Source organism: Massilia luteola (genome assembly GCF_034420155.1).
GTDB lineage: Bacteria > Pseudomonadota > Gammaproteobacteria > Burkholderiales > Burkholderiaceae_D > Telluria > Telluria luteola.
In genome coordinates, this window is record NZ_JAXOFN010000027.1 from 1 (window position 1) to 57076 (window position 57076).

At 66.2% G+C, this 57076-nt stretch carries 50 protein-coding genes and 2 pseudogenes (1 of these 52 cut by a window edge); 24 read left to right on the top strand and 28 right to left on the bottom strand.

Annotated features, from left to right (window positions below; translation table 11 throughout):
- Positions 1-610, bottom strand: a pseudogene (locus tag U9J41_RS22700) (integrase core domain-containing protein); the annotation flags it as partial.
- A 25-nt stretch (positions 611-635) separates the two neighbouring features.
- On the opposite strand from U9J41_RS22700, the gene U9J41_RS22705 reads away from it, so the two are divergent.
- The 7 genes from U9J41_RS22705 to U9J41_RS22735 all read left to right on the top strand — a co-directional run bounded on the left by U9J41_RS22705 (position 636) and on the right by U9J41_RS22735 (position 6286).
- On the top strand, positions 636-1184 hold the full coding sequence (locus tag U9J41_RS22705) for a DUF2726 domain-containing protein (protein WP_322404425.1): 549 nt from the start codon (positions 636-638) through the stop codon (positions 1182-1184).
- Between the two features lie 109 nt (positions 1185-1293).
- On the top strand, positions 1294-1659 hold the full coding sequence (locus U9J41_RS22710; RefSeq protein ID WP_322404426.1) for a hypothetical protein: 366 nt from the start codon (positions 1294-1296) through the stop codon (positions 1657-1659).
- A 7-nt stretch (positions 1660-1666) separates the two neighbouring features.
- The gene (locus U9J41_RS22715; RefSeq protein ID WP_322404427.1) at positions 1667-2572 is read left to right on the top strand and encodes an XAC2610-related protein; all 906 of its coding nucleotides are present in this window, start codon (positions 1667-1669) and stop codon (positions 2570-2572) included.
- A gap of 58 nt (positions 2573-2630) precedes the next feature.
- A complete protein-coding gene (locus U9J41_RS22720; RefSeq protein WP_322404428.1) occupies positions 2631-2903 on the top strand; it encodes a PAAR domain-containing protein in 273 nt (90 codons plus the stop codon).
- 418 nt (positions 2904-3321) lie between these two features.
- Complete coding sequence (locus U9J41_RS22725; RefSeq protein WP_322404429.1) at positions 3322-3741, top strand: GtrA family protein; 420 nt, start codon at positions 3322-3324, stop codon at positions 3739-3741.
- Positions 3690-4745 carry a glycosyltransferase family 2 protein gene (locus tag U9J41_RS22730; RefSeq protein WP_322404430.1) on the top strand — a complete coding sequence of 352 codons (1056 nt, stop codon included), beginning with the start codon at positions 3690-3692 and terminating at the stop codon, positions 4743-4745. The genes U9J41_RS22725 and U9J41_RS22730 overlap by 52 nt, the downstream gene beginning before the upstream one ends.
- Positions 4742-6286, top strand: a complete 1545-nt coding sequence (locus U9J41_RS22735; RefSeq protein ID WP_322404431.1) for an ArnT family glycosyltransferase — start codon at positions 4742-4744, stop codon at positions 6284-6286. Before U9J41_RS22730 ends, U9J41_RS22735 begins: the two co-directional genes overlap by 4 nt.
- Before the next feature lie 32 nt (positions 6287-6318).
- On the opposite strand, the gene U9J41_RS22740 is transcribed toward U9J41_RS22735, so the two are convergent.
- Positions 6319-7059 carry a substrate-binding periplasmic protein gene (locus U9J41_RS22740; RefSeq protein WP_322404432.1) on the bottom strand — a complete coding sequence of 247 codons (741 nt, stop codon included), beginning with the start codon at positions 7057-7059 and terminating at the stop codon, positions 6319-6321.
- A 238-nt stretch (positions 7060-7297) separates the two neighbouring features.
- Here U9J41_RS22740 and U9J41_RS22745 point away from each other — a divergent pair, with 238 nt between their 5' ends.
- Together U9J41_RS22745 and U9J41_RS22750 are read left to right on the top strand one after the other, a co-directional pair.
- Entirely contained in the window at positions 7298-10675 is a 3378-nt protein-coding gene (locus U9J41_RS22745) for an MHYT domain-containing protein (RefSeq protein WP_322404433.1), read from the top strand.
- Positions 10672-11700, top strand: a complete 1029-nt coding sequence (locus tag U9J41_RS22750; RefSeq protein ID WP_322404434.1) for a response regulator — start codon at positions 10672-10674, stop codon at positions 11698-11700. Before U9J41_RS22745 ends, U9J41_RS22750 begins: the two co-directional genes overlap by 4 nt.
- 151 nt (positions 11701-11851) lie before the next feature.
- On the opposite strand, the gene U9J41_RS22755 is transcribed toward U9J41_RS22750, so the two are convergent.
- From U9J41_RS22755 to U9J41_RS22780, 6 genes are all read right to left on the bottom strand, one after another.
- Positions 11852-13003, bottom strand: a complete 1152-nt coding sequence (locus U9J41_RS22755; protein WP_322404491.1) for a glycosyltransferase family 4 protein — start codon at positions 13001-13003, stop codon at positions 11852-11854.
- A gap of 28 nt (positions 13004-13031) precedes the next feature.
- Positions 13032-14264 (bottom strand): glycosyltransferase family 4 protein, encoded by a 1233-nt coding sequence (locus U9J41_RS22760; RefSeq protein WP_322404435.1) that lies wholly within the window; start codon positions 14262-14264, stop codon positions 13032-13034.
- A 29-nt stretch (positions 14265-14293) separates the two neighbouring features.
- Positions 14294-15247 (bottom strand): GDP-mannose 4,6-dehydratase, encoded by a 954-nt coding sequence (locus U9J41_RS22765; protein WP_322404436.1) that lies wholly within the window; start codon positions 15245-15247, stop codon positions 14294-14296.
- A 1-nt stretch (position 15248) separates the two neighbouring features.
- Positions 15249-16292 (bottom strand): GDP-mannose 4,6-dehydratase, encoded by a 1044-nt coding sequence (gmd, locus tag U9J41_RS22770; protein ID WP_322404437.1) that lies wholly within the window; start codon positions 16290-16292, stop codon positions 15249-15251.
- A 360-nt stretch (positions 16293-16652) separates the two neighbouring features.
- Positions 16653-18965 carry an NADP-dependent malic enzyme gene (locus U9J41_RS22775; RefSeq protein ID WP_322404438.1) on the bottom strand — a complete coding sequence of 771 codons (2313 nt, stop codon included), beginning with the start codon at positions 18963-18965 and terminating at the stop codon, positions 16653-16655.
- 134 nt (positions 18966-19099) lie between these two features.
- The gene (locus U9J41_RS22780) at positions 19100-19636 is read right to left on the bottom strand and encodes a carboxymuconolactone decarboxylase family protein (RefSeq protein WP_322404439.1); all 537 of its coding nucleotides are present in this window, start codon (positions 19634-19636) and stop codon (positions 19100-19102) included.
- A 127-nt stretch (positions 19637-19763) separates the two neighbouring features.
- Here U9J41_RS22780 and U9J41_RS22785 point away from each other — a divergent pair, with 127 nt between their 5' ends.
- Both U9J41_RS22785 and thiL read left to right on the top strand, forming a co-directional pair.
- Positions 19764-20708 carry an AraC family transcriptional regulator gene (locus tag U9J41_RS22785; protein ID WP_322404440.1) on the top strand — a complete coding sequence of 315 codons (945 nt, stop codon included), beginning with the start codon at positions 19764-19766 and terminating at the stop codon, positions 20706-20708.
- A gap of 26 nt (positions 20709-20734) precedes the next feature.
- Positions 20735-21709, top strand: a complete 975-nt coding sequence (gene thiL, locus U9J41_RS22790; protein ID WP_322404441.1) for a thiamine-phosphate kinase — start codon at positions 20735-20737, stop codon at positions 21707-21709.
- A gap of 151 nt (positions 21710-21860) precedes the next feature.
- On the opposite strand, the gene U9J41_RS22795 is transcribed toward thiL, so the two are convergent.
- Genes U9J41_RS22795 through U9J41_RS22805 form a run of 3 tightly spaced genes read right to left on the bottom strand, consistent with a single transcriptional unit; the run spans position 21861 to position 27011 of the window.
- Positions 21861-24440 (bottom strand): EAL domain-containing protein, encoded by a 2580-nt coding sequence (locus tag U9J41_RS22795; protein WP_322404442.1) that lies wholly within the window; start codon positions 24438-24440, stop codon positions 21861-21863.
- A gap of 10 nt (positions 24441-24450) precedes the next feature.
- Positions 24451-26466, bottom strand: coding sequence for a sensor histidine kinase, YfiR-like protein-associated (locus U9J41_RS22800; protein ID WP_322404443.1), 2016 nt, complete (start codon positions 26464-26466; stop codon positions 24451-24453).
- A gap of 5 nt (positions 26467-26471) precedes the next feature.
- Positions 26472-27011, bottom strand: coding sequence for a YfiR family protein (locus U9J41_RS22805; protein ID WP_322404492.1), 540 nt, complete (start codon positions 27009-27011; stop codon positions 26472-26474).
- 385 nt (positions 27012-27396) lie between these two features.
- Between U9J41_RS22805 and U9J41_RS22810 the strand changes: the two genes are divergently transcribed.
- From U9J41_RS22810 to U9J41_RS22835, 6 genes and pseudogenes are all read left to right on the top strand, one after another.
- The gene (locus tag U9J41_RS22810; protein ID WP_322404444.1) at positions 27397-27879 is read left to right on the top strand and encodes a CinA family protein; all 483 of its coding nucleotides are present in this window, start codon (positions 27397-27399) and stop codon (positions 27877-27879) included.
- A 2-nt stretch (positions 27880-27881) separates the two neighbouring features.
- Positions 27882-28781, top strand: a complete 900-nt coding sequence (locus U9J41_RS22815; protein ID WP_322404445.1) for a metallophosphoesterase family protein — start codon at positions 27882-27884, stop codon at positions 28779-28781.
- Positions 28782-28796: 15 nt separating this feature from the next.
- Positions 28797-30641 (top strand): annotated as a pseudogene (locus U9J41_RS22820) (M16 family metallopeptidase); the annotation flags it as partial.
- Between the two features lie 73 nt (positions 30642-30714).
- Positions 30715-31380: a M16 family metallopeptidase gene (locus U9J41_RS22825; protein ID WP_341850619.1), complete on the top strand. Its 666-nt coding sequence runs from the start codon at positions 30715-30717 to the stop codon at positions 31378-31380.
- 156 nt (positions 31381-31536) lie between these two features.
- Complete coding sequence (locus tag U9J41_RS22830) at positions 31537-31866, top strand: ArsR/SmtB family transcription factor (protein WP_322404447.1); 330 nt, start codon at positions 31537-31539, stop codon at positions 31864-31866.
- The gene (locus U9J41_RS22835; RefSeq protein WP_322404448.1) at positions 31863-32861 is read left to right on the top strand and encodes a cation diffusion facilitator family transporter; all 999 of its coding nucleotides are present in this window, start codon (positions 31863-31865) and stop codon (positions 32859-32861) included. The genes U9J41_RS22830 and U9J41_RS22835 overlap by 4 nt, the downstream gene beginning before the upstream one ends.
- A gap of 104 nt (positions 32862-32965) precedes the next feature.
- On the opposite strand, the gene cysK is transcribed toward U9J41_RS22835, so the two are convergent.
- The 3 genes from cysK to tcdA are packed head-to-tail and all read right to left on the bottom strand — an operon-like array spanning position 32966 to position 35396.
- Positions 32966-33898: a cysteine synthase A gene (gene cysK, locus U9J41_RS22840; protein ID WP_322404449.1), complete on the bottom strand. Its 933-nt coding sequence runs from the start codon at positions 33896-33898 to the stop codon at positions 32966-32968.
- Positions 33899-33922: 24 nt separating this feature from the next.
- On the bottom strand, positions 33923-34462 hold the full coding sequence (locus U9J41_RS22845; RefSeq protein ID WP_322404450.1) for an FKBP-type peptidyl-prolyl cis-trans isomerase: 540 nt from the start codon (positions 34460-34462) through the stop codon (positions 33923-33925).
- Between the two features lie 34 nt (positions 34463-34496).
- Complete coding sequence (gene tcdA, locus U9J41_RS22850) at positions 34497-35396, bottom strand: tRNA cyclic N6-threonylcarbamoyladenosine(37) synthase TcdA (protein WP_322404451.1); 900 nt, start codon at positions 35394-35396, stop codon at positions 34497-34499.
- Positions 35397-35496: 100 nt separating this feature from the next.
- Between tcdA and pdxH the strand changes: the two genes are divergently transcribed.
- Together pdxH and U9J41_RS22860 are read left to right on the top strand one after the other, a co-directional pair.
- Complete coding sequence (gene pdxH, locus U9J41_RS22855; RefSeq protein WP_322404452.1) at positions 35497-36687, top strand: pyridoxamine 5'-phosphate oxidase; 1191 nt, start codon at positions 35497-35499, stop codon at positions 36685-36687.
- Between the two features lie 37 nt (positions 36688-36724).
- Complete coding sequence (locus U9J41_RS22860) at positions 36725-37942, top strand: cyclopropane-fatty-acyl-phospholipid synthase family protein (protein ID WP_322404453.1); 1218 nt, start codon at positions 36725-36727, stop codon at positions 37940-37942.
- Between the two features lie 54 nt (positions 37943-37996).
- Here U9J41_RS22860 and msrA read toward each other — a convergent pair whose 3' ends face one another.
- The gene (msrA, locus tag U9J41_RS22865; RefSeq protein WP_322404454.1) at positions 37997-38536 is read right to left on the bottom strand and encodes a peptide-methionine (S)-S-oxide reductase MsrA; all 540 of its coding nucleotides are present in this window, start codon (positions 38534-38536) and stop codon (positions 37997-37999) included.
- 121 nt (positions 38537-38657) lie between these two features.
- Between msrA and U9J41_RS22870 the strand changes: the two genes are divergently transcribed.
- Entirely contained in the window at positions 38658-39158 is a 501-nt protein-coding gene (locus tag U9J41_RS22870; RefSeq protein WP_056447065.1) for a flavin reductase family protein, read from the top strand.
- A gap of 170 nt (positions 39159-39328) precedes the next feature.
- On the top strand, positions 39329-40522 hold the full coding sequence (locus U9J41_RS22875) for an acyl-CoA dehydrogenase (RefSeq protein ID WP_322404455.1): 1194 nt from the start codon (positions 39329-39331) through the stop codon (positions 40520-40522).
- Positions 40523-40605: 83 nt separating this feature from the next.
- On the opposite strand, the gene U9J41_RS22880 is transcribed toward U9J41_RS22875, so the two are convergent.
- The 12 genes from U9J41_RS22880 to U9J41_RS22935 all read right to left on the bottom strand — a co-directional run bounded on the left by U9J41_RS22880 (position 40606) and on the right by U9J41_RS22935 (position 53592).
- Positions 40606-41283: an OmpW/AlkL family protein gene (locus tag U9J41_RS22880; RefSeq protein ID WP_322404456.1), complete on the bottom strand. Its 678-nt coding sequence runs from the start codon at positions 41281-41283 to the stop codon at positions 40606-40608.
- Positions 41284-41339: 56 nt separating this feature from the next.
- A complete protein-coding gene (locus U9J41_RS22885; RefSeq protein ID WP_322404457.1) occupies positions 41340-42710 on the bottom strand; it encodes an SGNH/GDSL hydrolase family protein in 1371 nt (456 codons plus the stop codon).
- Positions 42711-42902: 192 nt separating this feature from the next.
- On the bottom strand, positions 42903-44414 hold the full coding sequence (locus U9J41_RS22890; protein ID WP_322404458.1) for an alpha/beta hydrolase family protein: 1512 nt from the start codon (positions 44412-44414) through the stop codon (positions 42903-42905).
- Between the two features lie 171 nt (positions 44415-44585).
- On the bottom strand, positions 44586-45611 hold the full coding sequence (locus tag U9J41_RS22895; RefSeq protein WP_322404459.1) for an L-threonylcarbamoyladenylate synthase: 1026 nt from the start codon (positions 45609-45611) through the stop codon (positions 44586-44588).
- An 8-nt stretch (positions 45612-45619) separates the two neighbouring features.
- Positions 45620-46816 carry a 5-(carboxyamino)imidazole ribonucleotide synthase gene (locus U9J41_RS22900; RefSeq protein WP_322404460.1) on the bottom strand — a complete coding sequence of 399 codons (1197 nt, stop codon included), beginning with the start codon at positions 46814-46816 and terminating at the stop codon, positions 45620-45622.
- The gene (gene purE, locus U9J41_RS22905; protein ID WP_056447085.1) at positions 46816-47319 is read right to left on the bottom strand and encodes a 5-(carboxyamino)imidazole ribonucleotide mutase; all 504 of its coding nucleotides are present in this window, start codon (positions 47317-47319) and stop codon (positions 46816-46818) included. The genes U9J41_RS22900 and purE overlap by 1 nt, the downstream gene beginning before the upstream one ends.
- A 2-nt stretch (positions 47320-47321) precedes the next feature.
- Entirely contained in the window at positions 47322-48218 is an 897-nt protein-coding gene (locus tag U9J41_RS22910; protein ID WP_322404461.1) for a phosphoribosylaminoimidazolesuccinocarboxamide synthase, read from the bottom strand.
- A 285-nt stretch (positions 48219-48503) separates the two neighbouring features.
- Entirely contained in the window at positions 48504-49568 is a 1065-nt protein-coding gene (gene fba / locus U9J41_RS22915) for a class II fructose-bisphosphate aldolase (RefSeq protein ID WP_322404462.1), read from the bottom strand.
- 167 nt (positions 49569-49735) lie between these two features.
- Positions 49736-51184, bottom strand: coding sequence for a pyruvate kinase (gene pyk, locus U9J41_RS22920; protein WP_056447095.1), 1449 nt, complete (start codon positions 51182-51184; stop codon positions 49736-49738).
- 57 nt (positions 51185-51241) lie between these two features.
- Positions 51242-52447, bottom strand: coding sequence for a phosphoglycerate kinase (locus U9J41_RS22925; RefSeq protein ID WP_322404463.1), 1206 nt, complete (start codon positions 52445-52447; stop codon positions 51242-51244).
- A 40-nt stretch (positions 52448-52487) separates the two neighbouring features.
- Positions 52488-52832 carry an AzlD domain-containing protein gene (locus tag U9J41_RS22930; protein WP_322404464.1) on the bottom strand — a complete coding sequence of 115 codons (345 nt, stop codon included), beginning with the start codon at positions 52830-52832 and terminating at the stop codon, positions 52488-52490.
- A complete protein-coding gene (locus tag U9J41_RS22935) occupies positions 52825-53592 on the bottom strand; it encodes an AzlC family ABC transporter permease (RefSeq protein WP_322404465.1) in 768 nt (255 codons plus the stop codon). The genes U9J41_RS22930 and U9J41_RS22935 overlap by 8 nt, the downstream gene beginning before the upstream one ends.
- A gap of 322 nt (positions 53593-53914) precedes the next feature.
- On the opposite strand from U9J41_RS22935, the gene U9J41_RS22940 reads away from it, so the two are divergent.
- Genes U9J41_RS22940 through U9J41_RS22950 form a run of 3 tightly spaced genes read left to right on the top strand, consistent with a single transcriptional unit; the run spans position 53915 to position 55785 of the window.
- A complete protein-coding gene (locus U9J41_RS22940; protein ID WP_036236204.1) occupies positions 53915-54109 on the top strand; it encodes a zinc-finger domain-containing protein in 195 nt (64 codons plus the stop codon).
- A 25-nt stretch (positions 54110-54134) separates the two neighbouring features.
- The gene (locus tag U9J41_RS22945; RefSeq protein ID WP_322404466.1) at positions 54135-55175 is read left to right on the top strand and encodes a YheT family hydrolase; all 1041 of its coding nucleotides are present in this window, start codon (positions 54135-54137) and stop codon (positions 55173-55175) included.
- Between the two features lie 4 nt (positions 55176-55179).
- Complete coding sequence (locus tag U9J41_RS22950; RefSeq protein WP_322404467.1) at positions 55180-55785, top strand: DUF2946 family protein; 606 nt, start codon at positions 55180-55182, stop codon at positions 55783-55785.
- Positions 55786-56106: 321 nt separating this feature from the next.
- Here the strand turns inward: U9J41_RS22950 and U9J41_RS22955 are convergent, their stop codons facing one another.
- Positions 56107-57076, bottom strand: the 3' portion of a protein-coding gene (locus U9J41_RS22955) for a M48 family metalloprotease (RefSeq protein WP_322404468.1). Its footprint extends 626 nt past the window's final position; the window shows 970 of its 1596 coding nt (coding positions 627-1596); its start codon lies beyond the right edge, outside the window; it ends in the stop codon at positions 56107-56109.

Below are 57076 nucleotides of genomic sequence, written 5' to 3' on the forward strand. Positions count from 1 at the left end.
TGTCCAGTCCCGTTTGATCATAAACGCGTTTGACGAATAATTCAGGTCGCTTCTGCTGCCACTCCTTAAGCGCGAGGATGGGCGTTTTGCTGCCGATGGCGCGTTGCGGGATATGGTGGTTGTACAGCTTTAGATAGTTCTGCAAAGTGGCTTGCAGGTCGGCCCGGCTATCGAAACGGGTTTGCTGCAGTAGCTCATTGATACGACCATTGAAGCGCTCGACCATGCCGTTGGTTTGCGGGTGGCGCGGCGGTGCCAGGCGATGCTCGGCAGGAAGCGCCGCGCAAGCCACGTCGAAGGCGTGCTTGCCGCTGGGTTTCTTGTCTTTGGTAGTGAAGCGGTCGGTAAATTGCGAGCCGTTGTCGGTGAGGATCTTGCTGATCTTGATGGGCGAAGCCAGCTTGAGTCGACGCAGGAAATCGACGCTGCTGGTCTCGGTCATGTCGCCGTAGATGTGCATGAAGACCCAGCGCGTCGCGCGGTCGATGGCGACGAACAGATAGCGGCGTGAGGTCTCGTCCGGCATCTGCGGCAGATACTTGATGTCGATGTGAATGAAGTTTGGTTCGTAGTCCTTGAAGGTCTTCTTTGGCGCGATCGTTTCGCCCTCGGCCCTCGGGATCACATCCTCACACATGAAAATCATCTTCGTCTTTGCCGTCCTTGCCATCCTGCTAGCGGGCCTTGCCGCAGTGCAGTTGAAGACGTCGAAGGGAAAGGGCCGGGCGGGTGCGTACCTACGCCGCAAGTTCATGACCGATAATGAGGAAGAGTTCTTCGGCCGGCTCGTCGTGGCACTTCCTGACCACTACATTTTTCCGCAGGTCGCGATGTCGGCCCTGCTCGACACGGCCAGTAGCGACAAGAGAACAGCCCATGGCGACCGATTGAAGATCGCCCAGCAACGCGTCGATTACGTTATCTGCACCCGACGTTGCGAGGTCGTCGCGGTCGTCGAACTGGACGACAAAACGCATTCGCGCGCAAAGGATGAACTGCGGGATGCGCGACTCGAACAGGCGGGCATACGGACTGTCCGCTTCCAGGCTCGTAACAAGCCAAAGGTCGGCGCCATCCGGACCATGATTCTCGGTTCCACGGTGAGCGAGGCCGGCAAGACTGCAACCGACCCCATCGATCAGAGTGCCGTGCCTGCAGACGCTACGCCATTCACGCAGCAATAGTCCGCCCGAACGCCGGATTTCGTCATGACGAAATTTGTGGTCCAGGCCACCGCGATGTCGGCCGCCCCCTCACTTCGAACGACAGCGAACCTGAAGCTGCAGCCCGGTCATGACGAAAACCCAGATTTCGTCGCGACGAAATTTGTACGCATCGCTTCTTTATGATGAACCACTAAGGCTCTGCTTCGTCGCACGCAGCGCTTTCGGCACGCTTTACCTCTGCCGCGCGAAATATTCGCAATACTGGTCCGAGCCGGTGCCGAACTGCATCGACGATCCCGAACTGATTGTCCAGTATCCTTACTCGATCCGATCGACGATCTGGTTCTGGATGAAATACAAAGTCTACGGAGTGGCCGACAAAGGCGCCACGCACCAGGTCGTCGCAAAAGTCACCCAGCGGGTCAACGGCGGCAACAACGGCCTGAAGGAACGTCGGGAGGCGTTCGACGTCGCCTATCCCGCTTTTAAGTGAAAACGAAATGAACAACGTGAAAAAACTGTTTGCATCTCTGGCGGTGGCCAGTGCCTGCTTGAGCATACTGCCCGCCTACGCGGCAACCCCATCGTCGAAAATGGAGAGCGTGACACTGAGCGCCGTGCGCAAGCCGGCAACGCGCTACGAGGGGACCCTGTCCAACAAGCGCATCCTGATGGTGCTGTCACAGGAGGGAACGACCGTTGAGGGCGCCTACGCCTACGTGAAGCAGGGTGCGCACGACGCGCCCCGTTGGATCGACCTGAGCGGCACGGCGAATGCCACGGGCGGCATCACGCTGGTCGAAAAGTTTAAGGATAAGGTGACCGGCCAGTTCGACGGCAAAATCGCCGGCAACGTCTTTTCGGGGACGTGGCGTTCGCCGGACGGCAAGAACCTGGAATTCACGGCAACCGCCGTCGGGGCGCCAGACGACATCAGGATCGTGGCCCGTGTCGCGAGCACGGACGGCGACACGAAGTTGACGGGGATCGACATCTATCGCGACCAGAAGCTGACGCAATCGCTCCCGGCCGACGCCAACATTTTCACATCGCTCTCGAATCTCCACTACGACAACCGCGACCTGAATTTCGATGGTTATCCCGATCTCGCGGTACCGGTCGAGAATGGCGAACAGCTCTACTGGCTGTACGACCCGGCACAACACCGCTATGTGGACGCGCCGGCGTCACTGCGCGACATAAACGTCACGCACACGCGGTATAGCACCGATGAGATCTACGAGGAGTACAGCGGCGGCTCCAATTACAAGGGCATGAACGTCTACAAATATGCGGACGGCAAATACTGCCTGATCGAGGAAAACATGGTGTCCGGCGAACCCGAGAAGGCCAAGATCAGCAAGAAAAAATATCCGGTCTCGCAATGCAAGGCCAAGGAAGACTGATGGCGAGCGAGATAGCGATGCGCTCCAGTCGACGTCATTCCGCCGTCGGTAGGATCCCATGACGAACGCCGGCTTCGTACGCGTCGGCGACAAGACCGAGTGCGGCGGCACCGTACTCGAAGGCGACGCCACCTGCGTCAGCCACGGGCGCGCTTACGCATTTCAAGGTGCGCGCGTCTCCTGCCGCAAACGCTGCGTGATCGCCGAGGGCGACATGCGCCACATCCTCTCCAACGGGCGACCGCGCGTCGTGCATGGCATGAAGACGAGCGGCGGATGCGTCTGCGAATCCACGCTGAATGGCACCGATGGCGTCGGCAGTGGTGCGTGAGCGGATCGGCCCGGCCGACATGCGCAAAGCGCAGCCCGCCGCGTACCTCGTCGTCTCCTGACCATCTCTCACGTGGAAACGACAGTGAACTAACATCGTCGACAAGGGTCTAAGTGGTTAGCGAGATTCCGCATTCGAAAACCGCACCCATACCCTAACCGGGTTTGTATCCACGCGTGTATCCATGTCACAGCTGAGCCCGCCAAGAAAACCCAGCAGCCACGCGGCTTCCGGCGAACTCATCGATTCCCGCCAGAGCACCAAGTTGTAAGCCCTGCGACAAAACCCGCGTCCACTCTAGGAGAGCAGGTATTTATTGCCCGTTCGCCAATCTTAGTGTTGTTATAGAACAAATTTCTTCAACATAAACTCTTGTCGTGCTACCATCGTTAATCGAGTAACCGATACCAAATTTAACATGAGTGTGGGCAGTGTTAGCGGACGTGCGAGCAGGCTGGATGTGCTCAGGCAGGTCATCACATTCGTTTGTGTCGGCGGCTTTGCAACAGCGCTGCATTATGCGCTGATGTTTGCATTGATCTATACGTTGGACGCACGCCCGGTAAGTGCCTCGACTATCGGTTTCCTCGTCAGCGCGGTGTTCAATTTCGCGCTGAATGCCCGCTTCACGTTCAAGTCCAAACAATCCGTACTCCGTACGGCTCCCCGCTTCGCCATCGTGGCGGCCAGCGGCCTGCTGTTGAACCGCTATATGCTGGCCCTGCTGCTGTCCCTGGACATTCGCGTCTTCATCGGCCAGATCATGGCCACTCTCTGCGTTTTATCATGGAACTACATCATCAACGCCTTGTGGACGTTCAAAGCGAAAAGAGGCTGAGGCCCGCACCTGTCGTCAGCCTTGTGCTCCCCTGCTATAACGAATACGAGGTCTTGCCGGAAACGACGAGTCGCCTGCTCAAGCTGGTCGGCGATGCCATCGACCGGGGGGACTTTGCCCCCGGTAGCGCCATTTATTACGTCGACGACGGCAGCCGCGACGGCACCTGGGACATGATCCGCGAATTCGCGCACCAGCACACGCTCGTCTCCGGAATCAAGCTCAGCCGCAACCGCGGGCACCAGAACGCCCTGCTATGCGGATTGATGACCGCGCCGGGCGATGTCCTGATCAGTCTCGATGCGGACCTGCAGGACGACCTCGACGCCATTCCGCGCATGGTGCAGGCCTATCGCGAAGGGAACGAGATCGTATTTGGCGTGCGCCGGGCGCGTACGAAGGATACCTTCTTCAAACGCTTCACCGCGGAAAGCTACTACAAGCTGCTGGGCTTCCTCGGCGTGCAGATCATCTACAACCATGCGGATTATCGCCTGATGAGCCGGCGCGCCATTGAAACCCTGCGCGAATACGAAGAAACCCATCTTTTCCTGCGCGCGCTCGTGCTGCAGCTCGGGTTCAAATCGGCCGTCGTCGAGTTCGAACGTGCGGAGCGCTTTGCCGGCGAATCGAAATACCCCCTCAAGAAGATGCTCGGGCTCGCCTGGCAGGGCATCACGTCGTTCACCGCGTATCCGCTGCGAATGATCACGGGCGTCGGCTTCATCGTGTCGCTGGGCAGCCTCGGATTGGCGGCATGGGCGCTGTTCATCCGCATATTTACCGATCAGGCCCTGCCCGGCTGGGCGTCGGTGGTCATTCCGACTTATTTCCTCGGCGGCGTGCAATTGCTCAGCCTCGGCGTCATCGGCGAATACCTGGCCAAGGTGTACGAAGCCTCGAAACGACGCCCACGCTTCCACGTCGAACGCCTGTGCGGAACGACGTTCCGCCAGGAGCCGGCCCAGGCTTCCCGTGTGGCGCAGGAATGGGGCGTGGAATGAAGCGCGCCTACTTGGGCACGATGCTGGCACTGTTGCCGATCGTTGCGCTGGTCTTCTATTACTTCGTCAGCGCCCCGACCAACGGCGATTTCTGGTGGTATGACTCGTCGCGCCACGCGATGAACGGCGTGTTCCTGCGGGACTTCCTGATGGAAGGCGGACTGCGGCATCCGATCCAGTTCGCCTCTGCGTATTACGAGAAGTACCCGGGTATCAATATCGGCTTCTATCCGCCCTTCTTCTACATATCGTCGGTGCCGCTGCTCCTGGTGTTCGGCGCCAGCCACGCGGTGTCGCAGGCCGCGGTCGTGCTGTACACCTTGGGGCTGGGCGTGGTCGTCCTGCTGCTGTGCCGCCGCATCATGAATGACGTGAGCGCCGCCTCCGCGGCCGTATGCGTGATGGCCCTGGCGCCGATCGCGCTGTGGTCACGCCAGGTCCAGCTGGACGTGCCGGCGCTGGCCATCTTTGTCTTCACGGCTTATGCGCTGCTACGGCATCTGGAAACCGGAAAACAGGGTTGGCTGTTCATCGCGGCAACGGCCATGGGCCTGGGCGTACTCACCCGGGTGCAGGGCGTGTTCATGGCGCCGGTCTGGCTGTATTTCGTCTTCGTCCGCGATTATCCGCACCGCCCGCCGATCGGGCGCCGCGTCCTCGCCACGCTGCTCTCGGGGTTGATCGCGCTGCCGGCAGTAGCGTTGGCGATCTATTTCGCGCGCGTTAATCAAGCATTGACCATGGCCATGCCTGGCATGCCGAAGTTATGGACCATCGACAACTGGACCTGGTACGCGCAGCAATTGCCCACGCAAATTGGCTACCCGGCGCTCGCAGTCCTGGTGATCGGTCTGGTTGCGGCTGTCTGGCTCGGCGTACGCGGCAACGCCAGCCTCGAAATCAGGGTCACGGCCGTGTGCGGCGTGTGCGCGTGGCTGTTTTTCACGGTCGTGTCCAACAAGGATCCGCGCTTTAATTTGCCCGGCGTGGTGTTCCTGTTCATGCTCGCCGTATGCGCGATCGCACAAATTCAGGTGATGGCGGGACGCATCATCCTGCCATTGCTGGCGCTCTGGCTCGTCGTGCAGTTACAGATGCAGCCCGGCGTACCCTATGTGCGGGGCTTCGAACGGGCGGCCGCGGTCGTGACGGCGATCGCGCCGCCTTCGTCGAATGTCCTGATATCGGCCCATCGCGACGGCAATTTCATCTACGACCTGCGCACGCAGAACGCGCGCCGCGACATCGGCGTGCGGCGCGCCGACAAACTGCTCGTGGAAATCAATATTTTGCGAGAGCTGGGCGTGCACGAACGTAATTTGAAGCAGCAACAGATCTTGTCCTTGCTGGACAAGCAGCACATCGAAACGGTCGTATTCCAGAGCGGCTATCTGACCGATCTGCCCAGTATCCAGAATCTGGAGTCACTGCTCGAACACAGCGGCAACTTTGTCAGGGTGGCCATCGTGCCCCTCGAAGGCAAGACCAATCCGTCCGAGCGCCAACTCCTCATCTACCGCAGGCAACGACCGGACGCATAAGCACCGCGTACATCACCGCTGCCGCGACGGCCTCAACGCGCCGGCAGTCCCCAGTCGTCGTACTTGTGCACGATCGCCCGCGTCGTCCCATCGTGCTCCATGGCCTCCAGCGCCCCGTTCATGCGCGCCACGAGGGCATCGGGCACGGCGCGGTTGCACGCCAAATAGACGCGGATGCGGTTGAACACGAATACCGGCACCACCTTGCCGGCATACCCCATGCGGTCCACCGTCAGGCTGTCGCGCCGGATGCTGGCGGCCCACAGGTCGATCCGGCCCATCATGAGTTTGCGGGGATTGATCGAATCGATGGGCGCGGGGTCGACGTTGAAACCGTGCGCGCGCAGGAACTGGTCGCGCGCGTCGCCGTTGTAGGTGCCGACGCGGTAGGCGCGCGCGTCGTCCAGGCTGTGCAGGTCGAAGTGGCGGTCGGCGCGTCCCATCATGACCCACTCGGCCTCGCCGATCGGTCCGACCCATTTGAAATGCGGCTCGCGCTCGGGCGTGCGGGTGGTCGAATAGACGCAGGCGTCGCCGCGTTCCAGCGCGGCCGTGTAGGCGCGCTTCCATGGCAGCAGGTCGATCGAATAGCCGATGCCGGAGCGGGCCATGATCTCGCGCACCATGTCGGTACCGATCCCGGTCACGCGGTCGCCGTCGCGCATGCTGTACGGTGCCGAGGTCTCGGTGGTCAGGTACAGCCGCGGTGCCGGCGCCGCCCGCGCCAATGTGCAGGCAAGTGCCAGCAGTGCGGCAAGAACTGTCGTTTTCATACGTGCACCCCATGCGGACGTCCCCGGCGGACGACCCGTCTTAACTAGCATAGCAGCAACATCGCAAATGCGGCAACGCGTGACAACTCAGCAACATTGTCCGTCTTCCGGTGGCGTCCATGCGACAACTTTCGTGTTCATCCGGCATTTGATGCTGACCGGAAAGACTTTCAGTTCTGAAAATGCCATACTGACGAGCAATAACCAAATTCGTCATTCTCTCGAAAAATCACACGCCATGTTGTCCGTGTTCACGCTCCCTTCCGATCCGTCGCTGCTCAGCTACGGCATGTACACGCCCAAGCTGGTCGCCTTGTCCGTGCTCGTCGCGATCTTCGCCTCCTGGATGGGCCTGCAGATCGCGGGTCAGGCCGCCACCAACCGCGCGCAGCGCTGGGTCGTCCTCTGCACCGGCAGCCTGGCGCTCGGCGCCGGCGTGTGGGCGATGCACTTCATCGGCATGCTGGCCTTCGACCTGTGCACGGACGTCGACTACGACCCGACCGCCACCATCCTGTCCAGCCTGCCGAGCATCGGCGCCTCGTTCGTGGCGCTGGCGGTCATCGCGCGCAAGCGCCTGAGCGGCTGGGGCCTGCTGGCCGGCGGCGTGCTGGTCGGCGCCGGTATCGGCGTCATGCACTACGCGGGCATGGCCGGCATGCGCATGGGCCTGGAACTGCGCTACGACCCGTTCATGTTCGGGATGTCGATCGTCGTCGCGGTGGTGCTGGCCACGCTGGCGCTGTGGGTGCGCTTCGGCCTGTCCAGCCTGTCGCACCGGCTGAGCGAACAATACCGCCTGCTGCTCGCCGCCGTCGTGATGGGCTGTGCCATCGCGGGCATGCACTACACCGGCATGGCGGCGGCGCGCTTCATCGGCCACGTGTCGACGCTGGCGCCGCACAAGGCCAGCAACGACACCTTCCTGGCGCTGGCGATCACGCTGATCGTCGTCGCCTTCACCGTTTTCGTGCTGGCCGCCAATGCCCTGCTGCGCTACCGCCAGGTGTTCCGCGAACTGTCGCGCAGCGAAGCATGGATGCGCGCCCTGCTCACCACCACTGTCGACGGCGTGATCACGGTCGACCGCCAGGGCACCATCCGCGAATTCAACGCCTCGGCCGAACACATCTTCGGCTGGAGCCGCGAGGAAATCGTCGGCCAGAACATCCGCCTCGTGATCGGCAACGAGGCCGCGTCCGAGGAGGTCGGCCTGCTGCACTCGCTGCAGACGGGAAAAATCAGCGCCAGCGCGCGCGGCGCCGACGTGACCGGCCGCCGCAAGGACGGCAGCATCGTGCCGATCCGGCGCGCCCTCGGCCATGCGCGCCTGGACCAGCAGGACCTGTTCGTCTGCTTCATCACCGACATCAGCGACCGGCGCAAGATGGAGCAGGCGTTGCGCGCCAGCGAGCAGCAGTTCCGCTCGCTGATCGGCAACATCCCCGGCATTTCCTACCGCAGCAGCCTGATCGAGGGCGAGGCGCCGATGCTGTTCATCAGCGACGCCGTCGAGCGCGTCACCGGCTATCCCGGCCGCGACTTCCTGGGCGCGACGCCGCGCCGCACCTTCGCGCCGCTGATCCACGCGGCCGACCGCGTGCGCGTGTCCGAGACGATCGCCACCGCGCTGCGCGAGGACCGTCCCTATCTCGTCGAATACCGCCTGCTGCACGCGGACGGCAGCAGCCGCTGGATGTGGGAGAACGGCACCGGCGTGCGCAACGATGAAGGCGAGCTGTGCTGGCTGGACGGCGTCATCCTCGACATCACGGAACGGCGCCAGATGGAAGATGCGCTGCGCGACGCCAAGGAAAACGCCGAACAGGCCGCCGCGGCGCGCGCCAGCTTCGTCGCCAACATGAGCCACGAGATCCGCACGCCGATGAATTCCATCCTCGGCTTCACCGACGTGCTGCTGGACGGCGAACTGAACACCGACCAGCGCCGCCACCTGGACACGATCCGCAGCTCGGGCCGCGCCCTGCTGCGCCTGCTCAACGAGATCCTCGACACGGCCAAGCTGGAAAAAGGCGCGGTGGAGCTGGAGCAGAACGACTACAACCTGCTGTCGCTGATCGACGAACTGTCGTCGACGCTGGCGGCGAACGCGCGCGCCAAGGGCCTGCACGTCGACATCCACTACGATCCGGCGCTGCCGACCTGCCTGCGCGGCGACGAGCTGCGCGTGCGCCAGGTGCTCACCAACCTGCTCGACAACGCGATCAAGTTCACGGAAAAAGGCAGCGTCACGCTGCGCGCCGAGTTCAAGGACGAACAGCTGCACTTCATGGTGAGCGACACCGGCATCGGCATCCCGCCGGCGCGCCTCGCCGCCATCTTCGAGCCGTTCACCCAGGCGGACGCCTCGATGACGCGCCGCTTCGGCGGCACGGGCCTCGGCACCACGATCAGCAAGCAGCTGGTCGAGCTGATGGGCGGGCGAATCTGGGCCGAAAGCGAGTTGGGCCTGGGCACGACGTTCCACGTGGTGCTGCCGCTGATGCTGGCGCGCTTCGCCCCGCAGCAGCCGCGCGTGCGCACGGCCGCCGCCCTGCCGCCGCTGCGCGTGCTGCTGGCCGACGACGTGCCGCAGAACCAGGAACTGCTGCAACTGCTGCTGGCGCGCCGCGGCCACACGATGACGGCCGTCAGTGACGGCGCCGCCGTCGTCGACATGGCGGCCCGTGAGCGCTTCGACGTGATCCTGATGGATTTCCAGATGCCGACCATCGACGGCCTCGCCGCCACGCGCCTGATCCGCCAGCAGGCCGAAGAAGCCGGGCGGCCACGCGTGCCGATCATCGCCATGACCGCCAGCGTGCTGGCCGAGCATCGCCGCGCCAGCGCCGAGGCCGGCATGGACGGCTTCGCCAGCAAGCCCGTCGACTGGTTCGCGCTGTCGCATGAAATCGCGCGCGTGCTGGGCCTCGGCCCGGGCCAGCAGGCGGAAGACCTGCCGGCGCAGGAACGCCAGACGCACAACCGCCACGCCGGCCTGCGCCGCTGGAGCGGCAAGGAAGACGCCTACGTCGAAGCGCTGGCCCACTTCGCCACCCAGCATGCCGGGCTGGGCGCCGCGCTCGCGGCCCAGGCCACGGCCGCCGACTACCGCGCACTGCGCATGCACGCGCACAAGGTCCGCGGCATCGCCGCCAACCTCGGCCTGGAACTGCTGGCCGACGCGCTGGCCAACCTGGAAGGCCTGGTCGACAGCGACAGCGGCAAGCTGTATCCCGGCGCCGAGACTGCGCTGGAGGCGTCGCTGGACGGCCTCGGCAGCCTGCTCGAGGGAGCGCTGGAGGCGATCCGCGCGGCGCAGCCCGTGCCCGCCGGCGCGTCGTCCGCGACGGCGAAACACCAGGCCGCGCGTCCCGTGGCCGACATGGACCGCGCGCGCCGCGCCGGCAACGTCCTGCGCGACGCGCTCAAGCGCGGCGGCCTGGACGACGCCGCGCTGGCCGGCCTGGCCGCCGCCACCAGCGGGCATCCGCTGGCCGCGCGCGTGGCCCAGGTGCACGCCGCCATTTCCGATTTCGAGTTCGACCTCGCCCTGCAACAACTTGACGCCATGCTGGCCGCCATCGACGAACCGGCCCAGGAGATTATCGAATGACCACCGTCAACCAGCCGCTGATCCTTGCGGTCGACGACGAAGCCAGCAACCTGCAACTGCTGCGCCAGATCCTGCAAGACCACTACCGCCTGCGCTTCGCCAAGGATGGCCCGCGCGCGCTCGACCTGGCGCGCGAGGAGCTGCCCGACCTGATCCTGCTCGACGTGATGATGCCGGGCATGAGCGGTTATGAAGTATGCGCCGCCCTCAAGGCCGACCCGGCGCTGGCCGCCGTCCCGGTCATTTTCGTCACCGCGCTGAACGACACGGACGACGAGCTGGAAGGCTTCGAGGCGGGCGCCGTCGATTACATCACCAAGCCCGTCAGCCCGCCGATCGTGCGCGCGCGCGTGCGCACCCACCTGTCGCTCGTGCGCATGGAAGAACTGCGCGCGTCGCGCCTGGAAATCGTCCAGCGCCTCGGCCTGGCCGCCGAATACAAGGACAACGAGACCGGCCTGCACGTCATCCGCATGAGCCATTTCGCGCGCATCCTCGGCCTGGCCGCCGGCATGACGGAAGCGGAAGCCGACGACCTGCTGCACGCCGCGCCCATGCACGACGTCGGCAAGATCGGCATCCCCGACCGCGTGCTGCTGAAACCCGGACCGCTCGATCCGGACGAATGGAAGATCATGCAGGGGCATGCGCAGATCGGCGCCGAGATCATCGGCGGGCACGAGCACGGCGTGCTGGCGCTGGCGCGCAACATCGCCCTCACCCACCACGAGAAGTGGGACGGCACCGGCTACCCGAACGGCCTGGCCGGCGCCGCGATCCCGCTCGAAGGCCGCATCTGCGCCATCGCCGACGTGTTCGACGCACTGACGTCGATCCGGCCATACAAGAAAGCGTGGACCGAAGAAGAAGCGCTCGACTTCCTCGTCAAGCAGAAGGGCCGGCATTTCGATCCGGTGCTGGTCGACCTGTTCCTCGCGCAGATGCCGGCCATCCGCGCGATCCGTACCCGCTGGGCGGAGGAAGATGCGGCGCCGGCGCCGGCGCCGATACCCGTGGCGGCTTGATTTGTTCGCATGCGATGGCGGGCACGGGGTGTCCACCCTACGGCCTTGATTATTCGCGTGCGGTGACGGATACGGGGATGCCCGCCCGACGGCCGCGTCAATCGTAGGGTGGGCACCCTGTGCCCACGCGGACGTGGGCGACGTGTTGACGTTACCCGAGCCGCGGCGCCGCCGCGAGCCGCACTTCCGCCTTGCGCGCCACCAGTTCCTGATACAGGCGCGCATAGTTGTCGGCCATCTGCGCCGACGTGAACAGCTGCCAGTACCGCGCCTCGGCCCGCTGCCCCATCTCGCGCGCCATCTGCGGATCGTTCCACAGCCTTTGCATGGCCGCGCGCAAGGCGTCGTGGTCGGACGGCGGCACGACCAGGCCCGTCTCGCCGTGCACGTTGATGTAGGTGGTGCCCGTGCCGATCTCGCTGGAGATCATCGGCTTGCCGTACATCGCGCCTTCCAGCAGCGAAATACCAAAAGCTTCCGAACGCAGGTGCGACGGGAACGCGACCGCGTAGCACAGCTTGAGCAGCGCGGCCTTGTCGACGTCGTCCACGGCGCCCACGAACTGCACGCGCGTGAGGCCCAGGCGTGCGGCGTGCGCCTTGAGTTCCGCCTCGATCGGCCCCGCGCCGACGATCACGACCGGATAGTCGGTGCCGGCCACGGCGTCGAGCAGGATGTGCAGGCCCTTGTAGTAGCGCAGCACGCCGACGAACAGGAAGAATTTCGGACCGACCCGCGCGCGCCAGTGGTCCAGGTGCGCCTGGTCCGGTTCCGGATAGCTGGTCTTGTCAAGGCCGAAGGTGATCACGCGCGTCTTGTCGCGGTAGCCGTCGAGCACGGCCGACGAGGCGAGATAGTTCGGCGACGTGGCGACGATCGTGTCGACACTTTTCAGGAAACGGTGCTTCAGCGGCTGGTACAGCTTCAGCAGCGCTTTCTGGCGCACGATGTCGGAGTGGTAAGTCACGACGGTCGGCTTGTCGATACGCGCCAAAAAGTGCGCCACATCCATGAACGGCCACGGGAAGTGGTAATGCACGACGTCGGCCTCGGCCGCCATGCGCGCCAGCTTGCCGATCGCCTGCACCGACACCGCATTCGACGCCACTTCGAAATTCAGCGGCACGCGGTGCACCGTATGGCCTTCGTAGTCGAAGGGTTCCAGGCGACGGTCGCGCGACAGCGACAGCACATGATTCGTGATGCCCAAACGCCCTGTTCCCACGCACATCTGACGGATGACCTGTTCGACCCCGCCTACCGAATCCGGGTAATAGGTCTTGTAGAAGTGGAGGACGCGCATGGGCTTGGACATGTATACGGTCGGTTCGTCAGAGGAGGGAGCGGTAGACGGCGGCCGTCAGGCGCGCCGTCGCGTCCCAGGTCAGCTGGACGGCGCGTGCCCGTCCGGCCGTGATGCAGCGCGACCGCACGGCGGATTCGCGCGCCAGCGTGAGCATGGCGTCGGCGATCGCGCCCGTGTCGAGCGGATCGACCTCCAGTGCCGCGCCGGCCGTCACTTCGGGCAGCGACGTCGTGTTCGACGCGATGACCGGCACGCCGGACGCGAACGCTTCCACCACCGGGATGCCGAAGCCCTCGTACAGCGAGGCGAACACGAACACACCCGCGCCCGCGTACACGTGGCGCAGCTCGGTGTTGTCGGTGAGGTGGTTCAGCCACACGACGCTGGCGCCGTCCTGCACGGCGGCGGCGATGCGGCGCAGCACGTCTTCCGAGCGCGCGCCGGCACTGCCGACGATGACGAGCTGGCGCTCCGCGCGCACGGCGGCCGGCAGCGACAGATAGGCGTCCAGCAGGCGTTCGACGTTCTTGCGCGGCTGCAGCGTGCCCACGAACAGGAAGTACCCGGGCCGCAAGCCGTTGACTCGCAACGTCGTCGCCACGGCATGCGCCGGCGGCGGGTTCAGCCATTCGTCGTCCACGCCGCACGGCACGACGGTGATGCGGCGCTCGTCGATGCCGAAGCAGTCGACCAGTTCGTCGATGGCGAAGTGCGACAGCGCGATCACGTGGTCGGCCTTTTGCGCGGCCTTGCGCTGCAGCCAGTTCTTCACACCGCGCATGCGCGGGTTGCACCATTCGGGATGCTTGACCGGCAGCGCATCGTGCAGGCTCGCCACCACCGGGCAATCCATGCGCACGACGCGGTAGTCCGTCACGTGGAACACGTCGACCGGCATGTGCACCCGGTGCGCACCGGGCGTCACCAGGTCGACGAAGGATGCGCGCTCGAACGTATGGGGCAGCGCCTCGCCGGCCGTGACGGGGCCGGCACTGCGCAGGCGCGGCCAGGAATACGGCGCCATCGCGCAGCCGGCGCGCGGCAGGTGGCGCAGCAACGCCTGCGTATACACGCCGATGCCGTCCAGGTGCCCGCCCGTGAAGGCCGGCTCGATCATGGTCGTGCCGATGCCGATGCGCAGGTCGGGCTGCGCCGCCGCGTCGTTCGCCGCGGTGGCGGCGCCCGGCACGGTCCGGATGCGGTCCTGGAGACCGGTCGCACCGTCCGGTCGTCGTTTGGGGAGGCCCAGTTCGATCATGGTCGTATCCAGGGCAGTCGGCACCGTGCTCACGCGCGGTACATCCAGCGCAGCGTCTCGACCAGCGGCGTAGGCTCGATGGCGCCGATCGCACCGGCCAGCTTGGCGTTGCTGCCGGACAGCGTGAGCACCTCGTTGTCACGCACGAAGGCCGTGTTGACGTGCACTTCGATGCGGTAGCCGGCGATGTCGCTCATCATGTCGATCAAGCTTTCGAGCGAATGCGAACAGCCGGAACAGACGTTGAAGACTTCCCCGGCCGGCGCCGCCGCGAGCAGGCGACGGTAACTTTTCGCGACCATGCGTACGTCGGAAAAGTCGCGCGCGATCGCCAGATTACCCAATTCGATGCGGGGCGCGCCCTTGCGGAAGTGCGACACGATCTTGGGCAGCAGGAAATTCTCGGCCTGGCCTACGCCCGTGTAGTTGAACGGACGCGCGATCACGATGGGCAGCTTGTCCATCCACAGGCGCGCCATGTATTCCATCGCGAGCTTGCTGACGGCGTAATCGTTCGCCGGTGCGGGCGTCACGAATTCGTCGATCACGGAGACGCAGGTATTGCCGTAGACGTTGGCCGACGAGGCGAGCAGCACGCTGGACGGTTTGTGCGAGCCGTTCGCCAGCGCTTCCAACAGGTTGCGGGCGCCGACCACGTTGACGCGGTACATTTGTTCGGCGTCGTTGTGGGCCACGAACGCGATGGCGGCCAGGTGGACGACCACGTCCGGCCGTACCTGCTCGATCATGGCGGCCACCGCGGCGCGGTCGGTCAGGTCGACGGTAAAGATATCCGGTCCGGTCGCGTCGCCCGGCAGTACCGTGCCGTAGACGTGATAGCCCGCCGCGGTCAGCTCGCGCGCCATATAGCAGCCGGTAAAACCGCGCAGGCCGGTGATCAGGGCGCACTTACCCTCGCCTTCGCGCGGTTCGCTCAGCGGTCCCACCATACGGACGATATCTTCCGTGACCATGCGGTTCATGTCAGAACGAGAATCCGGTTTCGTTGCGACGCAGGTCGGCGTCGACCATCATCTGGCACAGCTGTTCGAGCGACGTCTCGGCCTTCCAGCCCAGTTCGCGCTGCGCCTTGGACGGGTCGCCGATCAGCAGGTCGACCTCGGCCGGACGGTAGAACTTGGGCGACACGCGCACGAGCAGTTTGCCGGTACGGGCGCAATGACCCGTTTCCTGCTCGCCCTCACCTTTCCACTCGACGTCCAGATTGGCGCCGCGGAACGCCATGGTGACGAAGTCGCGCACGGTTTCGGTGCGGTTGGTGGCCAGCACGAAGGTGTCCGGCTCGTCGGCCTGCAGGATGCGCCACATGCCTTCCACGTATTCGCGCGCATAGCCCCAGTCGCGCTTGGCGTCCAGGTTGCCCAGCTCCAGTACGTCGAGCTTGTTCAGGACGATCTTGGCGACGGAATCCGTGATCTTGCGGGTGACAAACTCGCGGCCACGCAGCGGCGATTCGTGGTTGAACAGGATGCCGGAACTGCCGAAGATGCCGTAGGACTCGCGGTAGTTCACGGTCATCCAGTGGGCATACAGCTTGGCGACCCCATACGGGCTGCGCGGATAGAACGGGGTCGACTCGACCTGGGGCACGGCCTGCACCTTGCCGAACATCTCGGAGGTCGACGCCTGGTAGAAGCGCGCCCCGGGATGCACGATGCGGATCGCTTCGAGCAGATTGACGGCGCCGATGCCGGTGATCGACGCGGTGGTCACGGGCTGCTCGAACGAGACGCCGACGAAGCTTTGCGCGGCCAGGTTGTACACCTCGTCGGGACGGGAGGACTCGATCAGGCGGATGCTCGAGGAGAGATCGGTGAGGTCGTATTCGACGAGGGACAGGTTGGGATGCTGTTCGATACCGAGCTCGGCGATGCGCCAGAAATTAACCGAGCTGGACCGGCGGAAGGTGCCGGTCACGTGGTAACCCTTTTCCAGGAGTAGTTGCGCCAGATAGGCGCCATCCTGCCCGGTAATACCGGTGATCAGGGCCTTTTTTATTGTTTGCATGTTCTTGGTGATCCAGTGGTGGTCCGTGACGGCCGCCGCGGCAGCCGCGGCGGGACGGCATGCGGGATGTCAGCCGCAAATGGCGCGGACCGGTAAATTTCCGACAACCTCACATTGTATCAGAGTGGTGCTTGTATCATTACGCAAGAGAAATCGTGCAAAATATACAATATGTACTCGTCTATTATCGCCTGAAACCTTATCAGGACGTCGCCTGATTACGCATTGTTACGAGTCCCTCAAGCTTTATTACATATTCACGAATTGTCGGGAACTTCTACATTTGAATGACAAAAGGGCCGCGAACGGCCCTTTTGTCAGATTTTATCGCCGGTGGCGAATCTACAACACCAGGCTGTGTCAGCGCTCCGACACCGCGTCGACGACACACAATGCCGTCATGTTGACGATGCGGCGCACGGTGGCCGACGGGGTCAGGATGTGCACCGGACGCGCGCAGCCCAGCAGCACCGGGCCCACGGCGACGCCGCTGCCGGCCGCCGTCTTGAGCACGTTATAGGCGATGTTCGCGGCTTCGATGTTCGGCATGACGAGCAGGTTGGCGTCGCCCTTGAGCGTCGATTGCGGCATGATCTTGGCGCGCAGCTTCGAGTCGAGCGCCGTATCGCCGTGCATCTCGCCGTCGACTTCCAGGTCCGGGGCCTTCTGCTGCACCAGCGCCAGCGCGGCGCGCATCTTTTTCGCCGACGCGCTGTTCGAGGTGCCGAAGTTGGAATGCGACAGCAGCGCCACGCGCGGCGTGACGCCCAGGCGCTCCAGTTCCTCGGACGCCATGATCGTGATCTCGGCCAGTTCTTCCGCGCTCGGGTTCTCGTTCACGTGGGTGTCGACCATCGCGATCTGGCGTTCCTGGGTGATGATGAAGTTCAGCGCCGCATACACATTGCTGCCGGCACGCTTGCCCAGCACCTGGTCGATGTATTGCAGGTGGACTTCGGTCGTGCCGTAGGTGCCGCAGATCATGCCGTCGGCGTCGCCCTTGTGGATCATCATCGCGCCGATCAGCGTGTGCCGGCGGCGCATCGCCAGGCGGGCGAGGTCTTCCGTGACGCCCTTGCGCATCACCATCTGGTGGTAAGTCTGCCAGTAGTCGCGGTAGCGCTCGTCGAAGTCCGGGTTGATGACGTCGAAGTGCTCGCCCTGCTTCAGGCGCAGGCCGAATTTCTCGATACGCTTTTCCAGCACGGCCGGACGGCCGACGAGGATCGGACGCGCCAGCTTCTCGTCGACGACGGCCTGCACGGCGCGCAGCACGCGCTCTTCCTCGCCCTCGGCGAAGACGATGCGCTTGCGCTCGGCCGGCGCGCTCTTGGCGATCTGGAACAGGGGCTTCATGAAGCTGCCGCTGCGGTACACGAATTGCTGCAGGCTCTCGGCGTAGGCGGCCAGGTCGGCGATCGGACGGGTGGCGACGCCGCCTTCCATCGCGGCCTTGGCCACGGCCGGCGCGATGTGCGTCAGCAAACGCGGATCGAACGGCATCGGGATCAGGTATTCCGGACCGAACGACAGGTTCGAGATGCCGTAGGCCGATGCCACGATGTCCGACTGTTCGGCGTGAGCGAGGTCGGCGATGGCGTGCACGACCGCGATTTCCATCTCGCGCGTGATCGTCGTCGCGCCGCAGTCCAGCGCGCCGCGGAACATGTACGGGAAGCACAGCACGTTGTTGACCTGGTTCGGGTAGTCCGAACGGCCGGTGGCGATGATCACGTCGCCGCGGACGGCCTTCGCGTCTTCCGGCAGGATTTCCGGGTTCGGGTTGGCGAGCGCCAGGATCAGCGGGTTCGGCGCCATCGTCGCGACCATCTCCGGCTTGAGCACGCCGCCGGCGGACAGGCCCAGGAAGATGTCGGCGTCGGGGATGACCTCGGCCAGCGAACGGTGCGGCGTGTCCTGGGCGAAGCGTTCCTTGTCCGGGTCCATCAGCTCGGCGCGGCCTTTATAGACGACGCCGGCGAGGTCGGTCACATAGATATTCTCGATCGGGAAGCCGAGGTCGACGGCCAGGTCGAGGCAGGCCAGCGCCGCGGCGCCCGCGCCGGACACGACCATCTTGCACTTCTTGAGATCCTTGCCGACGACCTTCAGGCCGTTCAGGATGGCGGCGCCCACGATGATCGCGGTGCCGTGCTGGTCGTCGTGGAAGACGGGGATCTTCATGCGCTCGCGCAGCTTGCGCTCGATGTAGAAGCACTCGGGCGCCTTGATGTCCTCGAGGTTCACGCCGCCGAACGTCGGTTCCAACGCCGCGATCACTTCGATCAGCTTGTCGGGATCGTTTTCGTTGATCTCGATGTCGAACACGTCGATGCCGGCGAACTTCTTGAACAGCACGCCCTTGCCTTCCATGACGGGCTTGCTGGCCAGCGGGCCGATATTGCCCAGGCCAAGCACCGCGGTACCGTTCGAGATCACGGCGACGAGGTTGCCGCGCGCCGTATATTTATAGGCGGTTGCGGGGTCCTTGACGATTTCTTCGCACGGTGCGGCGACGCCCGGCGAGTACGCCAGGGCCAGGTCGCGCTGGTTCAGGACCGACTTGGTGGGGGTGACGGCGATCTTGCCGGGAGTGGGAAACTGGTGGTACTCGAGCGCGGCAGCCCGCAGTTGTTGACGTAATTCTTCTTTTTTATCGATTGACGAATCCATGCTCTGCTGCCTTTTTGAACTGACGGGGGGTCTCCGATTTTAGCAGAGTGTCACCGCCCCCCGTCTACGTATTTCTTGGTATCGACAGCAGCAGCCAGGGGCGGGTAGCATGGCAACCCGCCCCGTCGCCCGCGTCAGGCGGGCGCTTTCGGGAAGTCCAGCGCCGTATCGTTGATACGGTTGACCAGGTTCGTGAACGTGATGCTGGAGATCGCGAAGATCGTGTCCACCACCTGCGCATCCGTGTAGCCGGCCGCCTTGACCGCATCGACCACCGGTGCCGGCACGGTGCCGCGGCTGCCCGTCACGTCACGTACGAACGTGGAGAGCGCATCCAGTTTCGCGTCGCCGCCCGGCGTGCCGCGGCGGGCGGCAAGGATCGCATCCGCCGACAGACCGGCCGCCTTGCCGGCCAGCGTGTGCGCGGCCAGGCAGTAATCGCAGGCGCTCACTTCGCTCACGGCCAGCTTGATCACTTCGATTTCCCGTTTCGACAGGCTCGTGTCGGCCAGCTTCGCATCGAAGTTCAGCAAGGCTTCCAGCGCCACGGGGCTGTTGCTGCCGATGGCATCGTAGGCGTTCGGGACCTTGCCCAGCTTGGCCTTGACGGCGGCGAACAGCTCGGCGGCGCGGCCGGTGGCGTTGGAACCCAGGGCGTTAAGACGGCTCATGATACTTCCTTTCTCGTTCGTGGATGAAATGCCGTTTGGCATGGAAAGAAGTCTACGCGTCGAAATCGGCACGATGAATGCCCGGATGCTGCGATAATTTGCCCATTCGTCTCATCCGGACACGCATATGGACACCCTGAGCCGCCTGCTTTCCCTGTACACGATCCGCACCTCTCTCGACATCCGCTGCGAGCTGGCCGCACCCTGGGTGCTGGACGAACCGGCCGCGACGCCGGGCGTGGCGCCATTCCACGTGGTCGTCGAAGGCGGCGCGCGCGTCGACGTGCCCGGCCACGACAGCCTCGACCTCGCCCCCGGCGACGTCGTCGTCTTCCCCGGCGGCAGCGCGCATCGCCTGCACGCCGGCGCGGCCGCCGACGCCGCCCCGGTCCGGCCGCTCGCCGGGGACGGCCCGCTGCAACGCCACGGCAACGGCGGCCCCGGCCCCGGCACCGCCATCCTGTGCGGCAGCTTCGTGTTCGAAGGCGCCGCGCGCGCGGCCCTCGTGCGCGCCCTGCCCGACGTGATGGTCGTACGCGCCAGCCGCGCCGACGACTTTCCCGGCCTGCACGCGCTGGTCCGGCTGCTGCAGCACGAGACGGCGTCCGTGCGGCCGGGTGCGGACGTCGTCGTCGCCCAGCTGTCCGGCGCCCTGTTCGCGCTGCTGCTGCGCGCCTGGCTGGCGGGCACGCGCCACGACGCGCCCGGCCTGTTCGCCGTCCTGGCCGACCGGCGCCTGGGCAATGCGCTGCAGCGGATGCTGGAATCGCCCGAGCGGGCGTGGAAGGTGGAAGACCTGGCCGCGGCGTGCCACATGTCGCGCGCGACGTTTGCCCGCCTGTTCTCGCGCCTGTGCGGCATGCCGCCGGCCGACATGCTGACCCGGCTGCGCATGGCGCACGCCGCGCGTGTCCTGCTGCAGGGCGAAGGCGCCATGGGCGACGTCGCGCAGGCCGTCGGCTATCAATCGGAAGCCGCGTTCAACCGCGTGTTCAAGCGCCATTACGGGGTCGGGCCCGGCACCTGGCGCCGCACTGCACGCGCGGCGGCGATGGCGCCGGTTGCCGCCTGACGGGTGTCCCGGATTAGAATCGCGGGATGCTCTCCGAATTCGATCTCATCAAACGCTACTTCCAGCGCGACCGCGCCTGCGGCCCGAACACCGTCCTCGGCGTCGGCGACGACTGCGCCCTGCTCGCGCCCACGCCCGGCAAGCTGCTGGCCATCTCATCCGACATGCTCGTCGAGGACCGCCATTTCTTTGCCGGCGCCGACCCGTTCCTGCTGGCCCACAAATGCCTGGCCGTGAACCTGTCCGACCTGGCCGCGATGGGCGCCAGGCCGCTCGGTTTCACGCTCGCGCTGGCGCTGCCGGCGGCCGAGCCGGACTGGCTCGACGGCTTTTCACGCGGCCTGTTCGCGCTGGCCGACGCCCACGGCTGCGAGCTGCTGGGCGGCGACACGACGAAAGGCCCGCTGAACGTCTGCATCACGATCTTCGGCGAACTGGAGCCCGGCCGGGCACTGCGCCGCGACGCCGCGCGCGCGGGCGACGACGTCTGGATCTCGGGCACGCTCGGCGACGCACGCCTGTGGCTCGCGGCACGCCACAGCGAGGTCGCGCTGGATGCCGTCGACCACGCGGCCACGGCGCAGCGCATGCACGCGCCGACGCCGCGCGTGGCGCTCGGGCGCCTGCTGGCCGAAGGCGGCCTGGCGCACGCCGCGCTCGACATCTCGGACGGCCTCGTGGGCGACTTGAAGCACATCCTCGCCGCCTCGCGCGTGGGCGCGGTGCTGGACCTCGACGCGCTGCCGGCCGGCCCCGCGCTGATGCGCCAGCCGCGCGCGCTGCGCCGGCGCTTCGCCGCGGCTGGGGGCGATGACTACGAACTGTGTTTCACGGCGCCAGCGGAGCGACGCGACGCGATTCTCGCGGCCGGGGTCGCCAGCGGGACGGCTGTCACGCGGGTCGGGACGATCGTGGCCGAACCGGGCCTGCGGCTCGTCGATGCCGACGGCGCGGCGCTCGATCTGCAGCTGGCCGGTTGGGACCATTTCAGCCCGGGCTGACTGCCGCGCGGGCTCTGGGAGCCCGCCCTACGACCGGCTGGCCCGGACCATTTCGGCCACGGCCAACTTCTGTGCGGGCTCTCGGAGCCCGCCCTACGACGTCGACGCTGCCGTAGGGCGGGCACCCCGTGCCCACCAAAAGCATGCGTATTCACGCCGCTTCTTCGTCCCCGCGCGGCGTCTTGCGATCATCGTACGGCCCGTGCGTGAGCCAGTACTGGCGAAACGCGAGCCGCACGTTGTCGCGCAATTCCGTGTCGTTCCACGGCTTCGTATAGAAGCGGTAGATCGCGCCCCGGTTGATCGAATCGAGCACCGTCTCCACGCCCGTGTAGCCGGACAGGATGATGCGCATCGTGTCCGGATACATCTCCTTGACCTTGCTGAGGAATTCGGTGCCGTTCATCGCCGGCATGCGCTGGTCGCACAGGATCACCTGCACGCGGTACAGCGCCAGCAGCTCGAAGCCCTCGGCCGGCGACGCGGCCGTCAGCACGCGGTAGTTGTCGCGCCTGAACAGGCGGTGCAGCGTGGTCAGCACGTTGACGTCGTCGTCCACGACGAGCAGGGTCTGGACGTTGCGGTCGTCCTCCGCCGGCCGCGTGGGCTGGGAACGGTTTTCCAGGACCAGCCGCGCCAGCTCGGCGGGGGCGAGCGCGCGCGAAAAATGGAAGCCCTGGATCTCGTCGCAGCGGTGGCGGCGCAGCAGCGCCATCTGGGCGCGCGACTCCACGCCTTCCGCGATCACCTGCATGTGCAGGCTGTGCGCCATGCTGATGATGGCCAGCGCGATCGCGGCGTCGTCCGGGTTCGTCGTGATGTCGCGCACGAACGCGATGTCGATCTTCAGCTTGTCGATCGGGAAGCGCTTGAGGTACGCGAGGCTCGAATAGCCGGTGCCGAAATCGTCGATGGCGACGCGGATGCCGAGCAGCTTCAGGCGCTCCAGCACCTGCACCGTGTGTTCGAAGTTCGACATCAGCGCGCTCTCGGTCAGTTCCAGTTCGAGCAGGCCCGGGTCCACGCGATGGTGTTCCAGCGCAGCGCGGATGTCGCCTTCCAGGTCGCCCTCGACGAACTGGCGGCTCGACACGTTTACGGCCACGCGCACGTCGCGCACGCCCTCCGCATTCCACGCGGCGATCTGGCGGCAGGCCTCGCCGAGGATCCACGCGCCCACGCGCACGACCATGCCCGTGTCTTCCAGGATGGGGACGAATTCGGCCGGGTACACGAGGCCCACGCCGGGACGGCGCCAGCGCAGCAGCGCCTCCACGCCGCTCACGCGGCCCGTGTTCAGGTCCAGCTTGGGCTGGTAGTGCAGCTCGAACTGGTTGTCGTCGACGGCGCCGCGCAGCGCGACCTCGAGGTCCAGCCGCGCCAGCACCTGCACGTTCATCCCGGCCGTGAAGAAGCGGTAGCCGTCGCGGCCGGCCTCCTTGGCGCGCACCATCGCCACGTCGGCGTACTTGACCAGCGTGCCGGGGTCGGTGGCATCGTCCGGGTACATCGCGATGCCGATGCTGGCCGTCAGCACGGCCTGCTGGCCGTTCAGGTCGAACGGTGCGCGCAGCGCCTCGCGCACCTCGTTGGCCACGCTCACGGCTTCGTCCTCGGTCTGCTCGCGCGTCATCGTGAGGATCAGCGCGAATTCATCGCCGCCCAGGCGCCCGATCGTGTCGCGCAGGCGCACGCAGCGCACGAGCCGCGTGCTGAACTGGCGCAGCAGTTCGTCGCCCAGCGCGGGGCCGAGCGAGTCGTTGACGATCTTGAAGCGGTCGAGCGTGATGAACAGGACGGCGATGCGCCAGTTCTTGTCCTGCGCGAGTTCGATGGCGTCGCGCAGCGTGTGGAAGAACAGGCTGCGGTTCGGCAGGCCGGTCAGGCTGTCGTAGTTCGACATGTGCTTGAGGCGCTGCGCGGCCTGCAGGCGCTCGCTGATGTCGCGCGCGACGGCGATCAGGATGCGGGTGTGGTCCGACGACTGCAGCTGCCAGCTGATCTCGACCGGCACCGCGCCCTGCCCGTCCGAGCGCAGCAGTTCCGTCTCGACGATGTCGTGCTCGCGCGACGTGGATGCCGGGTCGGCATAGCGTTCGAGCTGCGCGCGTTCGGCCAGGCCCAGCGCGACCGGGTCGATGCGCAGCAGCGCCTCGCGCGAGAAACCCAGCATGCGGCAGGCGCCGTCGCTGACGTCGACCATCGCCATGGTGCGCGCGTCGACGAGGAAGATGGCGTCGGTCGTCGCATCCATCGCGCCGCGGAAGCGCTGCAGTTCGGCCGTCCGTTCGCGCACCTTGCGCTCCATGCGCGCGCCGTAGTCGCGCGACTCCTGGTGGAACAGGCGCACTTCGAGCAGGTTGCGGATGCGCGTCAGCACCTCGACCGTGTCGAACGGCTTGCCGATGAAGTCGCGCGCGCCTGCTTCCAGCGCGGCCAGCTTCTTGTCCGGCTCCGCCGTCACCACGAGCACGGGCAGCCAGGATTCGCGCTCCATCGGTTTCAGCGCCTCCATCACCTGGAAGCCGTCCATGTGCGGCATCTGCAGGTCGAGGATGATCAGGTCGTAGCGGTGCTGCAGGTGCAGCGCGGCGACCTGGCGCGGATCGGTGGTGCTGGCGACGTTCTCGTAACCGCTCGTCTTGAGCAGGAATTCGAGCAACTGCACGTTCACCGGTTCGTCGTCGACGACGAGGATGTGCGCGTGGCGGATGTCGTTGGGCGAAATCATGGGGTGGTCCTCACTCGGGCTGTCTGTGCTCGGCGGGGCGCTGCGCCAGCACGCCGTCGATGGCCTCGTTGAACTGGCCGATGTCGATCGGCTTGGTCAGGTAGCGCGCGAAGCCGACGGCCAGCGCGCGCTCGATGTCGGCGCGCATGGCGTTGGCGGACACCGCGATGACGGGAATCCGCGCGGTCTCGGGTTCGCGGCGCAGTTGCGCCAGGACCTCGAACCCGGAGAGGCCCGGCAGGTTCAGGTCCATCAGGATGATGTCGGGCCGCTGGCTGCGCGCGAGCGACAGGCCGAAGTGGCCGTCCGGCGCGCTCACGAGGCGCAGGTCGGACCGGAAGCGCACGATCTCCTGCACCAGTTTCAGGTTGGCCGGATTGTCTTCGATGTACAGGACGGTGGACGCCCGCGCCGGTGCAGCGCCGTCCGCCGCGCCGGCCGCGGCGCGCGCGGCCGGCGCGGCGTCGGGCGCGGTCCCGGCCGCGTCGGCGCAGGCCAGCTCGATCCAGAACACGCTGCCCACGCCCGGGCTGCTGGTGACGCCGATCTCGCCGCCCATCAGTTCGACGAGACGGCGCGTCACGACCAGGCCGATGCCCGTGCCTTCCTGCGTGCCGGTTTCCTGGCCGAGGCGATTGAAAGGCTGGAACAGGCCGGCCACCTGCTCGGGCGACAGGCCCATGCCCGTGTCCTGCACGGACAGGCGCAGGCGCTGCGGCGCCGGCTGCGCGCAATCGACGACGACCGCCCCGCCCTCGCGGTTGTACTTGACCGCATTCGACAACAGGTTCAGGAGCACCTGCTTCAGGCGGGTGCGGTCGGCCTGCACGCGCACCGCGGGCGCTGCGGGGAACAGGACCCGCACCCCGCGCGCGGCCGCCAGCGGCGCGATCATGCCCTGGCATTCTTCCAGCACCTCGGCCAGCAGCACCGGTTCCATCGACAGGCTCAATGCCCCCGCCTCCACCTTGGCCAGGTCGAGGATCTCGTTGATCAGGGTGAGCAGGTGGCGGCCCGACTTGAGGATGTGGCCGGCGAATTCCTTTTTCTGGTCGAGCGTCGTCGGCATGTTGTCGGCCGCGAGGATCTGGGCGAAGCCGAGGATGGCGTTGAGCGGCGTGCGCAGCTCGTGGCTCATCGACGACAGGAACGCGGACTTGGCCTGGTTGGCATTGCGCGCTTCCTCGATCGCCAGTTCCAGTTCCGAATTGGCCAGTTCCAGCTGGGCCGTGCGTTCCTGCACGCGCGCTTCGAGCCGTTCGTTCAGGCGCACGATCTCGCTGTTCGAGTCTTCCAGCGCGCGCGTCCTCTGCTCGATCTCGGTCAGCATGGCGTTGAAGGAATCGACGAGTTCCGCCGCCTCGTCCTCGCTGATGCGCGGCGCGCGCCGCGAATAGTCGCGCCGCGCCACGACTTCGCGCGCGATGTTCGTGATGGCGTCGATGGGCGTCGTGATCGTGTGGCCCAGGCGGCGCACGAGCAGCCACGCGATGAACAGCGCCAGCACCGTGACGCAGGCGCAGATCACGAGGTAGTCGCGCATCCGCTCCATCATCTGGTTCTGCGAGCGCAGGTAGACGGTGCCGAGCAGGTCGCCGTTCTCGCTGATCGGCTTGTACAGCACCAGATCCTCGCCGCTGCCGACATAGGTTTCCTTGCCGCCGGCATGCACCAGCCGGCCGCCCTGCGCCGGACGCACGGGGAACACGCCGGTCTCGCCGGGCGCGACGTAGGTCGCGAACAGCGTGCCCTTCTCGTCGTAGATGGCGGCCGCGCGCACCGACGGCCGGCTGCGCAGCAGGGCCAGGTTCTCGCGCGCCAGGCGCGCGTCGTCGAAGGCCAGCGCCGCCGACGTCATGTGGCCCACCAGTTCCGCCTGCGTCGCGAGGTCGTTCAGCAGCGCGCTCTTGTAGCTGCGCAGGTCGTAGGCGACGACGGTGCCCACCGAGACGGCCAGTGCCGCGAGCGTCGTCGACATCACGATCGTGACGAGCTTTTCGCGGATCGAGCGGCGCGGGCGGATCATGCTTGTCACCACGCCGCCAGCGCCAGCAGGCGCGCGCTGATGCGCAACTGCCCGGCCATCGCTTCGAGCCGGTCGATGCGCGGCCGCAGGTGCGTGCCGTCCGCCACCAGCCCGACCACGCAGCCGTGTCCGGGCGCGCCGTCGCAGACCGTCAGCACGGGCTGGCTGTGCGCGGCATCCAGCAGGCGGCCGCGCGCGGGCGAGGCGGCCACGAACAGGACGTGCGGCATGGCGTGCGGATCGAGGCGATCGATGCGCACGACCGCCAGCGGCCGGCCGTGCACGAGGCGTCCGTCCATGAAGCGCGCGGCTTCGGCGGCCAGCGCGTCGTCGCCGGCGACGCCGACCAGCAGCGGCGCACCGGGGCGCGCGAACGCGGCGTCCGGCCAGGCGACGAACGTGGCGACACGGTAGATATAGGCCGCCTTGAGCTTGCGCTCAGGGGTGGCCGGGAGGTCGGGCCGGGCCTGGGCGGCACCTGCGAGGATCAGCAGGCACAGCACCGCCCGGCGGGACGGGCGCGCGGCTGCGAAGGACAGCGCCATCACGGGTATGCCGGCCCCGGGTGGTCATGCGCGAAACGGTCGAGCGGCATGCGAGGTCCTGGTTCGGTCAATGAACAACGGTGCGGGCGCGCCCGCACGGCCAGCCCGCAAGACGGGCAGGATAGCAGCACGGCCGAGGGTAATGTCGCACGGAACGAACAAGTTCGTTAACGTCGATAAATACAATAACATTTGTAAGGACGGCGGCGCGGCGGGCAAGCATGGCTTTTCGTTAAGATTCCGACGCCGCAGGCCGGGAAGGCGCGCTAGAATGGACGCGAGCGCGCAGCGGATCATTCCACGCCCGGCACACGGGGCGCGCCCGCGAAAGATCCTGGAGACCCTGGCGACCCTCCGCGGCCGCCATTACAAGGAGGAGCGACACGTGACGAACGACATCATCGACCTGGCCACCCGTGTGGGCCGGGCACTCGAAGCCAAGGGCCTGCTGCTGGCCACCGCCGAATCCTGCACGGGCGGCGGCGTCTCCCAGGCCATCACGGAAATCCCCGGCTCGACCGGCTGGTTCGAATGCGGCTTCGTGACGTATTCGAACGCCTCCAAGACCGAGATGCTGGACGTGTCGGCCGCGCTGATCGCGCAATTCGGTTCCGTCAGCGAGGAAGTCGCGGGCGCCATGGCCGAAAGCGCAGTCGCCAACAGCAATGCCGACGTGGCGGTGTCGACGACCGGCATCGCCGGTCCCACCGGCGCCGTCCCCGGCAAACCCGTGGGCACGGTGTGCTTCGGCTGGTCGAAGGGCGATACCACGTACACGGAGCGCCTCGTGTTCTCCGGCGACCGCCACGCGGTGCGCGAGCAGACCGTGGCGCACGCGCTGGCCGGCCTGTTGCGCCTGCTCGAGTAAGGATGGCGCGCCTGCCGCTGCGTGCCGCGGCCGCGCTCGCGGCGTTCGTCTCCGCGAGCGCGGCCGCCGCGGGCGCCGACTCCGGCATCACCGTGTACGCGGCCGGCGACATCGCGCGCTGCGCCTACCCTGACCCGGCGTATTCGGTCGCGGCCGAGACAGCCGCCACCGTCGCCGCCGGGCTCGCGCAGGATCCGCGGGCCGTCGTGCTGGCGCTGGGCGACTTGACCTATCCGGTCGGCGCCGCGAAGGAATTCACCGACTGCTACGCGCCCACGTGGGGCCGTTTCAAGGACCGCACCTGGCCCGCGCCCGGCAACCACGAGTACTACACGCCAGGCGCCAAACCCTATTTCGCGTACTGGGGCGCGCGCGCCGGGCGCGGCTACTACAGCTTCGAGCTGGGCACCTGGCACATCATTTCCCTGGACAGCAACCTGGCCCCGATCCAGCACGCGGCCCAGCTGGACTGGCTGCGCGCCGACCTGGCGCGCCACCCGGCCCGCTGCACGCTCGCGTACTGGCACCATCCGCTGTACAGTTCGGGCGGCCATGGCAGCGTGCCGAAGATGCACGACGCCTGGAAGCTGCTGTACGACGCCGGCGCCGAGCTGGTGCTGTCCGGCCACGACCACGACTACGAACGCTTCGCCCCGCAGGATGCGGACGGCCGGCTCGATGCGGCGCGCGGCATCCGCCAGTTCGTGGTCGGCACGGGCGGCGCGTATCCGACGCCGTTCCTGCTGACCGTCGCGCACAGCGAGGTCCGCGACAGCAACCGCACCGGCGTGCTGCGCCTGCAGCTGTACGCGGGCGGCTACGGCTGGGAATTCGTCGAGTCGACGCGGCTGTCTTCTTTCGGCGTCGCGCCGCCCGACCGGGGCAGCGCCGCCTGTCACTAAAAAAACGGAGCCCGCATGACCCGCCTCCTGTCCTTGCTTCCCCTGCTGCTGGTCCTCGCGGGGCCGGTGGCGGCGCAGGCACAACCCGCGCCAGCGCCAGCGCCAGCGGCAGCCGCCGCGCCGCAGGTCCGCTACGACAAGACCACCTTGCCCAACGGCCTGGAAGTGATCCTCGTCGAGGACCACCGCCTGCCCATCGTGGCCGTCAACATCTGGTACCACGTCGGCCCCGCCAACGAGGCGCCGGGCCTCACCGGCTTCGCCCACCTGTTCGAGCACATGATGTTCGCCGGGACCCGGCACCTGCCGCGCGGCCTCGCCGACCGCCTGCTGGAAGGCGCCGGCGCCACCGACAGCAACGGCAGCACCGACTACGACCGCACCAATTACTACGACACCGTGCCGTCGAACCAGCTCGAACTCGCGCTGTGGGTGCACGCCGACCGCATGGGCTACCTCCTCGACGTGCTCGACCAGACCGCGCTGTCGAACCAGCAGGACGTCGTGCGCAACGAGCGGCGCCAGAGCGTCGAGAACCGCCCGTACGGCATCGTCGAGGAAGCGCTGAACCACGCGCTGTTCCCGAAGACCCACCCGTATTACGCGGCCGTCATCGGCTCGCACGCCGACATCCAGAACGCGAAGCTGGCCGACGTGCGCGACTTTTTCAAACGCTACTACGGCCCGAACAACGCCAGCATCGTGATCGCCGGCGACATCGACAAGACCAGGACGCGCGCCCTCGTCGCCAAATACTTCGGCAGCTTCAAACGCAGCGCGCCGGTCGTGCGTCCAAAAGTCGTCACGCCGCCGATCACGCGCGAACGCCGCCTCACGGTCGCGGACCGCGTCGAGCTGCCGCGCGTGTACATGGCGTGGCTCACGCCGCCGGCGTTCCAGCCGGGCGACGCCGAACTGGAAGTGACGGCGCAGATCCTCGCCGGCGGCAAGGCGAGCCGCCTGTACAAATCGCTCGTGTACGAACGCCAGATCGCCCAGCAGGCATCGGCGGCGCAGAATTCGAACGCGCTCACGTCCACCTTCATCGTCGACGCCACCGCGCGCCCGGGCCACGAACCGGCCGAGCTGGAGGCGGCTATCGACGCGGAACTCAAGGCGCTGCGCGACACCGGACCGTCCGAACAGGAAGTCGAACGCGCCCGCAACACGATCGAGACGGCGATGCTGACGTCGATCGAGAAGCTGGGCGGCACGGGCCTCGCGAACCAGATCAACCAGTACAACCAGTACACGGGCGATCCCGGCTACCTGCCGAAGGACATCGAGCGCCTGCGCCGCGTCAGCGCGGCCGACGTGCGCCGCGTGGCGCAAGCCTACCTGCAGCCGAACGCGCGCGTGATCGTCGCCGGCGTGCCGGGCAAGCCCGACCTCGGGCCCGACGTCCCGACGCCGCCGCCGCCCAAGGCATCCGCGCCGGGCCTCGGCGCCGGCATCAACCGCGACGAACCGTGGCGCCGCACGCCGCCGAAACCGGGTCCGGCGCCGCGCTTCACGCTGCCGCAGGGCGAGTCGTTCAGGCTGCCGAACGGTCTCACCGTCATCTTCCATCCGAATCCGGCGCTGCCGCTGGTGGCGGCGGAACTGGTCGTGAAAAGCGGCTCCGGCGCCAACCCGTCCGACCAGCCGGGCCTCGCCGGCTACACGGCGCAGATGCTGGAAGAAGGCACGGCCACGCGCAGCGCACCGCGCATCGCCGACGAAATCGCCCAGCTGGGCGCCTTCCTCGGCAGCACCGCTTCGCCTGACGCGTCGACGGTGTCGCTGCTGGCGTTGCGTTCCACGTTCCCGCAGGCGCTGAACGTGCTGGCCGACGTCGTGCAGCACCCCGCCTTTCCCACCGCCGAAGTCGAGCGCCAGCGCGCCGCGCGCCTGGGAGAACTCACGCAGCGGCGCGACGACCCGGCACTGGTCGCTGCCGTCGCCGCGGCCGGCGCGCTGTACGGACCGGACCACCCCTACCGTCGTCGACAAGCCGGGCGCGCCGCAGACGGCGCTGCGCGTGACGGCCATCGCGGCACCGCGCAGGACGCCGGACTATCCGGCCATGCAGGTCATGAACGCGGCACTGGGCGGCCTGTTCTCGAGCCGCATCAACCTCAACCTGCGTGAAGAGAAGGGCTACAGCTACGGCGTGTTTTCCGACTTCCGCTACCACCGCACGCCGGGCCCGTTCGCCATCGCCGGCAGCGTGCGCACGGATGTCACGGGGCTCTCCGTCGCCGAGATTCTCAAGGAAGTGAACGGCATGCGCGACAAGCCGCTGCCGGGTCCCGAACTGGCGGGCGCACGCGACTCGCAGGTGTATTCGCTGCCGGGGCAGTTCGAAACGAACAGCGGCATCGGCGCGAGCCTGGCCGAGACGTATGTGTTCGACCTGCCGGCCGATTACTGGCGCACCCTGCCCGACCGGTTCCGCGCCGTCACCGCGGCCCAGGTACAGGCGGCGGCGCAAAAATACGTCAAGCCGGACCAGCTGAAGGTCATCGCCGTGGGGGACCGTGCGGCGATCTTGCCGCAGTTGCAAAAGCTCGGGCTCGGAACGCCGGAGCTGCGCGACACGGACGGCCAGCTCCCGTAGGGTGGACGGCTAAACCGCGCGGTTCGTGTCATGCCCGCGTGATGCAACACGCGCGGTCGAGCCGCCTACCGTCGCATTTGCGGCCCGGCCGCAAACGTCTCTTGCCTCCGCCATGCGTCTGCGTTTAACATGTGAACAGTTCTTCACACGTTAAACATGAGCATCCCACCCGACATCGACAATGCCGTCGACGAACTCGCCGACCTGTTCCACCTGCTGGGCGACCCCACGCGCCTGCGCATCGTGCTCGCCTGCCTGGCGCAGCCGACCGCCGTGGGCGACATCGCCGGCGCGTTGAACCTGTCCAGTTCGCTGGTCAGCCACCACCTGCGCCTGCTGCGCGCGGCCCGCATCGTCAAGGCCGAGCGCCAGGGCAAGCAGGTGTTCTATGCGGCGGCCGATGCCCACATCAGCGGACTGCTCGCCAACATGTTCGAACACATCGCCGAACCGATCGCCGAATCAACTACCGGACTGGACGCATGAGTCACCATCATTCCCACGGCCATGACCACGGCCACCATCACCATCATCCGACACCGGACGGCAACGGCCGCGCGTTCGGCATTGCGATCGCCCTGAACACGGCCTTCGTCGCCATCGAATTCGTCTACGGCTTCATCGCCAACTCGACGGCGCTGATGGCCGACGCCGGCCACAACCTGTCCGACGTGCTGGGCCTGGGACTCGCCTGGGGCGCCGCCCTGCTCACCAGGAGCGCGCCGTCGCGCCGCTTCACGTACGGCCTGCGCGGCACGTCGATACTGGCGGCCCTCGCCAACGCCCTGCTGCTGATGGTGGCGTGCGGCGCCATCGCATGGGAAGCCGTGCACCGCGTCGCCCATCCGGAACCGGTGGCCGGCACGACGGTCTCCATCGTGGCCCTCATCGGCGTGCTGATCAACGGCTTCTCGGCCTGGCTGTTCGTGGCCGGCAGCAAGGACGACATCAACGTGCGCGGCGCCTACCAGCACATGGCGGCCGATGCCGTGCTGTCGCTGGGCGTCGTCATCTCCGGCCTCGTCATCATCTATACGGGCTGGACGTGGCTCGACCCGGCGGTCAGCCTCGTGCTCGTCGTCGTGATCGTCGCGGGCACGTGGTCGCTGCTGAAGGAATCGATCCAGATGGTGCTCGCGGGCGTGCCGGACAGCGTCGATGCGACGAGCGTGACGGCCTTCCTGGCCGCGCAACCGGGCGTGACCGAAGTGCACGACGTCCACATCTGGGCGATGAGCACGACGGAGACGGCCCTCACGGCCCACCTCGTGATGCCGGCCGGCTATCCGGGCGATGCGGCCATCGACGACATCGTTGGCCACCTGCGCGAGGATTTCTCCATCCACCATTGCACGCTGCAGGTGGAACAGGGGACGACCAAGCACAGCAGTTGCGCCCTGCACGACGGGCTGGAGGCGCATGCGCATGACGATCACGATCATTGTCACGACCACGATCACAGCCACGGCCACGCGCACTGAGCCGTAGGGTGGGCACCCCGTGCCCGCCAAATGCATGCGCCGCGCAAACGCCTGCGTCGCGGTCACGCATGGTGGGCACGGGTGCCCACCCTACCTGGAATACGTCAGCCGGCCAGATTCGCGTACAGCGGCGTACTGAGGTAGCGCTCGCCGAACGAGGGAATGATGGTGACGATCAGCTTGCCCGCGTTCTCCGGCCGTTTGGCGACCTCGATCGCGGCCCACAACGCGGCGCCGGACGAGATGCCGACCAGTAGCCCTTCCTCGCGCGCGGCCGCGCGGGCCGTCTCGAAGGCGTCGTCGTTCTTGACGGCGATGACCTCGTCGTAACTCTTCGTGTTCAGCACTTCCGGGATGAAGCCGGCGCCGAGGCCCTGGATCGGGTGCGGCCCTTTCGTGCCCCTGGACAGGATAGGCGACGCTTCCGGTTCCACGGCGATGGCCTGGAACGACGGCTTGCGTGCCTTGATCACTTCGGCCACGCCCGTGATGGTGCCGCCCGTGCCGACGCCGGCCACGAGGATGTCGACCTTGCCGTCCGTGTCGCGCCAGATTTCCTCGGCCGTCGTGCGGCGGTGGACGGCGGGATTGGCCGGGTTGTTGAACTGCTGCGGCATGAAGCAGTTCGGGTCGGACGCGACGATTTCCTCGGCGCGGCGGATCGCGCCCAGCATGCCTTCCGGCCCGGGCGTGAGCACCAGTTCGGCGCCGTATGCGCGCAGCAGCATGCGCCGCTCGCTGCTCATCGTCTCGGGCATGACGAGGCGGCAGCGGTAGCCGCGCGCCGCGCACACCATCGCCAGCGCGATGCCCGTGTTGCCGCTGGTGGGTTCGACGATGATGGTGTTCGGGCCGATCCGGCCGGACTGCTCGGCCGCCTCGATCATGGCCAGGCCGATCCGGTCCTTCACGCTGTGGGCCGGGTTGTAGAACTCGAGCTTGGCGGTGATGTCCGCCCCGGCGCCCTGGGCCAGGCGGCGGATCCGCACCAAGGGGGTATTGCCGATCAGTTCCGTCACGTCGTTCGCGATGCGCATGCAGTCCTCCCGGTTGAATTAGACTTACTTCACCTTCAACAGTTCAACATCGAAGATCAGATCGGAATCCGGCGGAATCGAGCCGCCGGGGGCGCCGCGTTTGCCATAGGCGAGTTCGCTCGGGATGATCAGGGTGCGCTTGCCGCCCACCTTCATGCCCTGCACGCCCTGCTCCCAGCCCTTGATGACCTGGCGCGCGCCGAGCCGGAACTCGAGCGGGTCGCGGCCCGCGTCCAGCGACGAGTCGAATTTGTGGCCGCGCTGCCTGGCGGCCAGCGGTTTGTAGAACCAGCCCGTGTAATTGACGAGCACGGTGCTGCCGTACGTCGCTTCGGCACCCTTGCCGATCACGTGGTCGATGACCTGCACCTGCGGGCCTTGCGGGACCTGGGCCGCGGGGGCCGGGTTGACGGGGTTGGTCGGATTGGCGGGAGCAGCGGCGTTGGCCGTGGCCTGGGCCGGGTCCTTGGGACCGGACAGGCCGTTGCCGGCCTGGGATGCGTCCTGCGCGTTGGCGGCGGCAGCCGCCAGCAGCAGGCCTGCGAGGGCGATACGACGGATCATGGAGCCTCTTTCACGAATCAGTAAAAAACTGATTCTATGATAGCAAGGCAGCCTCCGGTTGCCCAGCATCGACGGATTCGGTTACAAGTGCGGGTTCGGCGACCGGCACCGGCTGCGGCGCCGGCACGGCTGCATGCGCCTGCTCCGCCAGCTTGCGCAGCAGATGGCCGGCCGCGACCATGCCGAACGTCGCGGTGACGACCATGCTCGAGCCGAAGCCGGCGCAGTTCAGGCCCGTGACGCTGTTGGCGTCGACGTCGCAGGCGTCGCCGGATTCCGGATAGCGCAGCGGTTCCATCGAGAACACGGCGTCGATGTGGTACTTGTTCTTTTCGCCGCGCGCGAAGCCGTAGCGGGCCCGCAGGATCTTGCGCACTTTCTTGAGCAGCGGTTCCTGCTCGGTGCGGGCGAGGTCGCGCACCTCGATCCTGGTCGGATCGAGCTGGCCGCCGGCGCCGCCGATGACGATCAAGGGGATCGCGTGTTCGCTGCAGTACGCGATCAGCGCGGCCTTGGCCTTGACGCTGTCGATGGCGTCGACGACGTAGTCGAAGCGATCCGTTCCGATCATCTGCGGGATATTGTCCGGATCGATGAAGTCTTCGACGAGCTCGACTTCGCAGTACGGATTGATGAGCGCGATGCGCTGCTTCAGCGCCTCGATCTTGGGCATGCCGACGGTGGTCGACAGGGCCTGGATCTGGCGGTTGATGTTGGATTCGGCCACGTTGTCGAGGTCGATGAGCGTGAGGCGGCCGACGGCGCTGCGCGCCAGCGCTTCGACGATCCAGGAGCCGACGCCGCCGACGCCGACCACGCAAACGTGCGCCGCGCGGAAGCGTTCCAGTGCACGCTCGCCGTAGAGGCGGGCAATGCCGCCGAAGCGGCGGCCGAAGTCGACGTCATCGGGGAGAGAGGTGGAAATCGTAGTCATGATGCGTCCATTTTACCGGACGGAACGGCGCTCCTTGCTCTAAAATAACTTTCAGTCAATCAAAAATTGGGCCGCATCCTGCGTGTCCACAACAGCGACCATGAACAACCTTCTTTCCGACCCCGCTCCCGATTTCGACCAGCCCGTCGCCGTCCTCAAGCATTGCCACGGCCGCATCCGCAAACAGCTTGCCACGCTGGAAAAACTGCTGGGCCATCTGCCGGAACACGGTGCCGACGAGCAGGCGCGCCAGGCGGCGACGGCCGTTCTGAAATACTTCGACAAGGCCGCCCACCTGCATCACGAGGACGAAGAACAGGACCTGCTGCCGATGCTGCTCGCCGTCGCCCAGGGCGAGGATGCGGCCACGCTGCAGGCACTGGCGCCCTTGATCCTGCAGGAACACAAGGAAATGGACGGGATGTGGCAAGACCTGCACGAGCAATTGACGGCCATCGCGGACGGCAGCGGCGCGCAGCTGTCCGCCTCCGTCGTCCGGCGCTTCGTGCAGAGCTACCAGGGCCACATGGAACGCGAGGAAGGCATCGTGGCGCCGATGGCGCTGCGCCTGTTCGGACCGGACCAGATGGCGCGCCTGGGCGGGGCCATGCGCCGGCGCCGCGGCCTCGACGATCCGGCCGCGCCGGACATCGGCGAGCGCGTGGCCGACCTGCGCAAGGATTACGGCCAGGCCCGGCTGGACGAGGGCGACGTGGCCGACGACCCGATCGTCCAGTTCACGCGCTGGTTCGAGGAAGCGCTCAAGGCCGAGGTGAACGAACCGAACGCGATGAGCCTGGCCACCGTGGACGACGATGGGCGTCCGACGTCGCGCATCGTGCTGGTCAAGCAGTTCGATGCGCGCGGTTTTACCTGGTATACGAACTATGCGAGCCAGAAGGGAAAGCAACTGGAAAGCAAGCCTTTTGCAGCTCTGCTATTCTTCTGGAGTGAACTTGAACGGCAAGTGCGGATCGAAGGCAGAGTCGAGCGTACCAGTGCCGACGAAAGCGATAAGTATTTCAACAGCCGGCCCCTGAAGAGCCGGCTGTCGGCGATCGCGTCCGAGCAAAGCGAACCGATCGCGAACCGTGCCGCCCTCGAACAACATTACGAGGAAGTGGCGCGTCGATATGGCGAAGCACCGCCACGGCCACAGCATTGGGGCGGTTTTCGCCTGGTGCCGGAACGGATCGAGTTCTGGCAGGGGCGGCGTTCACGCTTCCACGACCGCATCGTCTACACGCGGCAGGAAGATGGACTTTGGACGCGGCAACGTTTGCAACCCTGAACCGGCGCGTCCGGTTCGGGACTAGCCGGAGATACGCGTGTTCGACCAGATGAAGCTTTCCGCCTGGACTTCAGGCATTCGCAGCAAATTCAACCTGCCCCTGCGCGTGGAATTGTGGAACGGCGCGCAGGTCGACCTGTCGTCCGACCACCAACCGCGCGTGAAAATCCGCGTGCCCAACCCTGGCGGCCTGCGCTACCTGCTCGCGCCGTCGCTGGGCAACCTGGGCGAAGCCTATGTCGAAGGCGCGCTCGAGATCGAAGGGCGCGCGGCCGACATGATCCAGGTGGGCTCCGCCCTCGCGGAAACCACGGGCAAGCCGGCGCGCACGAGCCGTGTCGCCAGCGCCGCCCTGCGCCTCGTCTCGCCGCACACGCGCGAGAAAGACGCCGCGGCCATCCGCTACCACTACGACGTCTCGAACGAGTTCTACAGCCTGTTCCTCGACCCGGCGATGGTGTATTCCTGCGCCTATTTCGAGAACGGCGACGAAGACCTGGCCACGGCCCAGCAAAAGAAGATCGACCACATCCTCACCAAGATCGGTGTGCAGCCGGGCCAGACGCTGCTCGACATCGGCTGCGGCTGGGGCGCCCTGGTGATCCGCGCGGCCACCCGGTTCGGCGCGCGCTGCGTGGGCGTCACGCTGTCCGAACGCCAGTGCGAGCTGGCGCGCGAGCGCGTGGCCCGGGCCGGCCTGCAGGACCGCATCGAGATCCGCTTGCAGGACTACCGCGACGTCGACGGCCAGTTCGATCGCATCACGAGCGTCGGCATGTTCGAGCACGTGGGCGTGGAGCACCTGCCGGAATACTTCGGCCGCGTCAACAAGCTGCTGGCGCCGGGTGGCGTCGTGATGAACCACGGCATCACCACGGCCGACGTCGAGCAGCGCAACAGCCCGTACGGCGGCGGCGAGTTCATCGACAAATACGTGTTCCCGCACGGCGAGCTGGCGCACCTGTCGACCGTCATCCGCACCATGCAGGAAGGCGGCCTCGAAGTGCGCGACGTGGAAAACCTGCGCCGCCACTACGCCCGCACGTGCGCGCTGTGGACCGAGAATTTCGAGAACAATGCCGCGCGCATCCAGGCGACGTGCGATCCGAAGACCTTCCGCATCTGGCACGTCTACCTGGCGGGCTGCGCCTACGGCTTCGCGCACGACTGGATCAGCCTGTACCAGATCGTGTGCGGCAAGGCGGGCGAGGGACCGGACCTGATTCCGTGGTCGCGGAAGTATATGTACCGGTGATCGGTTGGGTTTGGTGGGCACGGGGTGCCCACCATCTGTACGCGCCGCCGGGGACTATTTCACGCGGTCCGTAAACGTCTTGCGGAACTTGGCCACCTTGGGCGCCACGACGAAGGCGCAATACCCCTGCAACGGATGCTGGGCGAAATAATTCTGGTGGTAATCCTCGGCCTTGTACCACTGCTCGGCCGGCAGCACCTGCGTGACGATCGGCGCATCCCAGACGGCGGCCATCTCGGCCATCACCTTGCGCGCCGTCGCCTCCTGCTCCGGCGACGTGAAGAAGATGACGGACCGGTATTGCGTGCCGACGTCGTTGCCCTGGCGATTGAGCGTCGTCGGGTCGTGGATGGTGAAAAAGATTTCCAGGATGTCGCGATAGCTGATCACGTTCGGATCGAACTCCAGCTTCACCACTTCGGCGTGACCGGTCGTGCCCGCGCACACCTGCTCGTAGGTCGGCGCAGGGGTCTCGCCGCCCATATAGCCCGATTCCACGCCGAGAATGCCGCGCGCTTCGAGATAGACCGCTTCCAGGCACCAGAAACACCCGCCGCCCAGGATGGCCACTTCGGTTGCTGATTGCTGGCTCATACTGACTCCTCGAGGGATAAATAGTTTTCCATGGCTTAACTGTAACCGAAAGTGCACTGTTGTGCAGGATCAACGAGCAGCCGGCCAGAGGGAGATAGGCCATTGGTGGCATAATGCGCGGATGAACACCAGCTCACCTCGCGCTACCACGCGCGGTTTCGATTCCGCCCATTTTCGTCAGGCCCTGTCCCAATTCGCGACCGGCGTTACCGTCATCACGACGCGCCTCGGCGACGGCCATTTCCGCGGCCTGACCGCATCGTCCTTCAATTCCGTGTCGCTGGAGCCGCCGCTCGTGCTGTGGAGCCTGTCGAACGTCGCCAACAGCCTCCCCATCTTCACCGGCAACTCGCACTACGTGATCAACGTCCTGTCCGCCGGGCAGGAAGAGCTGGCACGGCGCTTCTCGCGGCGCGGCCAGGACCCGTTCGAGAGCGTCGAGTACGAATTGTCGCGCACCGGCCAGCCGATCCTGAAAGGCGTCTCGGCCTGGTTCGAATGCCACAACCGCAGCCGCTATCCGGAAGGCGACCACGTGATCTTCGTGGGCGAAGTGGAAGACTGCGCCGTGCATCCGCAATCCGCCCTGCTGTTCCATGGCGGGCGCTTCGGCACGACCTGACTTGCTCGCGCTCTTGCTCGTTTAAAAATGAAAATGGCTGTCGCAGTTTGAAAAGATGCGGCAAGGCGGCCTTCCTATAATGGCTCGATCCGGGCGGCCTATCCGCTCGCCCGGCGTCCGCCATTCGACCATTCGACCATTCGACAAGAATATTCTGAGACAGGAGTCCCATGAGCCGTTCCGACACGCCCCGCAAAGCCCAGTTCCATTGGGATGATCCGCTGCTGCTGAACGAGCAGCTGCTCGACGAGGAGCGCATGGTGCGCGACGCCGCCGCGGCCTATTGCCAGGACAAGCTGCTGCCGCGCGTCCTGGAAGCCTTCCGCCATGAAACCACCGACGCCGCCGTGTTCCGCGAGATGGGCGAACTCGGCCTGCTGGGCCCGACCATCCCCGAGCAATACGGCGGCCCCGGCCTGAACTACGTCAGCTACGGCCTGATCGCGCGCGAAGTCGAGCGCGTCGATTCCGGCTACCGCTCGATGATGAGCGTGCAGTCGTCGCTCGTGATGGTGCCGATCTACGAATTCGGCAACGAAGAGACGAAACAGAAATACCTGCCGAAACTGGCCACCGGCGAATGGATCGGCTGCTTCGGCCTCACCGAGCCGAACCACGGCTCCGACCCGGGCTCGATGATCACGCGCGCGCGCAAGGTCGACGGCGGCTATTCGCTCTCCGGCTCGAAGATGTGGATCACGAACTCGCCGATCGCCGACGTGTTCGTCGTCTGGGCCAAGGATGACGAGGGCAAGATCCGCGGCTTCGTGCTCGAAAAGGGCTGGAAGGGCCTGTCGGCGCCGGCCATCCACGGCAAGGTCGGCCTGCGCGCCTCGATCACGGGCGAGATCGTGATGGACGAGGTGTTCTGCCCCGAAGAAAACGCGTTCCCGGAAGTGCGCGGCCTGAAGGGTCCGTTCACCTGCCTGAACTCGGCCCGCTACGGCATCGCCTGGGGCGCGCTCGGCGCGGCCGAAGACTGCTGGCACCGTGCCCGCCAGTACGTGCTGGACCGCAAGCAGTTCGGCAAGCCGCTGGCCGCCAACCAGCTGATCCAAAAGAAGCTGGCCGACATGCAGACGGAAATCACGCTGGGCCTGCAGGGCGTCCTGCGCCTGGGCCGCATGAAGGACGAAGGCACGGCCGCGGTCGAGATCACGTCGATCATGAAGCGCAATTCCTGCGGCAAGTCGCTGGACATCGCGCGCATGGCCCGCGACATGATGGGTGGGAATGGTATCAGCGACGAGTTCGGCGTCGCGCGTCACCTCGTCAACCTGGAAGTCGTCAACACGTATGAAGGTACGCATGACATCCATGCGCTGATCCTGGGACGCGCGCAGACGGGGATCGCGGCGTTTTGAATGTTGGGCGGGCTCGGGGAGCCCACCCTGCACAACCGAAAAAAAACCGCCACGAAGGCGGTTTTTTTATGCGCGAAACGCGATCAGAACTTGTAGCCCAGCGTCAGCACGGTCGAGTTCGGGTCCAGCTTCATGTGCTGGCCCTGATGCGTCGAGAAGTGCACGTCGGTACGCAGACGGGTCTTCACGAGCGCGGCGTTGAGGAACCATTTCTGGTTGAAGTTCCAGACGGCGCCGATCTGGCCCGACACGGTCCACTTGTTGTCGATGCTGAACGTCGTCGGCGGGCCGCCCGGGTTCGTCAGCGCGGTCATGCGGAACGAGCCGGTTTCCTTGTAGAAGTAGGCATAGGTCACGCCCAGGCCGACGTAAGGACGGAAGGCCGCGGTCGGCTGGAAGAAGCGGTATTGCACGAACGCGGTCGGCGGCAAGGCTTGCACGGTGCCCAGCTGGCCCGTGCCGGCGATGGCGCCCGCGCCGTACAGGCTGTGCTTGTAGGGCGTGGCAAAGGTGAATTCGCCGGTGATGTTGTCGGTGATGCCGTAGTTGACCACGATCACCGGTTCCGTGTCCTTGCCGACGTCGCCCAGCGAGTTCGGCAGGGCCGGGGCGGTAATCGCGCCGCTTTCGACGTGCGGGGTGATCTGGGTGGCGCCGAGCGACACGGCCCACTGCCCCTTGGCCTGTGCCGCGGCGCTGCCCGCCGCGGCCAGCGCGCCCGCGGCAACCAGCAGTTTCACGACGTTGGAACTTACTTTCATGTTATCTCCTGATTCTTATGGTTGGCCTGTCCGCGCGGACAGGCCTGTCGTGAGGATTACAGCCAGCCCTTGGTGGTCATCTGCTCGAGGACGTAGCGTGCGACCAGCCAGTTCTCGAACGGGGTCGGGTGCACTTCGTCGGCGAACATGTAGTGGCTGACGTCGCCGGCGATCACGTTCTTCGCATTGCAGACGAGCGACGTCGTGCCCAGCGCGTTCGGACCGCAGGCCGGGGTCGACGTGTTTGTCAGGCCATACGGCGCCGGGTTGATGACTTCGTCGTGGCTGACGGTCCACAGGTCGACGTACAGGACCTTCGGTTCGTTCGCGATGCCGGCCTTCAGCTGGGCGTTGAACGCGTCGACGGCCGTCTGGATCAGGGTCTGGACAGGTGCCGATTGCGCCTTGCCGGACGGCGTCGATGCCACGTCCGGCAGGTTGTTCACGACGACGTAGTTCGCGCCCTTGGCGACGATCTGCGTCTTGACGAGGGCCGCCAGCTCGCCGCCTGCGGTCGCCATCGCGGTGACGACGCCGGCGGCGTTCGCGGTCACGTAGTCGGCACCCGCCTTCTGGCCGGCGGCCGTCGCATCGACCTGGGCCTTGGCCACCATCGGACCATACACGGTGGCCTGCGCGGCCGCGGTGTTGCCGGCCATGACCGCCGCAGTGACGGCAGCCTGCACGACGGTGGTATCGGTGTGACCGGGGCGCGCCGCTTCGGTCTGGATCGCCAGGCCGATTGCCTGCGCGGCCGTGGCCGGGTTCGGTGCGCCGGCGGCCAGCTGCGTCGTCAGCGACACGGCAAAGACCTGCGCCCCGGCCGCGGCGCCTGCGGCGGTGGCGCTCGTCGACAGCTGACCCAGCAGGAACAGGATGTCGTTACCGCCAGCCATCACGGTCACCAGTTCGGTGCCGCTGAATTTGCCGCCGGTCTTGGCCAGGTGGTTGGCGATCTGGGTCACGACGGGTATCGTCAGGAGGCCCAGCGTCGGGTTCACGAGCTTGTTGTTCGGGCCGATCGGATTGGTGACACGCGAACCGCCCTGCGCATAGTTCAGGCAGTTGACGTTCATGGTAACGGGCACGGCAAAACCCTTGGTTGCGTCGCCCTGCAGTCCGGTCATGGCCGGGCACGGCACCGGCAGACTCAGCTGGGCTGCGACGACTTCGGTCCAGTTCTTGCCCGTCAGCTCAGGGCTGATCGCGGTGTTGTCGCCGTTGATCGTGAACTTGCCACCGCCCAGTGCCTTCACGCCGCCGACGGCATAGGTGCCGACGTCCGACAGGCTGTCACCGAACGATACCTGGGCGCTGAACTTGGTGACCGGGGTCTGGTCGCCTGCACGGGGGCTGGTGCTGCTGCCGCCGCAGGCCGACAGGACAGCGGCGGTCACCAGTGCGAGCGCGAATGAGGTCTTACGCATTGTGTCTCCTAAAAAAATTTTTCTTCTGCAACGAACGGCCGTGCTATTCGTGTATTAACTAATATGCCAGTGTTCGGCATCGTTGTATAGAGAAAACCTTTGTCGTACGCCGGCAGCAACAGCTTGTATTTTTGCGGCAGAGACGAGGCCGGCAGCGGCCGATTATAGCAACGCTGCAAGCCTGTTTTTACCTCAATGTGACAATGTTGACTGAAAATAATCTCGCGTCGCCGCCATGCAGAATGGGGCCACGAGACCGGCGTGGTAAGTAGACGACACGGCATCGTCGCCCGAGGCCGCGCGCAGGAGCGCCTTGGCGGCCACGAAGCCCGCCTTGGCCGAGCGGTACGGATCGTCCAGGCCGGGCGCGTCGTCGATGTCCAGCAGGGTGATGTTGCTGCCGCGCGCGCTGAAATAGCTGGCGGCCGACGTCGCGTTAAAGAACGGCACGACGGGATCGGCATGGCCGCCGCACAGCATCGTCGGCGCGCTCGGCATATAGCTGCGCAGGTCGTTGCGCACGAGCCACTTGCGCAGGTTGTGGGCCGGAGAACAGGCGAGCGGCGCGGTCGCGCTCTGGTCGCACGGGTGCGATGCCAGGTCGGCCAGGTAGCCGTTGCGGTAATCCGTGCGGACCAGGTTGTTGGCGCCGAAATATTGCGTATAGCCGGCCGCCTGCGGCTGCGAATTCGCGGCGAACAGCGCCGTGGCCGGCAGCTTGCCCTGGTCGACGAGATCGCTGCTGCCGAGGCTGCCCGGCACCAGGTCGACGATCGTGGCGGCATACGGCGCCTCGTAGATGTCGGATGGCGTCGTGTACAGCGCCGCGCTGGCGTGCTGGCCGGCGTTGACGATCATCGGCACGATCACGGTGGCGCCGTTGCGCGGCGCGCCGCCGAACAGGTCGTCGCCGAAGCGGGCGAGCGCATACGGCCCCGACATGCCGGACGCCGCCGTCAGGTTGAACTCGTTCGTGCCCAGATCCTGCATGGCGCGCTGCGTGGCCAGCGCCACATAGCCGCCCTGCGAATAACCGGTGACCATCAGCTTGCCTGAATCCTTCGCGCCGATCGCCGTGAACGAGGTGCGCGCGGCGCGCAGGGCGTCGATCATGTCGGCGGCCTGCGCGACACGGTCGAGATACGGGTGATAGCCCAGCGAGGAACCGCTGTAGCCCGTGTAGTTCGGCGCGACGACGATGAAGCCCTGCGCCGCGAACACGGCCGCCGCCAGGCGGGCTTCGGTGTTGTTGGCGATGTCGGCCATGTCGTAGGATTTCTGCAACGAGGTGCCGTGCGCATACAGCACGACGGGACGCGAGTTGCTGCACGAGTTGCCGCCGCCCGTGGGCACGAAGACGGCGGCGCTGCCGTCCGTCGCTTCGCCGGCGCCGCCGACGGTGTTGTAGTGCACGCGGTACACGGACACCGAACACTGCGGCTGGCCCGCGACGGCGAGGGTGCCCTGCTGTGCCGCTTCGAGGAAGCCGGCCAGCACGGTCGGGGTCAAGATGGGCAGGCTGGCGCCGCCGACGTTGACGGCAACCGAGGCCGCCTGGCCCACGAGGCTGCCGCGGGTCGGGGCGGGCAGCGGGTCGGGATTGACGACGCCGGTCGGCGTGCCGCCGGCGGTGGTGCCGCCGCTGCAAGCGGCAAGCAGATAGCCCAGCCCGAGGCTGCAGGCCAGGGTGAATAGGGAACGCATGGATGTCCTTCGACTGACGGATGACTAAAACGGCAAGCGCCGGCGCGCATCGGTCGATGACGGATGGCGGGACAGGTCCACGCGGTGGCGGCGCAGGCGCGCAACGCCCGACACCGGGCATTGCCGCCTAGGATGCACCGGGCGGCCTTTTTTGGGAAGAATTCGAACGGATTACAGCGCGGGAGTGTTGTTTATCAACCCGTGCACGATGCCCGTCGAACCATGCGCGGCGCGGCGCAGGCGGTCGTTGACGCCCAGCCAGGGGCCGTCCTGCGGCGGCGCCTCGACGAGGATGACGTCGGCGGACGTACCGTCCATCGCCCGCAGCGCCGCGTACAGGGCATGCGCGAAACCTTCCGGCGACGCGGGCAGCCGCACGGCCGCGTGCGTGGCCGGCAGGTCGGAATAATGGATCAGGGCGACCTTGCGGCGCGCCGCCTGCAACCTGGACAAGGTATCGACGAGCGTCGCCGTGTCCTGCATCGCGACGGGCGTGTGCGGCGCGTAATGCGATTCCAGCGTGCCGGAAGCGCGGGGCGCGGCGGCATCGGGCCGCGCCGGCACCTGGTCGATCACGGCCGCGATGGCATCCGCCGAGATATGGCCCGGACGCAGCAGCACGGGGCCGTGCGTGGCCAGCCGGGATAAATCGACGATCGTCGATTCGATGCCGACCTCGCTCTGGCCGCCATCCAGCACGAAGGCGATGCGGCCGTGCTCTCCGATGTCGTCGGCGAACTCGTCGCGCACGTGCTGGGCCGTGGTCGGGCTGACGGCGCCGAATTTATTCGCGGACGGCGCGGCGATGCCGCCCTTCCCGCCCTTGAATGCCTGCAGCAACTGGATCGCGACGGGATGCGACGGGCAGCGGATGCCGACCGTGTCCTGGCCGCCCGAGACGGCGTCGGGGATGTGCGGCGCGCGTTTCAGGATCATCGTCAGCGGACCGGGCCAGAAGGCGTCGGCCAGCTGGCGCGCTTCCGACGGAATGCCGGTGGCCCAGTAGTCGAGATCCGCACCGGGCGCCACGTGCACGATCACGGGATGATCCTGCGGCCGGCCCTTGGCCGCGTAGATCGCGGCGACGGCGGCCGGATTCTCCGCGTCGGCGCCGAGGCCGTACACGGTCTCGGTCGGCAACGCGACGAGCCGGCCGGCCTCCAGCGCGCGCGCGGCGGCGTCGATCACATCCGTCACCGCGCGATTCACGGCGCGATGCCCAGGATGGCGCAGGCTTGCTCGAAACTCGCCTGCGCTTCCCGCAAGGTCGGCGCGACGAACGTCACGTGCCCCATCTTGCGGCCGCGGCGCGGGTCGGTCTTGCCGTACAGGTGCAGGTTGGCGCCGGGCAGCGCCAGCACCCGGTCCCACGCCGGTTCGCGCACGACGTCGCCATCGCCCTCGAACCACACGTCGCCGAGGATATTCAGCATGACGGCCGGCGAGTGCTGGCGCACTTCGCCCAGCGGCAATTTCGCCATCGCCCTGACCTGCTGGGCGAACTGGCTCGTGATGCAGGCATCCATCGTGTAATGGCCGCTGTTGTGCGGCCGCGGCGCCATCTCGTTGACGACGAGCGAGCTATCCGTCAACACGAAGAATTCGATGCACAGCACACCGACATAACCGAGCTCGGCCACGATGGCGCGCGCGGCATCCTGCGCCTTGCGCGCGCAGTCGGCGGACACGTTCGGGCCAGGCACCGTCGTCGTGAACAGGATGCCGTCGCGGTGCACGTTCTCCGCGATCGGGTAGACGACCGACTGGCCGTCCGCCCCGCGCGCCGTCAGCACCGACACCTCATAGGCAAGCGGCAGCATCTTTTCGAGCAGGCAGGTCACGCGGCCCATCGCTTCGAACGCGGCGCGCACGTCCTCGCGCGTGCGCACGCGCACCTGGCCCTTGCCGTCGTAACCCATGCGCACCGTCTTCAGGATACCGGGCAGGAGCTCATCGGCGATGGCGTCGACGTCTTCGTCGCTCGCGATCACCTTGTGCGGCGCCGGCATCACGCCGGACTTGCCCGCGCAGGCGACGAAGAAGGATTTTTCCGCGATGCGGTCCTGGGCGACGGAGACGCCGTGCGCGTCGGGCGCCACGAACACCTGCTGCGCGAGGCGAGACAGGCTGGCGGCCGGCACGTTTTCGAATTCCGTCGTGACGGCCACGCATTGCGCGGCCAGCGCATCCAGGCCGGCGGCATCTTCGTAGCCGGCCTCGACGAGGCGCTCGGCCACCTGGCCGGCCGGGCAATCGTTCGACGGCTCCAGCACGGCCACGCGGTAGCCCATCGCCTGCGCGGCGTGGGCGAACATGCGGCCCAGCTGGCCGCCGCCCATCACGCCGAGCCAGGCCGGCTCGGACGCGGCGGGGAGAAAAACTGGGGACGTCGTATTACTCATCAGTCGTTCACGGGCAGGGTCATGGCCTTGGCGGCGGCGGTCTGTTGCAAGCGGAATTGTTCCAGCTGGCCAGCCAGGGCGTCGTCGGTGGTGGCGATGATCGCGATCGCCGTCAGCGCGGCATTCGCGGCGCCGGCCTCGCCGATCGCGAACGTCGACACGGGAACACCTTTCGGCATCTGCACGATCGACAGCAGCGAATCTTCGCCGCGCAGGTATTTCGACGGCACGGGCACGCCCAGCACCGGCACGACGGTCTTCGCGGCCACCATGCCCGGCAGGTGCGCGGCGCCGCCGGCACCGGCGATGATGGCGCGCAGGCCGCGCGAGCGGGCGCTTTCCGCATACGCGAACATCTCGTCCGGCATGCGGTGCGCCGAGATCACCTGCGCTTCGAACGGCACGCCGAACTGCTTCAGCATGGCGCAGGCGTGCTGCATCACGTCCCAGTCGGAACTGGAACCCATGATGACACCGACGAGAGGCTTGTTCTGTTCCGCCATCGTCAAACCTTCAGCTTCTCGCCCGTCAGGCGTTCGATGGCTTCGAAGTACTTGGCCTGGGTCTTGTCGATGACGTCCTGCGGCAGCGCCGGTGCCGGCGGGGTCTTGTGCCAGTCGGTCAGGGTTTCCAGGTAGTCGCGCACGAACTGCTTGTCGTACGACGGCGGCGACATGTCCGGCGCGTACGAATCCGCCGGCCAGAAGCGCGACGAATCCGCGGTCAGCACTTCGTCCATCAGGTGCAGCACGCCGTTCTCGTCCAGGCCGAATTCGAACTTGGTGTCGGCGATGATGATGCCGCGCGTGGCCGCGTAATCGGCCGCGGTCTTGTACAGCTGGATGCTGATGGCACGGATCTGGTTGGCCAGTTCCGAGCCGATGCGCTGCTCCATGTCGGCGAAGCTGATGTTCTCGTCGTGCTCGCCCAGGTCGGCCTTGGCGGCCGGGGTGAACAGCGGCTCGGGCAGTTTGTCCGCCTGGCGCAGGCCGGCCGGCAACTGGATGCCGCAGACGGCGCCGGTGGCCTGGTAATCCTTCCAGCCCGAACCGATGATGTAGCCGCGCACGACGGCTTCGACGAGGATCGGCTTCAGGCGCTTGGCGACGACGGCGCGGCCTTTCACTTGCTCCACTTCCTCGGGTGCGACCACGGATTCCGGCGCCATGCCGGTCAGGTGGTTCGGCACGATGTGGCCGAGTTTCTCGAACCAGAAATCGCTCATCTGGTTCAGCACCATGCCCTTGCCGGGAATCGGTTCGTTCATGACGACGTCGAAGGCCGACAGGCGGTCGGTCGTGACGATCAGGATCTTGTCGTCGCCGACCGCGTAGTTGTCACGGACCTTGCCATGGCCCAGCAGTGGCAGGGAGGAAATAGTGGATTGGTAGAGGCTTTTCATAGAGGGGATATCTTGATAAAGCGAAACCGGCAAAGGTGCCGGTCGGGTGGGCGGCGGTTGGGAGAACCGGTGCCAAAGCGATATTTTACGTGATTCTCACGTCATCGTCGTCAAAAGCAAACGATGGGCAGATGGGAGCAACCGTAGAAGCGACCGCAAAACGACCGTCGCCCCTGCGAAGGCAGGGGCACAATTTCGTGGCTCAGCCGAGGAAATTGGGTCCCCGCCTGCGCGGGGACGACGATTGTTAGCGTATTTGTCCTCGTCGTGAGTACGTGGTCGCGATTACTGAACGATCTGCGCCAGTTCGCCAGCTTTATAGCGCTCCGCCATTTTCTCCAGCGGCATCGGCTTGATCTTGGCGGCCATGCCCTCGCAACCGAAGGAGATATAGCGTGCCTTGCAGATCTGCGTGGCCGCTTCGCGGGCCGGCTTCAGGTAATCGCGCGGGTCGAACTTGGACGGGTTCTCGAACAGGTATTTGCGGATCGCGGCCGTCATCGCCAGGCGGATATCCGTGTCGATATTGATCTTGCGGACGCCGTGCTTGATGCCTTCCTGGATTTCCTCGACCGGCACGCCATAGGTTTCCTTCATGTCGCCGCCGAATTCGCGGATGATGGCCAGCAGCTCCTGCGGCACCGACGACGAACCGTGCATCACGAGGTGCGTGTTCGGGATGCGTGCGTGGATTTCCTTGATGCGGTCGATGGCGAGGATGTCGCCGGTCGGCTTGCGCGTGAATTTATAGGCGCCGTGCGACGTGCCGATGGCGATGGCCAGCGCGTCGCACTGGGTGCGCGCGACGAAGTCGGCGGCCTGCGCGACGTCGGTCAGCAGTTCTTCGCGGGTCATGGTGCGGTCGGCGCCGTGGCCGTCTTCCTTGTCGCCCTTCATCGTTTCCAGCGAACCGAGCACGCCCAGTTCCGCTTCGACGGTGACGCCGATCGAGTGCGCGAACTTGACGACTTCCTTCGACACCTCGACGTTGTAGTCGTACGAGGCGACCGACTTGCCGTCCGCTTCCAGCGAGCCGTCCATCATGACGGAGGTGAAGCCCGAACGGATCGCGCCCATGCAGACAGCCGGCGACTGTCCATGGTCCTGGTGCATGACGACCGGGATGTGCGGGTAGGCCTCGACGGCGGCGTCGATCAGGTGGCGCAGGAAGGCTTCGCCGGCGTACTTGCGGGCGCCGGCCGAGGCCTGCATGATCACCGGGCTGCCGGTCTGGTCGGCCGCGGCCATGATGGCCTGGACCTGCTCCAGGTTGTTGACGTTAAAAGCCGGCAGGCCGTAGCCGTGTTCGGCGGCATGGTCCAGCAGTTGACGCATTGATACGAGTGCCATGGTTTAGCTCCATAGGAATAAAGAAACCTTTCCGGGTCTCACACCTGCTGCGCGCGTGCATGCGCCTGGCCTCGCGCGACAGGCGCGTCAGCCATGCACATCACTTTCGTTCGACAGTCCGGCGCGGCCGCGGGTTGCGGCCGCGCGCTCAGGTATTGAGCTCCCTCTTAATCGAATTCCCCGACACGAACGATTTTCAGTGCGTTCGTACCGCCGACCTGGCCCATCGGCTCACCCCACGTGACGACGATCATGTCGCCCTTCTTGACGATCCCGTTGGCCACCATCAGGTCTTCGGCCTGGCGCAGGACGGCGGCGCTGTCGCCGCGCTGCGTCAGGTGGTACGCATGCACGTTACGATACAGCGATACCTTGCGCTGGGTGGTGACGCTTGGCGTCAGGGCGTAGATCGGGGTGTCGACGTGGTGACGGCTCATCCACAGCGCGGTCGAACCGGATTCGGTCAGCGCCACGATCGCCTTCACGCGCAGGTGGTGCGCGGTGAACAGGGCGCCGTACGCGATCGACTGGTCGATGCGGGTGAACTGCACGTTCAGGAAGTCGGCTTCGAGTTTGTTGTATTCGGAACGTTCCGCTTCGACGCAGATGGCGGACATCATCTCGACCGTCTCGACCGGCCACTTGCCGGCGGCGGTCTCGGCCGACGTCATCACGGCGTCGGTGCCGTCCAGCACGGCGTTCGCCACGTCCGACACTTCGGCGCGGGTCGGCACGGCGTTGACGATCATCGATTCCATCATCTGCGTGGCGGTGATCGCCAGCTTGTTGGAATCGCGCGCCATGCGGATCATACGCTTCTGCAGCGCCGGTACGGCCGCATTGCCCACTTCGACGGCGAGGTCGCCGCGGGCGACCATGATGCCGTCGGAGGCGTCCAGGATTTCCTGCAGCACGGGAATCGCTTCCGCGCGCTCGATCTTCGCGATCATCATCGGCTTGTGACCCGACGGCTCGCCGGCGATGTTGGCCAGCTGGCGCGCCATTTCCATGTCGGTCGCCGTTTTCGGGAACGAGATGGCCAGATAGTCGGCCTGGAAGGTCATCGCGGTCTTGATGTCTTCCATGTCCTTCGCGGTCAGCGCCGGCGCCGTCAGGCCGCCGCCCAGGCGGTTGATGCCCTTGTTGTTGGACAGTTCGCCACCGACCTTGACGATGGTGTGGATCTCGCTGCCGGCCACGCGCTCGACGATCAGCACGATCAGGCCGTCGTTCAGCAGCAACGTGTCGCCCGGACGCACGTCGTTCGGCAGCGCCTTGTAGTCGAGGCCGACACGCTCCTGGTTGCCCAGTTCGCCGTTCTCGCCCCAGCGGGAGTCGAGGATGAAGCGGTCACCATTGTTCAGCAGGATCTTGCCCTCCTCGAACTTGCCGACGCGGATCTTCGGCCCCTGCATATCGGCCATGATCGCCACTTCGCGGCCGCACTCGGCGGCGGCGCGACGCACCAGGTTGGCGCGGTCGATGTGGTCCTGGGCACGGCCGTGCGAAAAGTTCAGGCGCACGATATCCACGCCCGCACGAATCATGCGGACGAGCGTATCGAAGTCGGAAGAAGCGGGGCCGATGGTTGCGACGATCTTGGTGCCACGAGACATTGAACTATCCTTGAAGTGAAAAGCGCAGCCTGTGAGCTGCGCCGGTGACCGGTAGGTTTATTTTGCTGCGCTGCGCTGGAGCAGGATCTCCACGGCCGGGAGCGTCTTACCTTCGAGGAATTCGAGGAAGGCGCCGCCGCCGGTCGAGATATAGCCGATTTGGTCGGCAATATTATATTTTGCGATTGCGGCCAGGGTGTCGCCGCCGCCGGCGATCGAGAAGCCTTTCGAGGACGCGATGGCCGCAGCCAGGGTCTTCGTGCCTTCCGCGAACTGGTCGAACTCGAACACGCCAACCGGGCCGTTCCACACGATGGTGCCGGCCTTGCCGATCTGTTCGGCGAGCTGGGCCGCGGTCTTCGGGCCGATGTCCAGGATCATGTCGTCATCCGCCACGTCCTTGACGTCCTTGATGGTCGCGGCGGCCGTCGGGGAAAATTCCTTGGCGCACACGACGTCGACGGGAATCGGCACCTGCGCGCCGCGGGCGGCCATCTTCTCGATGATCGTCTTCGCTTCGCCGACGAGATCCATTTCCGCGAGAGACTTGCCGATGTTCAGGCCCACGGCCTTCATGAACGTGTTGGCGATGCCGCCGCCGACGATCAGGTTGTCGACCTTGTCGGCCAGGCTCTGCAGGATCGACAGCTTGCTCGACACCTTGGAGCCGGCGACGATGGCCAGCAGCGGACGCTGCGGCGCGCCCAGGGCCTTGCCCAGCGCGTCCAGCTCGGCCGCCAGCAGCGGGCCGGCGGCGACCACGGGCGCGAACTTCGCGATGCCGTGCGTGGTCGCCTCGGCGCGGTGCGCGGTGCCGAAGGCGTCGTTGACATAGATGTCGCACAGCTTGGCCATCTTCTGCGCCAGCTCGTCCGAGTTCTTCTTTTCGCCCTTGTTGACGCGGCAGTTTTCCAGCAGCACGACCTGGCCCGGCGCGACGTCGACGCCGTCGACCCAGTTCTGTTTCAGCTCGACGGGCTGGCCCAGCAGCTCGGACAGGCGCTTGGCGACTGGCGCCAGGCTGTCTGCCGGCTTGAACTCGCCTTCGGTCGGACGGCCCAGGTGCGACGTGACCATCACGCCAGCACCCGCATCAAGCGCAGCACGGATCGCGGGAACCGAAGCACGCACGCGCGTGTCTTCCGTAATGTTGCCGGCGTCGTCCTGGGGAACGTTCAGGTCGGCGCGGATGAAGACGCGCTTGCCCTTCAGCGCGTCTTGGTCGATCAGGTCTTGCAAGCGGGTGAAATTGAGAACGGCCATTGTCAACAGTCGAGGAATGTTTAAAAAACGCTATTTTACCTTAGGCCAGTCCTTGGAAAACATGAGAAACGCGCAGGACAGTGAATACCAACATGCCGATAACGATGGTCTGCAACATGTTCCGCCGCCACAGGTAGTAGGCAAGCGCGACTATACCCGCCAGCAGTTTCGGATTCGTGACGGCCAGCTGGATGTCGCCCTGCGGCCCCAGCATGAAATCCGGCGCGACGATCGCCGCCAGCGCGCAGGCCGGCGCATAGCGCAGCAGTTCCTGCACGCGCCGGGGAATCGTCACGCGGTGGCCCACCATCCACAAGGCGCTGCGGGTGCAGGCGGTGGCCACGGCCAGCACGGCGATGACGGCCCAGATGTCCCAGTCAGCCATGGCGCACCTTGCGGCGTCCGCGCGTTTCCTCGACGGCGATGGCGGTGGCCATGCCGACGACGACCGCGAGCAGCAGTCCCAGCTTGTACGGCAGGCCATGCGCCAGCACGGACACGACACCCGCCACCAGCACGCCGCACAGGGCCGCGCTGTTGATGATCAGGGGAACGAGGATGCACAGGATGGCGAGCGTGCCGGCAAACCCCAGCTGCCATTCGGTCGGGACCGCGCTGCCCAGGAAGATGCCGGCGAACGTGCCCGCCTGCCAGGCGGCCCAGGTCGGATACAGCAGGCCCTTGAGGAACGACAGCTTGCCCCGCTCGGGCGCCGCATGGGGGTAGCGTTGCAGGAAAAGTGCCGTCGTCAGGTCGCCGGAAATATAGCCGAGATAAAAACGCTGGAACAGCGGCAGTCGCGAAAAATGGGGGGCGAGCAATGCGGAAAAGATGACGAAGCGCAGGTTGACGACGAATGCGGTGGCAAAGATGACCCCGACGGGCGCGCCCGCGGCGATCAGCGGCAGTGATGCGAGCTGGGCCGAGCCGGAATACACGAGGAGGGTCATGGCGCTGGCCTGCATCACCGTGAGGCCACTCTTGACCATCGCGACGCCGACCACCATGCCCCACGCGACGAGGCCGAACAGCGTCGGCAGGCCGACCTGGAAGCCTTCACGCCAGGCGGTTGCATCGTGCCCGTCGACATCGCTGGCGCCGCCGTCGCTGCGTTGGGTGCCTGAATCCAGGTGTGGGCCGTTCATGTCGCGTTCCTGCAACAAAAGCGGCAAACAGGCATGGCGGACGGGCGGCGTTCGGACATGAAACGGTGTGGTGAGAATGCGTGTAGATTTCCCGACTGGAAATTCTACTCGACAGTATTAAGGCCGCTATTCTACCGGACCATTCCGGCAATCTGGTTGAATCCGTTAGAATCGTGGTTTTGGGAATGCCGAGATACCGGACGCGCGACGACGAGCCGCTCGCGCCATGGATAGCCAAGGTAAGTAAATACGGTGCGCATGGCAAGCCTGCACAGGCCGGTTCTTGGCATTCCCCTTGCCAAACTAGTTGACGGAGAAATCGATGAACGACAAGACCATCCCGGTCGTGGAACTGGAAGCCAAGGACCTGCCGGCATATTGCCCTAACCCGGCCATGCCGCTGTGGTCGTCCCACCCGCGCGTCTTCCTGGATTTCGATCACGACGGCAACGCCAAGTGCCCATACTGCGGCACCCAGTACCGCCTGAAGCCGGGCACGGTGCTGGCTCACCACTGATTCTTGTCATGCCCGGGGGCTTGCCGTGAACCCAGCGAGCGCCGCGGCCTCCCACGCTGCCCCAGGCTACCAGGCCCCCTGGTGGCTGCCGGGCGGCGACCTGCAGACGATTTATCCCGCCCTTTGCATCCGCAAGCCGGCCGTCGCCTACCGGCGCGAGCGCTGGAACACGCCATGCGGCCAGGATTTCATCGACGTCGACCTCGTCGACGGTGCCACGGCCGGCGCCCCGTTCGTCCTGCTGTTCCACGGCCTGGAAGGGTCGTCGGACAGCCATTACGCGCGCTCCCTGATGGCGCTCGTCGCGGCGCGCGGCTGGCATGGCGCGGTCCCGCATTTCCGCGGCTGCTCGGGCGAGGCGAACCTGGCCCCGCGCTTCTACCACTCCGGCGACGCCGAAGAACTCGACTGGATCATCCGCCGGCTGCGGCCCCGCCATGCCGGTCCGTTCTACGTGGCCGGCGTGTCGCTCGGCGGCAATGCCCTGCTGCGCTGGCTGGGTGAACAGCGCCACGGCGCGGGCATCGTCGACGCCGCCGTGTCCATCTCCGCCCCGCTCGACCTGGCGGCCGGCGGCGCCGCGCTGTCGTCCGGCTTCAACCGCCTGTACACGCGCATGTTCCTGCAGACCCTGAAGCCGAAGGCGCTGGCCAAGCTGGAACGCTTTCCCGGCCTGTTCGACCGCGACCGCCTGCTCGCCGCAAACGATTTATACAGTTTCGACAACGTCGTCACCGCCCCGCTGCACGGCTACCGCGACACCGACGATTACTGGCACCGCGCCAGCGCCCGCCACGTCCTGCACGACATCGTCGTCCCGACCCTCGTGCTGAACGCGCGCAACGATCCGTTCCTGCCGGGCCGCCACCTGCCGCAGACGGCCGCGCGCGCGGTGACGCTGGACTTTCCCGCAACGGGCGGCCATGTCGGCTTTTCCACGGGCCCCTTTCCGGGACGCCTGGACTGGCTGCCGCAACGCATCGTGGCCTTTTTCGACGACGCGGCCGGCCGCCCCGATCCGCACGCCACGCGCGCGCCGGCGCCCCCGCGGCTGTGCCAAGCTTGAACCCATGGACGACATCGTAAAACAGGCAATGGCCAAATGGCCGAACGTGCCCTACTGCTACGGCTGGCTGGCACTGGACGCGCGCGGCGCCTGGCGCATGCGCGACGAGGCGTCCCAGCGCGCCGGCACGCCGGGCGACAAGCTCACGAACGCCGCGCTGGTCGGCTTCATCGCCCGCAATTATTTGTCGGATGAGCGCGGCTGCTGGTATTTCCAGAACGGTCCGCAGCGCGTCTACATCAACCTCGAGACGACGCCATTCATCGCCCGCACCGACCCGGCGCAAGGCCTTGTGCTGCACACGGGCCAGCCGCTGGCTGCCCCGGCCGAAGCCTGGCTGACGGACGCCGGCGGCATCGTGCTGCGCGCCGGACAGACAGTGGCCCAGGTGGACGACCGCGACGCGGCGCAATTGCTGCAGGCCTTCGAACTGGACGGCCGCCCCGCGGCGGATGAGGACGTGATGGCGTGGCTCGAAGGCGGCGCGGGCGACCTGGCCCTGCGCTGGCAGGACCGGCGCATCGCCGTCGGGCGGTTGCTGGCGGACGAGATGCCGGAGCGCTTCGGATTCGTGCGCCGGCCGGATTTGCTGCAGCCGCAGGACCAGTAATTGTTGTCGTCGCAGCGGCGGGGAGCCAGGTAATCGTCGTCCCCGCGAAGGCGACGAGCCAATTAACCGTCGTCCCCGCGAAGGCGACGAGCCAGGAAATCGTCGTCCCCGCGAAGGCGGGGACCCAAGTACTGTGCCGTTACGCACGCAAAATTAGGCCCCCGCCTCCGCGGGGGCGACGGTGTGGCAGTGGCGGCGACGATGACGTTGACGGCAACGGCAACGGCGCAGGTAACGATGACGGCGGCAGCGGCAGCGGCAACCGCGACTACAGCAACAGCAACAGCAACGACAGCAACAGCAACATCAATGTCGTTCAGCCTACCGATCCTGGTCCTTCTTCTCTTTTTTCTCGTCCTTCTGGCGCTCGTTCAGCTCCCGCTCGCGCGCATCGATCACGGCCTGGTCGTAGAACGACACATCCTTCGCCTTGCGCGCGAGATTGAGCTGGTCGACAGCCGCCGGCACCGCTCCCGTCAGCACATACGATTCGGCCAGCGCCATATGCTGCAGGGCGATCTTGCCCTGGGCCGCATATGTCTTGGCCAATTGATCGTAGAGCTTGGGCTCCTCGCGGTATTGCTGCACCTGGTCGCGCAGGAACTGGCCGGCCTTGTCCAGCTGGCCGTCCGCGATCAGCGCGTCGGCGTACTGGCGCGTCAGCATGCGCGACAGCGGGAATTTCTGGTACGCGGCTTCCGCTTCCTGGACGGCCTGGTGGACCACTTGCGGCGGCTGTCCGGGCGCCAGCTTGATCTCGATGCCGAGGCCGGCAAACATGGCGCTGCCGTCCGTACCGCTGCGCTCGCTCGAAAACACGCCGGGACGCGGCTTCATCGACGCCTTCGCCTTGTCGAGCCAGCTCTGCGCCGTCTTGAGATCGCCCTGCTTCAGCGCGAGGTACGAGAGACCATACATCGCGGCCGTCTGCTGCTGCATGTTCGGCTGGGCCAACTGGCTGTCGAACGTGGATTTCGCTTCGTCGCGGCCTTTCTGGCTTTCGTCCTGCAGCACGCGCACGCGGGCGCGCACGAGGTGGAATTCGATGCTGTCCGGCCGGATGTGGATCGGCTTGGGATGTTCGCGGATGCGCGCCTGGATGTCGGCAATGCGCTCGCCCGTCAACGGGTGGCTGCTGAGCCAGGCCGGCGCCTCGCCGTACACGCGCGTCGTGCTCTGCAAGCGCTTGAAGAAATTGACCATGCCCGATGTATCGTAACCGGCCGCGCGCATCGTCTGGAAGCCGACGCGGTCCGCCTCCCGTTCGGCATCGCGGCTGAAGTTCAGCTGG

Bases quoted from the DNA above. Each gene is read 5' to 3' on its own strand.
- U9J41_RS22705 (WP_322404425.1), top strand. From the start codon at position 636: ATGAAAATCATCTTCGTCTTTGCCGTCCTTGCCATCCTGCTAGCGGGC.
- U9J41_RS22710 (WP_322404426.1), top strand. From the start codon at position 1,294: ATGACGAAAACCCAGATTTCGTCGCGACGAAATTTGTACGCATCGCTT.
- U9J41_RS22715 (WP_322404427.1), top strand. From the start codon at position 1,667: ATGAACAACGTGAAAAAACTGTTTGCATCTCTGGCGGTGGCCAGTGCC.
- U9J41_RS22720 (WP_322404428.1), top strand. From the start codon at position 2,631: ATGACGAACGCCGGCTTCGTACGCGTCGGCGACAAGACCGAGTGCGGC.
- U9J41_RS22725 (WP_322404429.1), top strand. From the start codon at position 3,322: ATGAGTGTGGGCAGTGTTAGCGGACGTGCGAGCAGGCTGGATGTGCTC.
- U9J41_RS22730 (WP_322404430.1), top strand. From the start codon at position 3,690: ATGGAACTACATCATCAACGCCTTGTGGACGTTCAAAGCGAAAAGAGG.
- U9J41_RS22735 (WP_322404431.1), top strand. From the start codon at position 4,742: ATGAAGCGCGCCTACTTGGGCACGATGCTGGCACTGTTGCCGATCGTT.
- U9J41_RS22740 (WP_322404432.1), bottom strand. From the start codon at position 7,059: ATGAAAACGACAGTTCTTGCCGCACTGCTGGCACTTGCCTGCACATTG.
- U9J41_RS22745 (WP_322404433.1), top strand. From the start codon at position 7,298: ATGTTGTCCGTGTTCACGCTCCCTTCCGATCCGTCGCTGCTCAGCTAC.
- U9J41_RS22750 (WP_322404434.1), top strand. From the start codon at position 10,672: ATGACCACCGTCAACCAGCCGCTGATCCTTGCGGTCGACGACGAAGCC.
- U9J41_RS22755 (WP_322404491.1), bottom strand. From the start codon at position 13,003: ATGCGCGTCCTCCACTTCTACAAGACCTATTACCCGGATTCGGTAGGC.
- U9J41_RS22760 (WP_322404435.1), bottom strand. From the start codon at position 14,264: ATGATCGAACTGGGCCTCCCCAAACGACGACCGGACGGTGCGACCGGT.
- U9J41_RS22765 (WP_322404436.1), bottom strand. From the start codon at position 15,247: ATGAACCGCATGGTCACGGAAGATATCGTCCGTATGGTGGGACCGCTG.
- gmd (WP_322404437.1), bottom strand. From the start codon at position 16,292: ATGCAAACAATAAAAAAGGCCCTGATCACCGGTATTACCGGGCAGGAT.
- U9J41_RS22775 (WP_322404438.1), bottom strand. From the start codon at position 18,965: ATGGATTCGTCAATCGATAAAAAAGAAGAATTACGTCAACAACTGCGG.
- U9J41_RS22780 (WP_322404439.1), bottom strand. From the start codon at position 19,636: ATGAGCCGTCTTAACGCCCTGGGTTCCAACGCCACCGGCCGCGCCGCC.
- U9J41_RS22785 (WP_322404440.1), top strand. From the start codon at position 19,764: ATGGACACCCTGAGCCGCCTGCTTTCCCTGTACACGATCCGCACCTCT.
- thiL (WP_322404441.1), top strand. From the start codon at position 20,735: ATGCTCTCCGAATTCGATCTCATCAAACGCTACTTCCAGCGCGACCGC.
- U9J41_RS22795 (WP_322404442.1), bottom strand. From the start codon at position 24,440: ATGATTTCGCCCAACGACATCCGCCACGCGCACATCCTCGTCGTCGAC.
- U9J41_RS22800 (WP_322404443.1), bottom strand. From the start codon at position 26,466: ATGATCCGCCCGCGCCGCTCGATCCGCGAAAAGCTCGTCACGATCGTG.
- U9J41_RS22805 (WP_322404492.1), bottom strand. From the start codon at position 27,011: ATGGCGCTGTCCTTCGCAGCCGCGCGCCCGTCCCGCCGGGCGGTGCTG.
- U9J41_RS22815 (WP_322404445.1), top strand. From the start codon at position 27,882: ATGGCGCGCCTGCCGCTGCGTGCCGCGGCCGCGCTCGCGGCGTTCGTC.
- U9J41_RS22830 (WP_322404447.1), top strand. From the start codon at position 31,537: ATGAGCATCCCACCCGACATCGACAATGCCGTCGACGAACTCGCCGAC.
- U9J41_RS22835 (WP_322404448.1), top strand. From the start codon at position 31,863: ATGAGTCACCATCATTCCCACGGCCATGACCACGGCCACCATCACCAT.
- cysK (WP_322404449.1), bottom strand. From the start codon at position 33,898: ATGCGCATCGCGAACGACGTGACGGAACTGATCGGCAATACCCCCTTG.
- U9J41_RS22845 (WP_322404450.1), bottom strand. From the start codon at position 34,462: ATGATCCGTCGTATCGCCCTCGCAGGCCTGCTGCTGGCGGCTGCCGCC.
- tcdA (WP_322404451.1), bottom strand. From the start codon at position 35,396: ATGACTACGATTTCCACCTCTCTCCCCGATGACGTCGACTTCGGCCGC.
- pdxH (WP_322404452.1), top strand. From the start codon at position 35,497: ATGAACAACCTTCTTTCCGACCCCGCTCCCGATTTCGACCAGCCCGTC.
- msrA (WP_322404454.1), bottom strand. From the start codon at position 38,536: ATGAGCCAGCAATCAGCAACCGAAGTGGCCATCCTGGGCGGCGGGTGT.
- U9J41_RS22870 (WP_056447065.1), top strand. From the start codon at position 38,658: ATGAACACCAGCTCACCTCGCGCTACCACGCGCGGTTTCGATTCCGCC.
- U9J41_RS22875 (WP_322404455.1), top strand. From the start codon at position 39,329: ATGAGCCGTTCCGACACGCCCCGCAAAGCCCAGTTCCATTGGGATGAT.
- U9J41_RS22880 (WP_322404456.1), bottom strand. From the start codon at position 41,283: ATGAAAGTAAGTTCCAACGTCGTGAAACTGCTGGTTGCCGCGGGCGCG.
- U9J41_RS22885 (WP_322404457.1), bottom strand. From the start codon at position 42,710: ATGCGTAAGACCTCATTCGCGCTCGCACTGGTGACCGCCGCTGTCCTG.
- U9J41_RS22890 (WP_322404458.1), bottom strand. From the start codon at position 44,414: ATGCGTTCCCTATTCACCCTGGCCTGCAGCCTCGGGCTGGGCTATCTG.
- U9J41_RS22900 (WP_322404460.1), bottom strand. From the start codon at position 46,816: ATGAGTAATACGACGTCCCCAGTTTTTCTCCCCGCCGCGTCCGAGCCG.
- purE (WP_056447085.1), bottom strand. From the start codon at position 47,319: ATGGCGGAACAGAACAAGCCTCTCGTCGGTGTCATCATGGGTTCCAGT.
- U9J41_RS22910 (WP_322404461.1), bottom strand. From the start codon at position 48,218: ATGAAAAGCCTCTACCAATCCACTATTTCCTCCCTGCCACTGCTGGGC.
- fba (WP_322404462.1), bottom strand. From the start codon at position 49,568: ATGGCACTCGTATCAATGCGTCAACTGCTGGACCATGCCGCCGAACAC.
- pyk (WP_056447095.1), bottom strand. From the start codon at position 51,184: ATGTCTCGTGGCACCAAGATCGTCGCAACCATCGGCCCCGCTTCTTCC.
- U9J41_RS22925 (WP_322404463.1), bottom strand. From the start codon at position 52,447: ATGGCCGTTCTCAATTTCACCCGCTTGCAAGACCTGATCGACCAAGAC.
- U9J41_RS22930 (WP_322404464.1), bottom strand. From the start codon at position 52,832: ATGGCTGACTGGGACATCTGGGCCGTCATCGCCGTGCTGGCCGTGGCC.
- U9J41_RS22935 (WP_322404465.1), bottom strand. From the start codon at position 53,592: ATGAACGGCCCACACCTGGATTCAGGCACCCAACGCAGCGACGGCGGC.
- U9J41_RS22940 (WP_036236204.1), top strand. From the start codon at position 53,915: ATGAACGACAAGACCATCCCGGTCGTGGAACTGGAAGCCAAGGACCTG.
- U9J41_RS22950 (WP_322404467.1), top strand. From the start codon at position 55,180: ATGGACGACATCGTAAAACAGGCAATGGCCAAATGGCCGAACGTGCCC.